General features: G+C 47.2%; 55 protein-coding genes, 1 tRNA gene and 1 riboswitch (2 of these 57 cut by a window edge). Of the genes, 24 read left to right on the forward strand and 32 right to left on the reverse strand.

Translation table 11 applies throughout. From position 1 onward, the window contains the following. Both NSQ57_RS19040 and NSQ57_RS19045 read left to right on the forward strand, forming a co-directional pair. Positions 1-313 carry the end of a beta-glucoside-specific PTS transporter subunit IIABC gene (locus tag NSQ57_RS19040; RefSeq protein WP_342425161.1) on the forward strand. 1,544 nt of this gene lie to the left of the window's left edge, so 313 of the gene's 1,857 nt are visible here — the last part of the coding sequence; its start codon lies off the left edge, out of view; its stop codon occupies positions 311-313. A gap of 177 nt (positions 314-490) precedes the next feature. Further along, the gene (locus NSQ57_RS19045) at positions 491-1,009 is read left to right on the forward strand and encodes a thioredoxin family protein (RefSeq protein WP_039272589.1); all 519 of its coding nucleotides are present in this window, start codon (positions 491-493) and stop codon (positions 1,007-1,009) included. Positions 1,010-1,187: 178 nt separating this feature from the next. Here NSQ57_RS19045 and NSQ57_RS19050 read toward each other — a convergent pair whose 3' ends face one another. Beyond that, positions 1,188-2,561, reverse strand: coding sequence for a sugar phosphate nucleotidyltransferase (locus tag NSQ57_RS19050; protein ID WP_340957594.1), 1,374 nt, complete (start codon positions 2,559-2,561; stop codon positions 1,188-1,190). A 160-nt stretch (positions 2,562-2,721) separates the two neighbouring features. Here NSQ57_RS19050 and NSQ57_RS19055 point away from each other — a divergent pair, with 160 nt between their 5' ends. Next, positions 2,722-3,417, forward strand: a complete 696-nt coding sequence (locus NSQ57_RS19055) for a response regulator transcription factor (RefSeq protein ID WP_069011053.1) — start codon at positions 2,722-2,724, stop codon at positions 3,415-3,417. A gap of 42 nt (positions 3,418-3,459) precedes the next feature. Here NSQ57_RS19055 and NSQ57_RS19060 read toward each other — a convergent pair whose 3' ends face one another. The 3 genes from NSQ57_RS19060 to NSQ57_RS19070 are packed head-to-tail and all read right to left on the reverse strand — an operon-like array spanning position 3,460 to position 10,117. Then, entirely contained in the window at positions 3,460-7,887 is a 4,428-nt protein-coding gene (locus NSQ57_RS19060; protein WP_342425162.1) for a hypothetical protein, read from the reverse strand. Between the two features lie 50 nt (positions 7,888-7,937). Next, positions 7,938-9,671: an ATP-binding protein gene (locus NSQ57_RS19065; RefSeq protein WP_342425163.1), complete on the reverse strand. Its 1,734-nt coding sequence runs from the start codon at positions 9,669-9,671 to the stop codon at positions 7,938-7,940. Beyond that, positions 9,668-10,117 carry a hypothetical protein gene (locus tag NSQ57_RS19070; protein ID WP_342425164.1) on the reverse strand — a complete coding sequence of 150 codons (450 nt, stop codon included), beginning with the start codon at positions 10,115-10,117 and terminating at the stop codon, positions 9,668-9,670. Before NSQ57_RS19070 ends, NSQ57_RS19065 begins: the two co-directional genes overlap by 4 nt. A gap of 45 nt (positions 10,118-10,162) precedes the next feature. On the opposite strand from NSQ57_RS19070, the gene NSQ57_RS19075 reads away from it, so the two are divergent. Then, a complete protein-coding gene (locus NSQ57_RS19075; RefSeq protein WP_069011050.1) occupies positions 10,163-10,870 on the forward strand; it encodes a response regulator in 708 nt (235 codons plus the stop codon). Here the strand turns inward: NSQ57_RS19075 and NSQ57_RS19080 are convergent. The 4 genes from NSQ57_RS19080 to NSQ57_RS19095 are packed head-to-tail and all read right to left on the reverse strand — an operon-like array spanning position 10,838 to position 15,310. Further along, on the reverse strand, positions 10,838-11,749 hold the full coding sequence (locus NSQ57_RS19080) for a glycosyltransferase family 2 protein (RefSeq protein WP_342425165.1): 912 nt from the start codon (positions 11,747-11,749) through the stop codon (positions 10,838-10,840). The two genes, NSQ57_RS19075 and NSQ57_RS19080, sit on opposite strands and share 33 nt — an antisense overlap. Next, the gene (locus NSQ57_RS19085; RefSeq protein WP_342425166.1) at positions 11,709-12,935 is read right to left on the reverse strand and encodes a glycosyltransferase family 4 protein; all 1,227 of its coding nucleotides are present in this window, start codon (positions 12,933-12,935) and stop codon (positions 11,709-11,711) included. Before NSQ57_RS19085 ends, NSQ57_RS19080 begins: the two co-directional genes overlap by 41 nt. Then, entirely contained in the window at positions 12,919-14,184 is a 1,266-nt protein-coding gene (locus tag NSQ57_RS19090; RefSeq protein ID WP_342425167.1) for a transporter, read from the reverse strand. The genes NSQ57_RS19085 and NSQ57_RS19090 overlap by 17 nt, the downstream gene beginning before the upstream one ends. Before the next feature lie 4 nt (positions 14,185-14,188). Then, a complete protein-coding gene (locus NSQ57_RS19095; protein WP_341039900.1) occupies positions 14,189-15,310 on the reverse strand; it encodes a glycosyltransferase in 1,122 nt (373 codons plus the stop codon). 397 nt (positions 15,311-15,707) lie between these two features. Between NSQ57_RS19095 and NSQ57_RS19100 the strand changes: the two genes are divergently transcribed. The 6 genes from NSQ57_RS19100 (at position 15,708) to thiE (ending at position 22,018) form a co-directional block, all read left to right on the forward strand. Beyond that, on the forward strand, positions 15,708-17,429 hold the full coding sequence (locus NSQ57_RS19100; protein ID WP_342425168.1) for an NAD-dependent malic enzyme: 1,722 nt from the start codon (positions 15,708-15,710) through the stop codon (positions 17,427-17,429). Between the two features lie 73 nt (positions 17,430-17,502). Beyond that, positions 17,503-18,456, forward strand: a complete 954-nt coding sequence (locus tag NSQ57_RS19105; RefSeq protein WP_342425169.1) for an AEC family transporter — start codon at positions 17,503-17,505, stop codon at positions 18,454-18,456. A 178-nt stretch (positions 18,457-18,634) separates the two neighbouring features. After that, positions 18,635-18,737: riboswitch (TPP riboswitch) on the forward strand. A 137-nt stretch (positions 18,738-18,874) separates the two neighbouring features. Next, entirely contained in the window at positions 18,875-19,564 is a 690-nt protein-coding gene (tenA, locus tag NSQ57_RS19110; protein WP_165148741.1) for a thiaminase II, read from the forward strand. A 74-nt stretch (positions 19,565-19,638) separates the two neighbouring features. Next, positions 19,639-20,481 carry a hydroxyethylthiazole kinase gene (gene thiM, locus NSQ57_RS19115; protein WP_342426135.1) on the forward strand — a complete coding sequence of 281 codons (843 nt, stop codon included), beginning with the start codon at positions 19,639-19,641 and terminating at the stop codon, positions 20,479-20,481. After that, positions 20,478-21,308, forward strand: a complete 831-nt coding sequence (thiD, locus tag NSQ57_RS19120; protein ID WP_069011045.1) for a bifunctional hydroxymethylpyrimidine kinase/phosphomethylpyrimidine kinase — start codon at positions 20,478-20,480, stop codon at positions 21,306-21,308. The genes thiM and thiD overlap by 4 nt, the downstream gene beginning before the upstream one ends. After that, the gene (gene thiE, locus NSQ57_RS19125; RefSeq protein WP_340956616.1) at positions 21,305-22,018 is read left to right on the forward strand and encodes a thiamine phosphate synthase; all 714 of its coding nucleotides are present in this window, start codon (positions 21,305-21,307) and stop codon (positions 22,016-22,018) included. Before thiD ends, thiE begins: the two co-directional genes overlap by 4 nt. Here the strand turns inward: thiE and NSQ57_RS19130 are convergent. The 3 genes from NSQ57_RS19130 to NSQ57_RS19140 all read right to left on the reverse strand — a co-directional run bounded on the left by NSQ57_RS19130 (position 21,963) and on the right by NSQ57_RS19140 (position 25,119). Then, positions 21,963-22,130 carry an aspartyl-phosphate phosphatase Spo0E family protein gene (locus tag NSQ57_RS19130; RefSeq protein WP_071558335.1) on the reverse strand — a complete coding sequence of 56 codons (168 nt, stop codon included), beginning with the start codon at positions 22,128-22,130 and terminating at the stop codon, positions 21,963-21,965. The genes thiE and NSQ57_RS19130 overlap by 56 nt on opposite strands. Before the next feature lie 437 nt (positions 22,131-22,567). Next, positions 22,568-23,986 carry a helix-turn-helix transcriptional regulator gene (locus tag NSQ57_RS19135; RefSeq protein ID WP_342425170.1) on the reverse strand — a complete coding sequence of 473 codons (1,419 nt, stop codon included), beginning with the start codon at positions 23,984-23,986 and terminating at the stop codon, positions 22,568-22,570. A gap of 158 nt (positions 23,987-24,144) precedes the next feature. After that, the gene (locus NSQ57_RS19140; protein ID WP_340933018.1) at positions 24,145-25,119 is read right to left on the reverse strand and encodes a LacI family DNA-binding transcriptional regulator; all 975 of its coding nucleotides are present in this window, start codon (positions 25,117-25,119) and stop codon (positions 24,145-24,147) included. Positions 25,120-25,290: 171 nt separating this feature from the next. On the opposite strand from NSQ57_RS19140, the gene NSQ57_RS19145 reads away from it, so the two are divergent. Beyond that, positions 25,291-26,634 (forward strand): 6-phospho-beta-glucosidase, encoded by a 1,344-nt coding sequence (locus NSQ57_RS19145; protein WP_342425171.1) that lies wholly within the window; start codon positions 25,291-25,293, stop codon positions 26,632-26,634. Positions 26,635-26,702: 68 nt separating this feature from the next. Here NSQ57_RS19145 and NSQ57_RS19150 read toward each other — a convergent pair. Next, positions 26,703-26,776 (reverse strand) — tRNA-Arg (locus tag NSQ57_RS19150). A 174-nt stretch (positions 26,777-26,950) separates the two neighbouring features. Between NSQ57_RS19150 and NSQ57_RS19155 the strand changes: the two genes are divergently transcribed. After that, entirely contained in the window at positions 26,951-27,244 is a 294-nt protein-coding gene (locus NSQ57_RS19155; protein ID WP_342425172.1) for a DUF4870 domain-containing protein, read from the forward strand. Between the two features lie 324 nt (positions 27,245-27,568). Here the strand turns inward: NSQ57_RS19155 and NSQ57_RS19160 are convergent, their stop codons facing one another. After that, positions 27,569-27,928, reverse strand: coding sequence for a hypothetical protein (locus NSQ57_RS19160; RefSeq protein WP_013311672.1), 360 nt, complete (start codon positions 27,926-27,928; stop codon positions 27,569-27,571). 163 nt (positions 27,929-28,091) lie between these two features. On the opposite strand from NSQ57_RS19160, the gene asnB reads away from it, so the two are divergent. Further along, on the forward strand, positions 28,092-29,936 hold the full coding sequence (gene asnB / locus NSQ57_RS19165; protein WP_342425173.1) for an asparagine synthase (glutamine-hydrolyzing): 1,845 nt from the start codon (positions 28,092-28,094) through the stop codon (positions 29,934-29,936). A gap of 95 nt (positions 29,937-30,031) precedes the next feature. Here asnB and NSQ57_RS19170 read toward each other — a convergent pair whose 3' ends face one another. The 3 genes from NSQ57_RS19170 to NSQ57_RS19180 all read right to left on the reverse strand — a co-directional run bounded on the left by NSQ57_RS19170 (position 30,032) and on the right by NSQ57_RS19180 (position 32,759). Then, positions 30,032-30,664, reverse strand: a complete 633-nt coding sequence (locus NSQ57_RS19170) for an XTP/dITP diphosphatase (RefSeq protein ID WP_069011039.1) — start codon at positions 30,662-30,664, stop codon at positions 30,032-30,034. Further along, on the reverse strand, positions 30,664-31,425 hold the full coding sequence (rph, locus tag NSQ57_RS19175; RefSeq protein WP_013311675.1) for a ribonuclease PH: 762 nt from the start codon (positions 31,423-31,425) through the stop codon (positions 30,664-30,666). Before rph ends, NSQ57_RS19170 begins: the two co-directional genes overlap by 1 nt. A gap of 275 nt (positions 31,426-31,700) precedes the next feature. Continuing rightward, complete coding sequence (locus NSQ57_RS19180) at positions 31,701-32,759, reverse strand: GerMN domain-containing protein (RefSeq protein ID WP_342425174.1); 1,059 nt, start codon at positions 32,757-32,759, stop codon at positions 31,701-31,703. Positions 32,760-32,911: 152 nt separating this feature from the next. Here NSQ57_RS19180 and NSQ57_RS19185 point away from each other — a divergent pair, with 152 nt between their 5' ends. Together NSQ57_RS19185 and NSQ57_RS19190 are read left to right on the forward strand one after the other, a co-directional pair. Further along, entirely contained in the window at positions 32,912-33,469 is a 558-nt protein-coding gene (locus NSQ57_RS19185; protein WP_069011037.1) for a phosphatidylglycerophosphatase A, read from the forward strand. 69 nt (positions 33,470-33,538) lie between these two features. Beyond that, the gene (locus NSQ57_RS19190) at positions 33,539-33,976 is read left to right on the forward strand and encodes a GNAT family N-acetyltransferase (protein ID WP_069011036.1); all 438 of its coding nucleotides are present in this window, start codon (positions 33,539-33,541) and stop codon (positions 33,974-33,976) included. Between the two features lie 142 nt (positions 33,977-34,118). Here NSQ57_RS19190 and NSQ57_RS19195 read toward each other — a convergent pair whose 3' ends face one another. The 5 genes from NSQ57_RS19195 to NSQ57_RS19215 all read right to left on the reverse strand — a co-directional run bounded on the left by NSQ57_RS19195 (position 34,119) and on the right by NSQ57_RS19215 (position 38,429). Continuing rightward, positions 34,119-34,910 carry an SDR family oxidoreductase gene (locus tag NSQ57_RS19195; protein WP_165148718.1) on the reverse strand — a complete coding sequence of 264 codons (792 nt, stop codon included), beginning with the start codon at positions 34,908-34,910 and terminating at the stop codon, positions 34,119-34,121. A gap of 105 nt (positions 34,911-35,015) precedes the next feature. Continuing rightward, positions 35,016-35,654 (reverse strand): TetR/AcrR family transcriptional regulator, encoded by a 639-nt coding sequence (locus tag NSQ57_RS19200; protein WP_029518356.1) that lies wholly within the window; start codon positions 35,652-35,654, stop codon positions 35,016-35,018. 245 nt (positions 35,655-35,899) lie between these two features. Next, positions 35,900-36,535, reverse strand: coding sequence for an SDR family oxidoreductase (locus NSQ57_RS19205; RefSeq protein WP_029518355.1), 636 nt, complete (start codon positions 36,533-36,535; stop codon positions 35,900-35,902). Positions 36,536-36,610: 75 nt separating this feature from the next. Further along, entirely contained in the window at positions 36,611-37,621 is a 1,011-nt protein-coding gene (locus NSQ57_RS19210; protein ID WP_029518354.1) for an MBL fold metallo-hydrolase, read from the reverse strand. A gap of 22 nt (positions 37,622-37,643) precedes the next feature. After that, a complete protein-coding gene (locus NSQ57_RS19215; RefSeq protein ID WP_165148715.1) occupies positions 37,644-38,429 on the reverse strand; it encodes a class I SAM-dependent methyltransferase in 786 nt (261 codons plus the stop codon). A gap of 254 nt (positions 38,430-38,683) precedes the next feature. On the opposite strand from NSQ57_RS19215, the gene NSQ57_RS19220 reads away from it, so the two are divergent. Beyond that, positions 38,684-39,562 carry a DUF72 domain-containing protein gene (locus NSQ57_RS19220; RefSeq protein ID WP_165148712.1) on the forward strand — a complete coding sequence of 293 codons (879 nt, stop codon included), beginning with the start codon at positions 38,684-38,686 and terminating at the stop codon, positions 39,560-39,562. Here the strand turns inward: NSQ57_RS19220 and NSQ57_RS19225 are convergent. Genes NSQ57_RS19225 through NSQ57_RS19245 form a run of 5 tightly spaced genes read right to left on the reverse strand, consistent with a single transcriptional unit; the run spans position 39,554 to position 44,593 of the window. Beyond that, on the reverse strand, positions 39,554-40,669 hold the full coding sequence (locus NSQ57_RS19225; protein ID WP_029518351.1) for a glycosyltransferase family 2 protein: 1,116 nt from the start codon (positions 40,667-40,669) through the stop codon (positions 39,554-39,556). The genes NSQ57_RS19220 and NSQ57_RS19225 overlap by 9 nt on opposite strands. After that, positions 40,666-41,541, reverse strand: coding sequence for a methyltransferase domain-containing protein (locus NSQ57_RS19230; RefSeq protein WP_341071200.1), 876 nt, complete (start codon positions 41,539-41,541; stop codon positions 40,666-40,668). The genes NSQ57_RS19225 and NSQ57_RS19230 overlap by 4 nt, the downstream gene beginning before the upstream one ends. Then, positions 41,534-42,883: a nucleotide sugar dehydrogenase gene (locus NSQ57_RS19235; RefSeq protein ID WP_341071201.1), complete on the reverse strand. Its 1,350-nt coding sequence runs from the start codon at positions 42,881-42,883 to the stop codon at positions 41,534-41,536. Before NSQ57_RS19235 ends, NSQ57_RS19230 begins: the two co-directional genes overlap by 8 nt. A 2-nt stretch (positions 42,884-42,885) precedes the next feature. Further along, positions 42,886-43,866: a polysaccharide biosynthesis protein gene (locus tag NSQ57_RS19240; protein ID WP_341071202.1), complete on the reverse strand. Its 981-nt coding sequence runs from the start codon at positions 43,864-43,866 to the stop codon at positions 42,886-42,888. Between the two features lie 19 nt (positions 43,867-43,885). Next, the gene (locus NSQ57_RS19245; RefSeq protein ID WP_029518347.1) at positions 43,886-44,593 is read right to left on the reverse strand and encodes a glycosyltransferase family A protein; all 708 of its coding nucleotides are present in this window, start codon (positions 44,591-44,593) and stop codon (positions 43,886-43,888) included. A 215-nt stretch (positions 44,594-44,808) separates the two neighbouring features. Here NSQ57_RS19245 and NSQ57_RS19250 point away from each other — a divergent pair, with 215 nt between their 5' ends. Both NSQ57_RS19250 and NSQ57_RS19255 read left to right on the forward strand, forming a co-directional pair. Further along, positions 44,809-45,522 (forward strand): GT-D fold domain-containing glycosyltransferase, encoded by a 714-nt coding sequence (locus NSQ57_RS19250; protein ID WP_165148703.1) that lies wholly within the window; start codon positions 44,809-44,811, stop codon positions 45,520-45,522. A 257-nt stretch (positions 45,523-45,779) separates the two neighbouring features. Then, the gene (locus NSQ57_RS19255) at positions 45,780-46,907 is read left to right on the forward strand and encodes an SGNH/GDSL hydrolase family protein (RefSeq protein WP_341071203.1); all 1,128 of its coding nucleotides are present in this window, start codon (positions 45,780-45,782) and stop codon (positions 46,905-46,907) included. Positions 46,908-47,126: 219 nt separating this feature from the next. On the opposite strand, the gene NSQ57_RS19260 is transcribed toward NSQ57_RS19255, so the two are convergent. Continuing rightward, positions 47,127-47,543 (reverse strand): hypothetical protein, encoded by a 417-nt coding sequence (locus tag NSQ57_RS19260; protein WP_069011025.1) that lies wholly within the window; start codon positions 47,541-47,543, stop codon positions 47,127-47,129. A gap of 164 nt (positions 47,544-47,707) precedes the next feature. Here NSQ57_RS19260 and NSQ57_RS19265 point away from each other — a divergent pair, with 164 nt between their 5' ends. From NSQ57_RS19265 to NSQ57_RS19275, 3 genes are all read left to right on the forward strand, one after another. Beyond that, complete coding sequence (locus NSQ57_RS19265) at positions 47,708-49,678, forward strand: methyl-accepting chemotaxis protein (protein WP_342425175.1); 1,971 nt, start codon at positions 47,708-47,710, stop codon at positions 49,676-49,678. A gap of 56 nt (positions 49,679-49,734) precedes the next feature. Then, on the forward strand, positions 49,735-49,911 hold the full coding sequence (locus NSQ57_RS19270) for a YjfB family protein (RefSeq protein ID WP_341071205.1): 177 nt from the start codon (positions 49,735-49,737) through the stop codon (positions 49,909-49,911). 190 nt (positions 49,912-50,101) lie between these two features. Then, positions 50,102-51,457: a dipeptidase gene (locus tag NSQ57_RS19275; RefSeq protein WP_322160240.1), complete on the forward strand. Its 1,356-nt coding sequence runs from the start codon at positions 50,102-50,104 to the stop codon at positions 51,455-51,457. A 73-nt stretch (positions 51,458-51,530) separates the two neighbouring features. Here the strand turns inward: NSQ57_RS19275 and NSQ57_RS19280 are convergent, their stop codons facing one another. The 5 genes from NSQ57_RS19280 to NSQ57_RS19300 all read right to left on the reverse strand — a co-directional run bounded on the left by NSQ57_RS19280 (position 51,531) and on the right by NSQ57_RS19300 (position 54,110). After that, the gene (locus NSQ57_RS19280) at positions 51,531-51,917 is read right to left on the reverse strand and encodes a hypothetical protein (protein ID WP_176715708.1); all 387 of its coding nucleotides are present in this window, start codon (positions 51,915-51,917) and stop codon (positions 51,531-51,533) included. Between the two features lie 64 nt (positions 51,918-51,981). Further along, positions 51,982-52,245 carry a hypothetical protein gene (locus NSQ57_RS19285; protein ID WP_029518340.1) on the reverse strand — a complete coding sequence of 88 codons (264 nt, stop codon included), beginning with the start codon at positions 52,243-52,245 and terminating at the stop codon, positions 51,982-51,984. Positions 52,246-52,331: 86 nt separating this feature from the next. Further along, positions 52,332-52,823, reverse strand: coding sequence for a hypothetical protein (locus NSQ57_RS19290; RefSeq protein WP_013311697.1), 492 nt, complete (start codon positions 52,821-52,823; stop codon positions 52,332-52,334). Positions 52,824-52,964: 141 nt separating this feature from the next. Beyond that, on the reverse strand, positions 52,965-53,447 hold the full coding sequence (locus NSQ57_RS19295; RefSeq protein ID WP_069011022.1) for a hypothetical protein: 483 nt from the start codon (positions 53,445-53,447) through the stop codon (positions 52,965-52,967). Positions 53,448-53,876: 429 nt separating this feature from the next. Then, entirely contained in the window at positions 53,877-54,110 is a 234-nt protein-coding gene (locus NSQ57_RS19300) for a LuxR C-terminal-related transcriptional regulator (protein ID WP_028541512.1), read from the reverse strand. Between the two features lie 298 nt (positions 54,111-54,408). Between NSQ57_RS19300 and efeO the strand changes: the two genes are divergently transcribed. The 3 genes in view from efeO to NSQ57_RS19315 are tightly spaced (at most 24 nt apart) and all read left to right on the forward strand, a layout consistent with a single transcriptional unit that may run on beyond the window. Next, positions 54,409-55,287 carry an iron uptake system protein EfeO gene (gene efeO / locus NSQ57_RS19305; protein WP_341039933.1) on the forward strand — a complete coding sequence of 293 codons (879 nt, stop codon included), beginning with the start codon at positions 54,409-54,411 and terminating at the stop codon, positions 55,285-55,287. 4 nt (positions 55,288-55,291) lie between these two features. Further along, on the forward strand, positions 55,292-56,656 hold the full coding sequence (efeB, locus tag NSQ57_RS19310) for an iron uptake transporter deferrochelatase/peroxidase subunit (RefSeq protein WP_342425176.1): 1,365 nt from the start codon (positions 55,292-55,294) through the stop codon (positions 56,654-56,656). Positions 56,657-56,680: 24 nt separating this feature from the next. Further along, positions 56,681-57,671, forward strand: the 5' portion of a protein-coding gene (locus NSQ57_RS19315) for an FTR1 family protein (protein ID WP_342425177.1). 839 nt of this gene lie beyond the right edge of the window; only the first 991 of its 1,830 coding nucleotides appear in the window; it begins with the start codon at positions 56,681-56,683; its stop codon lies off the right edge, out of view.

Here is a 57,671-nt window from a genome sequence, read left to right on the forward strand (position 1 = left end):
AACGATTACGACCGTATTCCCAACCGGACATGCCATCGGTATTACTTCCAATGACGGAGCAGAAATTCTGATTCACGTTGGTGTGAATACAGTGAAGCTGAAAGGACAATTCTTTGACAAGCGCGTCAAAGAGGGTGATGTAGTGAAGCAAGGGCAATTGTTGCTCGAATTTGATATCGAACAAATTAAGGCGGCAGGCTATACAACGACTACGCCGATTATCGTAACAAATTCCGCTCAATACCTGGACGTATTGAACACAATGGAAACTGAAGTGAAGCGTGAGGATTACTTGTTGACTGTTGTGGTCTAACATTTAATTATCAGACTAGGGCATTTTGCATAAATCCCAGGAGCGTTTTCAATGCTGACTAAAGAAGCTTTCCCAATGGAAAGCTTCTTTTTTTATACATAATGAGACAAGTGTTACAGTGAAAAATGGAAATATCATTTATTGTAAGCGTAAGAATGTAAAAAAAGGAGGATTTCTGTGAAAAAAGGATATATCGCCGGGTTAAGTGTCATTGTGTTGCTTGTCATTGCTATCGCTATTTCAGCTGTAGTTAAATTTCAGGATCTGGAGCAGGTTGTTCAACAAAAAGACAAAGAAATCCAAGCGAGCAAAAGCAATTACCCCGAAATATATGACCACTTGAATGCGGTTACAGTTGATGGTTTTAAGCGTTTGATTCAACAGGATCAAAGTGTATTTGTCTATATCGGCAGACCGAGTTGTGGCGACTGCAATCGGTTTGAGCCTAACTTTAACAAGATGATCGAACAGTATAATCTAGGCTCTAAAATTACTTTTTTGAACGTTCACAAAATCCATAAGGACAAGCCTCAATGGAATAAATTCAAAGAGGATTACAACGTTAAATACACCCCCACTATTGCAGAATTCAGAAACGGCAAGCTGGTTGATAAAATAGAATGGACGCCCAAAAGAGACCTCAGTACGGATGCTGTAAAAGAGTGGCTGACTTCCAAGAAAATTATTATTTTATAAGTCTCTTTTCTATTCAATTCATTACAAACACAGAGAACTGTTTATGCAAAAAAAGGTATTCATTCGTATAACGCATGAATACCTTTTTAGGAATGCACAGGCATTTAAGCTCTAATAAAAAATAGTTCCTACTACTCTTCACTGCCTTCTGATAAACCTCGTTCGTATCTATCAGTCCCTATATTGTAGACACTTCATGAGTATGGTCGTCAATCGAATCAGGAAATTCATAACGGATAATATCCGTTTCGGATACGATATGTCCGATTTGTGACTCAATGAATTCTAAATCTCCTTCTACTGCCCCTATAAAATGCTTTGTACCGGGTTCAATGACGATGACCTCACCGGGGCTGACTGTCTGTATCACGCCATTGATAGAGACACTCCCGGTTCCAGAAACTATAGTCCAAACTTCTTTACGAAACTGATGCTCATGATAGCTGATAAATCTCCCGTTTGAAATGACCACGCGTTTGGTCACTGTCTGCAATCCACTTGCTGCCGCTTGATGGGATAACACCGTTTGCTTTCCCCAGAAGCGCTCCTCAAAACGTGGTCCGATTTCAATTTCCGCCACCATATCCTTAATTCCTGTGGATGACTGCCGATCCGTAACCAGCACGCCATCCGGCCCGGCAACGACGATAATGTCCGGGACATTCCAGATACTGACCGGAATCTCCAGTTCATTGATGATATGCGAGTCATGTGAAGCTTCTGAAATATATCCTGGACCACTCAGCTTCGAGCTTACTTCTCTCACCAACGAATCCCATGTGCCCAAGTCTCTCCACTCTCCATGATATGGAAGCACAGAGAGCTTATGAGTATGCTCTACTACCGCGATATCGAAGCTAGTTTTAGGCAAGTCTGCATAATTTGTCGAAAGAGATTCATAGTCGGCTGGTATACCCATTTGCTTCAGAATATCCAATAAAAAGCCCAGTCTAAAAGCAAACACCCCGCAATTCCATAAGGCCCCTTCACGGATCAACGCTTCTGAACGAATCAGATCCGGCTTTTCTACAAATGAACTAACCCTATAATATGGCTGGTCAAGTGAAGGAGAGGCTGAAGGCACAATATATCCGTATTTATCAGAGGGTTCCGTCGGAGCAGCCCCCATTAATGCGATATGGCTTCCTGATTGCTCTAATATGGAAGGAAGCCTGCGCAGATGCTCAAAAAATTCATCTCCCGCATACCCGTCCACAGGCATGACCCCTACGATCTCGTCGAGTGATGCGCCTGCAACGTCATGCAAGTAGGCCGTAGCCAGGGAAATGGCCGGGAAAGTATCTCGCTGAGTCGGCTCCTCAATCACTACAGCATCTCCGCCAATTTGTCCTCGAATCAGCTCGGCCTGAGTTCCACTCGTCGAAAAATAGGCCTCATCTGCCAAATTCGCCTCATCTAATTGCCTCCATATTCGTTGCAGCATACTTTCGGGCCGTTCGTCGTGACGTAGTATGGAAAGAAACTGCTTGGGACGGTTCACATTGGATAAGGGCCACAGACGTTTACCCGAACCTCCAGATAATAAAATCATTCGCAAAGATGCAACCTTCTTCCTGTAAATTAATATTTTTCTTACATTATAAGACTGTTCATTTTTCGCATTTCTGCCGAATACATAAGTATGTATTATCGTGGCAAATACATGATTATGCAATGCTATTGTATCTTTGTCTGTACAGGAGATGTCAGTCATGCCCATAAAAATACTCATCATTGAAAATCAAAAAGGTTTGGCAGATATGATTGCTCTTCACCTTCAGGAGGAAGGCTATCATACCGAGCTTATTTATGACTCTAAACTTGCAATTCCTACACTCATGCGTTTTAAGCCGGATATTATTGTGACCGCTCTAATGTTTTCCGGTAAAGTCGAATGTGCGCTGATCAGCCAAATCCGTCAATTTACCACAGTCCCTATGCTGGTCATCTCTAATAACACCGTGCTGAATATAAGAATAAAAGCTCTGGATGACGGAGCAGATGACTTCTTATGCAAGCCGTTCAGTCTGATAGAGTTAAATGCCCGCATCAAAGCCCTGCTGCGCCGCTGCGGCCGCAACATGCTCACTGAATCGCAAACGGTAACTCAAAAGAATAAAAAGGTAAGGGTATGGGTGAATGATTACCGTCATTGTCTGTTAGTCGATGACCAAGAAATAGAAGTCACTCAAATCGAATTTTCTATTATAAAAGAAATGTCCTGCAATCCAGGTAAAGTCTTTACCCGCAGTGAGCTGATGGATCGGATCAAAGGCGGAGATGGCGCTTATCTGGATCGCACTATCGACGTACATATTTCCAGCCTCCGCAAAAAAATAGAACGTGACCCTAAAAATCCTCAGCACATCCGTACCGTCTGGGGCAGAGGCTACAAATATGAGATGTAGCCGTATCATGGCTACCCATTTCCCCACTGAGCAGCTTGCTTTTTATGGAAGGTTTCGCTTCTTCCATCGCCGATAAGGAAGAAAACAAGCTGCTCCACCCAGTATCCCTATGAGGAACAATCCCCATCCGAAACGGTAGGCGGAAGCCAGAATAACGACGACTTTCCCGTTCCCGTTACCATTGGTAATGAATCCGGTAGTTACTCCATTCACAGACAGACGGGCTCGCTGATTTTCGCCACCCAGTCTGAACTCCCATAGTGGATTGGGTGATTCGGTCTCCCGGATCAGCACCTGCTGATGCGTCGGATTATATAGCGTAAAACTACGTTCCATGGAATTCTCACGAGTAGCCTGAATGCTTTCCGAAGCATGTGGTGCCATAAAAAAGGTATCCATATCCGTTCCCTCAAACAACGTAAATTGATCCACTGTAATCATGGCTTGATAAGGGATAATGGAATATTCCTTCATTTGAAATAAGCCTGACTGCTTCTTGTGCGCATGCGCTAAAATTTGAAACTGCATCATGGCGGTTCCTGCCGGTGCCTTCACAATTTGATCATAATGATTCCATTGTTCCTTATCTCTCTCCTCCACCTCATCAATATAGGAGGTTTGAAGAACCTGGGACGCTTTATTCAAAAATATGACCTTCATGTGCCGACTTCCAACTTGTGCTGATCGCGCATCCAACTGCACGGCATACTCTTGCAGCGGCTCGGCCTTCATTTTCTTGGACGCATATATATTCCAGTCACAGGAATAGCTAGGTGCGTAACGGATAGAGAGTCCTTCGTCCATAAATGACAGGTTCGTCTGGCCAGGTCGTATATCCGCTACACATCCGACATCCGTGTCTAATGACTCCTTCGTGTTCTCCCCAGGCATTACCGTCACTTCCTGCCCGCCCATTCGATGAATATCTCCAAAACGGCTCAATGACGGTACTTGGCTGTCCAGCACAAGGGTTAAGTGATACTTTCCCTTGGTTAGGAACAGATTTTTGAATTCTATTCGGCCATAGTCGTTCAGCAGACCGGGAATTTGTATGATTTTCTTGGCAAAACCATCCTGATCGGGCACCGTTTCAATAACCTGCTTTTCAGATAAAGAGGTAGCGGGTAACCGCTTATACGACTCTTCCGTACGAATCGTTCTGGTCAGCACCTCTCCCGTCTCTTCATTCACCCACTTCATCGTTAATGACCCATGGTATCCTGCAGGTAGATTAGCCAAAATAGCTGTGGCATAGGTTCCCGTTTTGGCGACTTCCACATCCCTGCTTAACGTCCCCTTCTGATAGCTGATCCCTCGCCCCATACTAAGTCTTGGCAAAGCACGCTCCGTCTGCACATTCCCTTGGGCGTTAAAATCGTTCTCTGCCTCCAAGGTGAAAAAGAGCTTGCCCCGCTTCAATGCCTGCTCCACTGGAAAAGATAACCGATCTAGCTGATCCACAGGCACAATCGCAAATTGATTGACCGCATTAAAACCTTGCAGGTTATTAACCGTGACTGGAGTATCTCCTTTTGGAAAAACATGTTCTCCCAGATCGACCCATTGAAATTGGTTTAAACCATCATCCTGGGTCTTGATACTAACCACTTTGTCCGGTAACGTGACTTGTAATTTCCCGCCTGCCTTATTCATAAACACTCTGGCATATACATGCGAGGTTTGAGGTTGATCCAGTTTTTTGTGCATCGTAAACGTGTTAGGCTTACTATATTGCCCCAAATCACGTAGCTGGATATCATGAATCCACCAGTAATTTTTTTGCTGTGGACGCTGCAGGGTTAACAAATCCATTCGCATCCAATAGCTGCCGGGCGGCGACACGTATTCCCCGTAAAATTTCACACTGTCAAAATTATATCCCTCCGAAGGCGCCACGACATAGCTAACCCCCAGTTCACGCATTTGCTTATCGTAAAATCTCATTTTCACATGCATTTTGTTCGTTCCGCGACCGGAAACAGTAATTTGGAACTGATACGGATTATTTTCCTTGGCTTCCAGCAAACCCGATCGAGCGACCTGCCATATATTACTCGGGTCACCCTTCATAATTTCGCCATGCAGAGTTGGCACATCATTCAATTCCTCACGGGGATTAGCCTGCACACTGAACAACTGCGGGTTATCCGGCTTGAAGAAGGTTTCGGTCCGCAACATGGAATCAAAGTCCACAACCGTCTTCCCTTCGATGCTGCTCATCTGATACGGGGCCACATCCAGCTTCTTACTGGCAAAGGTGACCGCAATCCCTGCATCCATTTCCATATCGAACGGAAAGTTCCGTATATTTTGGGAGGATAAATACCACAACCAATCGTTGGTCGAGGCAAAGGTTTTGGACCATTTTAAAAAGGCATTACCATCCTCAATGGCATCAAAAGGCCGTAAGTAATCCTCTGCTGGAAGCTGTGACAATAGCAAGTCATTAAAGGACACCGCTTCCACATAATCCCCTTTGTTAATCGTCTGGACGGTTTTTAGCTCAGGCTTTAACGCACTGAACAGCACTCCAAAGCGGCTAAAATCAAAACCGGGCAGATGGCTGTAGCTCTCCAGCCGGCTAAAACCGTAAGGTGTTACAATTTTACTCGCAAGGATGTTCATATAGGGTGGTGTCTGGTCGAGATTGAATATGGAAAATAGCCCGTTCTGGTACGTACGTTTCAGCCCGGTCTGACCTTCCAGCTGAGAGAGGTGGAAATCCTGACGCTTCTCCTGTCCCACATATTCATCATGGTAGACCAACTGGTTAACACCAAAGGTAGAGAACAGCCAACCTAATCGGGAGCTTAATCCGTTGTCCATGACATACTGTAGAAAATTCATATAGTATGTAATACCGGGATCATTGCCCTCATGATGAAAGACCGTATTTTTAGGAGAAGAGTATACCTGAAAATCTCCGGTTGCCTTTTCGTTTGCGGTCTTCCCTTTATTCCATTTGGGCGTGGCTACTCCGTTATAGCTCTGAATCATATTGTCAGCAATCGGAAAGTATAATGCCTTGCTATCGAAACGATCCGGATCAGTCAGCTTTTCAGCCATTTGACCATAAGCCTCCGGCACTTGTACTGGCTTGTAGTACCCCTCAATGAACTGAGTGCGCAAGGGAGCAAAATATACCCCCAGACACAGGACGACGATAACGACCGCCAGCTTTTTATATACACGCTGTAGCGGCGATGATCCGAACCATTCCATAAATTGAATGACACCAAAGGTCAGCAACACCCCGAAATTAAGGGCAATCAGTCCAATAAATTTGTTAGGATCACGGAAAACCGAACCAATCACAGGGGTTTTCGTAACCAGAATGACAAACCACTTGGCAATCGATGGGAACGTCGTCCCGGTAGCTGCAACCAGAAACAGTAGCGTAAGTAGCGAGAAGATCAGAATGATCGGATTTTTATGTGAACGTGTCACCATCGCATACCCGATCAATAGCAACAAAAATCCCCCTCCTACATAAAACATGACAGGCAGTGAGGACAAGGAAAACATGGGCCACCAATAGCTCAGTAAATAACCCACATTATTTAAACTGCTGTTGCGGCTGAACAGAGACAACGTATCCACGACATTGATATTATGCTGAGACGCTTGAGCGTCCATCAACATGCTACCGACATATAGAGACAACCAATAAAAACTTAGCAGACCGAAAAACATGCCAAAAATGATCCCTTTACGCAAAAAATTGCCGTATAACGGCTGCAAATAGGTGCGACCAGCCTTACGGTGGGTCCAGGTCAGCTTGATCAATAGCAACATGGTGAACAAGCCCAAATAAATCATGCCGAAGAAAAAATAGTGAATTGCCGCAGCACTAACGGTGAATACCGCAGCCAACAGAAACAGGTCGATCCAGTTCCGCTGATACAACTTGTGGGGATGATAGTTTTTAATTTGTTGAATTTGAAACTTGGGGTCCACCGCACTGAAAAAGAATCGCATCATTAACGGAAATAAACTATATCCACAGAGCAAATAAATATGCTGAATGCGGAAAATAACCCACGGATTCAGCGCATAAAACAACGAGCCGACCATGATGGCAAAAATACGGGTCTTCGTAAAGCTTGGTGAATAATACACGCTAACCAATCGTTTGGCAAAGGCATACATCGAAAATGCCGAAACAAATAACAAGCCTGTAATAAACGACTTGAGCAAGACCGGTCCGCTTTCGTCAAATAAGAGTGACAGTCCATAGAAGGGCAAGATGTACAGGATACGTGGAGCATTGAACAAGGTCGAGGTAGACCATCGCTCGTTCCATACCCCGGTTATTTCCTCCAGATACCGATGAGAGGTGGCTCCAAAAGCAATGTCGCTAAACACAATTTGCCCTGGTCCATAGATGGGTGCAAGATATGCAACAATCGCAATCAGCATCAACATCATTGCCGCCATATCGTAACGATAGTGAAATACCCATTTTTTCATGCTTGTCCCCCTCTCTTGAACTTCTCGTATATCTGTCGGTTATCTTGGGCCTATCTTCTCAAACGAACGATTGCCTGCAAGCCCTGATCGGTATTACGCAGCTTTAAACGGCCGCCTATGGTCTTCAGGTATGCATCCATATGGTACAGGCTGAACGCATGCTCCTGCGAGTTTTGGGAATAGTCTGGCTGGAAATAGCTCCAACGCATTTTATCATCAATCCCGCCGCCTGTGTCCTCAATGATAATAACAATTTCTCCTTCTTCCAGCCGTGAACTAACCTTAAGCACTTGGGATTGTCGCTTGGACCGCAGACCTGTTCGGCCCTGTTCCTGATCCTCAGGCAATTCTCCGCCTTGGCCCATGGCCTGAACTGCATTTTCCAGCAGTCCCTGAATCGTTTTGTACAGCATGGGTGCTTGTACTGCAATCGATGGAACAGGCTCTTGCCGCAAGATCACTTGAATGTTCTTCATGTTCAATGAACGGTTCGCCCATTTCAGCGACTCAGACAATACTTCATTCATATCTGTAAAGCTAATTCCACTATTATCATGCATCTTCTCTTCCAGCTCATCGCGCAAGCTACGAACTCCCGTCAGTAACTCTCCCAGTGAGGATTCCTGTCTGAGACGACCCTGGATAAAATTTTCATTCAACTCGCGAAAATACTCCAGTTCCTCATGAGAGGCTCCTTTTCCCTGACTGGATGCCGCTTCAAAACGGTTTGCTAGATCATGATAGAATCCCAGCAGCTTCAAATCATCACCGCCTGTGAGACGGCCAGTCTGCTCTTGCAGCTCTTGTAGCTGCTGCTCAATCGTCTGCATTAACGGCAAATAATACGTGTCCTGCTGCTGTCGCATATCTTCATCTCGCCGTTGATCACGCACCTGATTATTCACGATGGCATCCTTTACAATCCTTTTGCGGAACTGTACGAGCATGGCCCACAGAATGATCAATATTAGAACCATGACCATCCACAACTGTTTGCCGAAGGAGCTGATTCGCTGTGCTGTATCCTCGCTGACATCCTTAACCGATATGTAAAGGGCTTCTTCCCCAATGCGGCTAAATCCTATCCCGTATTTTTCACCGTCATCTTCAATGGCACCTGTATTGCCCTCCATCAGCCTACGGGTGACGCCCGTGATGTCCGTTCGGTTAATATCCGGATTACTTCGGGAAGCTACGACCTTAAATTGACCGTTATAAAATAAAGTCTCATACTGGTTAACCGGTTTACTTTTAATAATTCCGCTGAGCATATCAGCGTCAACCTTGCGCACCATAAAACCGCCCATCTGCGCTCCTTGAATCCTGCATGCGATATACTGGGCAGGCTGATGATCCTCTGTCACAAAAGAGCTTACTGCACAACCATTTTGCAGCCACTTAATCTGCTGGACCGCACTTTTCATCTCACGATTATCTCGTCCGACCCTCACATGATACTGTTCATCCAGCACATAAAAGGCCCCGCTTTCACGCTTAAACCCCTCAGGATACTGGTGTGTTCCCTGATTCAGCATATCTCTGCCCAGACTGGACGACAGCTCCTTCAATTCAGCCTGCCATGCGGCATAACGCTCGGTTATGCTGCTAGAAAGTTCCTGTACCTCATACTGGAGCTGTTCGTTCTGAATCTCCGCCAAGTGAACACTGAATTGTCGCACGACAAACCATTGAAGCACAGCGGCCAAAAACACGGTCACACCCAGTACGATCAGGTACAGGATCAGCTTTTGCCAACCTGGTTTCAACAAAGCCCATTGTTTCATGCTTCCCTGTCCCCTCCATTTTGTTCACGACGGCTCAAAATAGCCTGCATCAGGCATTCCAGCTCGTAGCTGACCAACGGTAGCCGTGCGCACAGCAACCGGGGAGTGCGGCGCTGGAGGGCAGCAAACCTCGCAGCGGTTTCCGTTGCCCCGTCCGTCAGTAGGATCAACTCGCATGTTTTTGCGATATATAAGCGATCCAACTCTTCCTCGTCGTATTCCCGCAGATCAACAACGTAAATATCATGACGATCGTCCATATGCTGAAGTGCGCTGGAGACAACCAGGGTCACCCCTGTATGCCGTGCAGCATGATACTGATGAAGGAGACGCATACCTTTTTCCCAGAGGGCATGCTCAGCCGAATCAAATCGTTCACAAAAAAGACGCAACGCCCGTTCTGTATTGACATCTTTCAAAAATGCCAAAACGCTGATATTATACATGTAGTTCCTCATTTCTTACTTCCTGATTGGAGTTGCGCAGTTCTTATGACACCCCAAAACATTCTATTTGTTGACGACAGCCCTATGGTTCTGTCCCTGCTTGAACGGACCTTGACGCAAGAAGCATTCACCTTACATACCGCTCACACGCCCAAAGAAGCCCTACAAGTGCTGGAACAGCACCCGATTGATGTGGTCGTTTCCGATCTGCTCATGCCTGGTCTGGATGGGATTACCTTCCTTCGCATGATTAAGAAAGATTATCCACATATCGTACGAATCATTTTGTCTGGTCACCTGCATACGCAGTCCATTTTATCGGCGATTAATCAAGTCGGTGTGTTCCGTTTTTTGACGAAACCGCTGGAGCTGGATGATGATACGCTAAAAAAAATACTGTATGAGGCGCTTGATCAAGCCAAACTCAATCGAAACAGCCTGCATGCAGCAGACCAGAACGTAGCTTCCGACCTGTCAGTATTTATAGACAGCATTTTGAATGCTCCGTACCGACCCTATGTGCTGCTGAATGAACAAGATATCGTAACCGCTGTACACATTGCACTTGCTGAGCTGTATCCTGTTGGCCGCTCACTACGTCATCCTGACGGGGAAGGTATTCAGTTAACCACGCATTCATTATACATACCGTATGAGGAGTCGGAATCTTCCGATCCCGACCTGTACACGCTGGATACGCTGACCCTCGGACATTCATCGTTACGCCTTATCCGCCTTAGCGAGATCGCCTGAGTGACGGGTGCCGCCCTTTAACACGGCGGCTACCCCAATCACAGTTAGGCATACATACATCCACAACATTCCCATCGTCAGCAACGGGTGACGGATATAGTTTTTCAAATTCCCCCACGTATACAGCACCGGACGGAAGAAATACCAACGTTCCAGCGCCTTTCGTAATCCGCCCTCTTCAGATGACATCGTACGATCCATCACTGAAAAGTAGTAGGCTTTTTTACGTAATACATCGTGCAGATACACCTGTTTTTCATCATGATATACCCGTGTAAATACCGCCCGGCGAATGACTCCACCAGACTCTATATAACGTAAGGTCGGCTGTATTTCTTCAAAAGCAATCTGCTCCGCATTAAACCCGCCCGTCGATTCATAAGCGCTCATTCGCCAGAAGCGTGCCGCTTCAATGGAGCGTTTTCCCAAGGTCTCACCCGCATTGTTAATTACATTTCGCTCAAAAACTTTCACTTTGGAAAAAAAATTGTCCGCTTCCGAATACGCCTCCTCCGGAACGACCAAAGCGCCAATATCCTGATGATCATCAAAAAAGTCGATGCTCTGCTGAATCAGATGTTCGGCTAAAATCATATCGGAATCCAATACAAATATGTATTCGGCACCCAAGCGTTTCGCTTCCTCAACCGCTCTAACCCTAGCGACTCCCCGCTCCCCATGGGGAAGCTCCAATACCGTTACGGGTACTGCGCTCCCTGTCGACAGCATACGAATCGTCTCGACGGTCCGGTCATTGGAGCCATCATCAGCAATTACAATATGCAGATCCTTGTAATTTTGCCCCATACAGCTTCGCAAACAAGGCTCTATCGTCCGTTCATTGTTGTACGTGGAGAAGAGAATGACCACTTTGTCCACTCTGTTCCGCCTCCTCTACCCAATCTTCCATCAACTGCTCAAACGCAGCAGCCGTATGATCAAAATGGAATCTTAACGCATATTGATACGCCCGCTCACGGATGGCCATGTAATCTTCGCCGCCCTTCGCTGCTCTTTCCATTTGTTCAGATAATCCCCGGATGTCGCCGTGAAAGCATAGATACCCGCTCTTCCCAAAATCCGTTGCATCCACCAGACCCGGTGAATTGCTGACAATGCTGGGCGTTCCAACCGCTGCCGCTTCGGTAATTGTCAACCCCCAACCTTCACGCAAGGAAGGAAACACCAGCGCGTGGGCACGACTCATCAGCTCCAGCTTATGCTCTGCTGAAACAAATCCGTAAAAGGTAATATCAGCTTGCGATTGCCCCTGTTCATCCGGTTCTCCGTATGTTAATCCATACCGTTTCATAATCGGCAACAATTGTTCTGCCACATAGGTTTTATCGGTTTTTCCGGCAATCCATAACATAGCCTGAGGGAACTTTTCCTTGAGCTGCCCAAAGGCCTCAACGACCAGATCAATGCCTTTATATTTGACGAAGCGCCCAGCGTACATGAAGGTCGGATTAGGTTCCTTCGTTAAAAATTGTTCGCGCGGCCAATGATCAAACTCAATGCCTTCCGGTAAAAGATGGACACGATCGGGGTGAAAGCCCAGCTTAAGCAGATCATATCGGGTAGACGGAGATACCGTAAGCGTCCGATCCTTACGAGCCAGCTTAAGCATCAAGGGCTCCATATGAAACCCAACAACATTTAGTGGAAATTTGGCGTTCTCAAACCATATTTCCCTTGTTAGCTGATGTATGAAAAAAATCCGTTTGGATGCCTCCACCCAAAATCGGGTAAAGAATTGATGCGTATTCGCCTGGTTAATCACATAGTCGATCTTCCTTCGATAACGACGGTAATAGCGCATCGCATAATAAATAACACTGTATATGTTCCCTTTTCGAATATACGTAATACCGTCAATAACTTCATGCTCAGGCATCCCCTCAAATTGAGGTGAAAAATGAATGAACTGGAAGCGGCCTTGCTGTGAGCGTTTAAGCATTTCGTGGGTGAAAATTTCTGCTCCCCCGCTTTTAGGTGAACGAATGTCACGCCAAGAAAGCAATAGAACTACGGTTTTACCGTCCTGTTCATGTATGGTATTCATGGGGTAAATCCCCCTTTATCTTTATTTTGAACAAATGAACATAGGCGTCTATCACAAAGTAGAGAGCCAGAGCCCCGTAAACAATGAACTCAGATAGCAAAAAATCTACCGGATCTGTGTGGGCAATATGAAAGGCTACTAATAAAGCCGCGGCTCCTGCCATCAGACTGAACATAAATTTGCGTCTGCCCACCAATACGTGCACATGCACAAAAAACAGCACGATGGAAAATAGCCAGTACACCCATCCTCCCCATGGAATATAGGCCTCAGCCGATTGGTAAGAGGCTCCGAATAATATGGGAATGGAGGATGGGAACACAAAGGTCGTGCCCACATATACACAGATTGCAGCTACAGCCATTAATCCGGCATAAACGGCCATCAACTTGCCCAAAGCTTGGCGGTCATGCCCCTGCGCACCGATCTTTGGAATAAAAGCAGCAATGAGGCTATACGAAACGTAATAGACCAACTGGCTGTACTTCAGCGCAATGGCATAGCTGCTGGCCTGCTCGGGAAAGTAATGCTGTACATACAACATGTCGATAGAGATACAAAACAAAATGAATAAATTCGTCATCAGGCTATCAGTGAAATCCTGACCCAATGATTTCCATAGCCCAGAAGGGATATGTTCTCCACTGGTTGTGAAAAGGGACAAGCCACGAGCCGAAACGGTCCAGCCGTGAAGCAGCGACAGCAACATTCCTCCACAGCTCGCTAACAGTAGGGCTTCCAGCTTTAACCCCAGTGCAGCCAGAACAAAAAACAAGCTCAGCTTCCCTAATACCTCAATGTAATAGTTCACATTGAGCGCCAGCATGCGTTCCCTGCCTTGTAAATCTCCGCGGCACGAACTCACAAGAATATGCAGTCCGATCAGGCCATACAGCATGAACAACGGGCCGAATTCGACGCCCAATAGCGAACGCAGTAACGGATGAAAGATGAGTAAAATGATCATGGCAAGCACGGTTAGCACCAGAGGTACTTTTAGTAATAGAGAACCAAGCGGTAAGCTTCGTAGCGTAAGCTGTTTGTCTCCCTTAGAGACCAGTTTGGCGGTTAATAGCTGGATGGATAAACCCAAAACGGATGAAAGTGCAAAAAGTGCCAGCAGCGCATTCGCCTGGCCATAGGCTTGTCCGGTAAGATACCAACTCGCTGCAATGTGGAAGAAAAAATTAAATCCGTTAAGCAGCACATTAAACAGAGGAAACATCAATGATCGCAATCGGTTGTTCACGTTGTTATCTCACCCGCCGATCCAGTCGCCAAATATCAATGATGGAGCGCAAAAAACGAATAGAATCCTTCCAGACATGGATGTGCGAGCCATCCCGGTCAATACATTTGACGGGTAATTGCAGCACACGGAGCTGGAGTCGCTTGGCAATAAACATCATTTCTAGATCCAGGGCCAGTCCGAGCTGTTCCTTTAAATGCGGAAACATCCGTTTCACTGCAACCGAACTCATCACTTTAAGCCCAGTTTGGGAATCCACCACACCTGTGGGTAAAAAAGGACGGGAAATAACCCGCTTACCAAAGCTGACGACAGATCGCAATAAAGATCGATTCTCGGCGGTCATATCCTTGGTTCCGATCACGACATCATAATAGCCCTGCTGAACAACATTAATCATTCTGGCAATATCCTCAATAAAAAAGGAGTCGTCCGCGTCCACAAATACGTAGTAATCCGCACCAATGGTTCGCATCCCTTCCAGATACGTCCCTGCCTTACGTGTATTGCGTCCCAATTCCCTTGTTTGAAGCAGCGGACTAAGATTCTGATTAATCCGGTTTACGGACAAGTCCGTGGCTGTCTCCAGCGCTTTAATCAAGGCATTCGTGCCATCGTGGCTGCCATCATCAATGAGATAAATCGAACCTTCAATAATATGGCTGCGGATAAAGACCTGCAATCGTTCAGCAAAGGTTTTGACATGAGCAAAACGTTGCTCTTCGTTATATACAGACAAGATAAATGCAATATGTTGGCTTTTGGTCGAATACTCGGGATAGAGCAAGCTTTGTATTTCCGAAAGCATTTCTTCAGTGTCATTGGCTTGCCAAAATAGCAGTCGCAAACGACCTACTCCGGTGATTTGCACCATATGCTGATCACTGAACGGAAATGTTACATCCGTCACTAGTAACAATGGCATTTGCGGAAATTGGCTACGGATCTGATTGGCTTTCCGCACCGCCTGCCCCGGCTCCCTATAATCAATCAGGCAACAACATGCGTTCTCGTAGACTGAAGCTGTCTCCGTGTCCTCGCACTGTATATACTGGTAAAAACAAATCACCTTGGGATAATCAATAGCCCTGTCGTTATCGCTAAAAATGGCTATAGGTCCCTGCACACAAACCTCTCCTTTTCCTCCGAATAGTTCTATTTTGTTGAAAAAGAATTAAGAATGTTTGCTTATAGGAGTTAAATTAATGTCCAAATACTTCATATTTTCTTAACAAAATAGCTGACACCACATGATATATAAGAATATAAGAGAAGAAAAACTGATTTTCATATTTGATAAAAGCAGAGTATTTAGACCTGATCCATTAGAACCAAAATCGTCAGAATTAGTTAGCCGATCTATATCTAAAATTGGTTCTTTTAGATCAACAGGAAGAAATGAATATGGTTATTTTGTCATAGAAAGATAGACGAATAAAACAGATTCGCACGTCCATACTATGGACAACATGTCATCTTTCGTCATGAATAATCATGAAAATGAAAAGAAAGAAGGTCTTTCTATGGAAGCTTTTTATGTCAATCGCGATGGGTCATTATCTACTCCATTGCGGGGAAAGGATGTGTTGGCAAATCCCCTTTTGAACAAAGGTGTCGCTTTTACAGAAGAAGAACGCAAAGAACTGGGTTTGGAAGGAATCCTTCCTCCCACCGTCCTTTCATTAGAGAAGCAGAGCGTACGGGCATATCAGCAGTTTCTGGCACAACCCACCATGCTGCGTAAAAATGCTTCTCTCAACGACCTTCATAATCGAAATGTCGTACTCTACTACCGACTGCTAACTGACCATTTAAGTGAAATGCTGCCCGTAGTCTACACGCCGACCGTAGGAACCGCGATTCAAGAATATAGTCACGAGTACAACCGCCCTGGAGGCGTATATTTGTCGATAGATAACCCGAACGGCATTGAACAAGCATTCTATAATTCTGGTTTGAGTGGTGAAGATGTGGATTTGATCGTCGTGACGGATTCCGAAAGTATTTTGGGCATCGGAGACTGGGGTGTCGGGGGGATTAACATTGCTATTGGCAAACTTGCAGTGTATACAGCTGCGGCAGGCATTCATCCCGGGCGGGTGCTGCCCATTGTACTGGATGTAGGTACGAATAATGAAAAGCTGCTGAATGATCCACTGTACATCGGAAACCGCCATAAACGGGTTCGCGGAGAAGCCTATAACCAGTTTATTGATACTTTTATCAGCAAAACGTTAGCGCAATTCCCGAAGGCGCTTTTACATTGGGAAGATGTGGGTAGCATAAATGCACGCCATATTATAGGAAAATACGGTCAAAGTATACTCACCTTCAACGATGATATACAAGGTACAGGAGCGGTGACCTTGGCTGCAATTCTTTCGGCGGTGGGTGTCACCAAGACTCCGCTGCGTGAGCAAAAGGTACTTGTCTTCGGCCCAGGAGCAGCAGGGATCGGTAACGCTGACCAAATTCGGGGCGCTATGATCGCGGATGGTCTTTTGGAGGAGGATTCATTCAAGTCCTTTTGGGCTTTTGATTACCGCGGGCTGTTAACGGACGATATGGAAGATGTCCTGGATTATCAGAAACCGTATGTACGTAAAAAAGAGGAAGTCAGCTCATGGACGCGGTCGGATGACGGCAAAATACCGCTGCTGGAGGTCATCCGTCAGGTGAAGCCTACCCTATTAATCGGAACTTCTGGAGTAGCCGGTGCCTTTTCTGAAGAGATCATCAAAGAGATGGCGAAGCATGTAGAACGCCCGATCATTATGCCCATGTCCAATCCTACAAATCTTGCAGAAGCTACACCTGAGGATCTAATACGGTGGACCGATGGCAAGGCATTAATTGCTACCGGAAGCCCCTTTGACCCCGTCACTTATAACGGTACGAAATTTGAAATTGGACAGGCGAACAATGCCTTTGTGTTCCCGGGACTGGGTCTGGGTGCGATTGTGGTTAAAGCCAAAAGGATTACCCCTGCGATGTTTACAGCCGCAGCAGATGCCGTTGCCAATGGCGTAGATTCGAATAAGCCTGGCGGTGCGTTGCTCCCTCATATCCAAAAATTACGTGATGTTTCGTACGTTGTTGCGGTTGCGGTAGCGAAAGCAGCGATTCAGGATCAGGTAGCTCAGGCACACATTTCAAATGTTGAACAAGCTATACGGGATGCAATGTGGAAACCGGAATATGTCAAGGTCAAAGCAGTGGAAAGCGTAATACATCACCCTCACTAATGCTCCATTTAGGAAAGGGATTGCCTTGTTCAGACAGGCAGAATACGTCAGTTCAAGCAAGGAGAATCAATCTATGAGTGTCGGACATATCTTGTACATTTTGGTGCCGATTTTTTTCGTTATTATTTTAGGGTGGTTAGCGGGGCATTACAAAAGCTTTGATGCCTCTTCCTCCAAAACCCTAAATGCGCTCGTTACCAAATTTGCACTACCTGCGCATCTATTCATCGGTATTACAACAACGGACAGGAAAGCGCTCATCGAGCAATGGCCATTCCTGCTGGCCCTGTTCATTGGCATTGTCGGCTTTTTTACCGTTCTCCTTCTACTGTCCCGCTTTGCGGGGAAGCAGTCAGTGAAGGATGCCGCCATGTTTGCTTTGAACTCGGCACAGCCGACCTTTGCTTTTATGGGCATTCCTGTGCTTGGAGCCATCTACGGCTCCTCTGCTGTCGCCATTCCGATTGCGCTTACCGGGATCGTAGTCAATGCCGTCCTTGACCCGGCGGCTACCATTATAGCTACCGTAGCCAGCAGGAATTCAGGCAAGGAACGAAACGGTCACCTTGGAAGACTGATCCGGGACTCCATTCTTCACGGCTTAAAAGAACCGCTGGCGCTGGTTCCACTGGTTGGTGTAATTTTGACCTTGTTCGGCTTCCATTCACCGGATTTGTTGAACAAATCGTTGAATCAAATTGGTGATATTACGTCCGGGGCAGCCTTATTCGCGGTCGGTGTAACCATTGGCGTACGTAACATAAGTTTTAGCGTAAGCGCCTTTGCCATCGCACTGTTAAAAACAATTGTGCAGCCTTTATTAATGCTGCTGATTGCCTACCTGTGCGGTCTGTCGTCTGCCGATACTGTGAAGGCAGTTCTGCTCGTTTCCTTCCCGGGTTCAGCAGTCGCTGCTATGATTGCTACCCGTTTTGAAAGCCTGGAATCAGAAACAGCCTCCTCCTTTGTCATCAGTGCTGTCACATCCCTCGTTACACTCCCAGTACTGATTTCTCTATTGGTATAAATGCTGATTATTTAGACATTGGAGCCTGCCGCGAATTCCTTCGTGTAGACGGAACTGAACTTCTCCAGCGCCCTTTTCCCTCTCGGAAGCGAACTTCAGCTCTGTCGTTTGGCCCTTGACCAGATAGACATGTTTGACATAGCGTATGAACGTATGTACAGTAATAGTCAAAAGAATAGAAGTCCACTAGGGGAGCCGCTATGGCTGAGACAAGAACGTATCTTGGACCCTTTGAACCTGATCTAGTTCGTACTAGCGTAGGAAAGTGGAGCCTTTATATATAAGGTTTCAAGCGTTTTTTTGCGTATTGGGCCTATTGTTGAAGCCGCTCCATTTTTCTGGGGCGGCTTTTTAGCGTTGTTCCGGAATTATATTCTTACAGGACTTCTTGCTCTTCAATTTTATGGAGGTGGCGAAATTGAGTTTTACACAAGAACTCCGTCGGCAGGCGGACGGCATTTTTCAAGCGATTTTTGAGCATCCCTTTGTGAGAGGTATTGCTGAAGGAAGTTTGACAAGGGGACAGCTGATTCACTATGTAAAACAGGACTTTGAATATTTGAACGCCTACATGCGGATATACGGCATCGCAATCTCCAAATGCACGAATCGGGAGGACATGGCTGTATTTAATGAACAAATCTCTTTTATTCTCCACAGCGAGGTTCACCCGCATCAAAATTTCTGTGCTGTCGCAGGGGTGACCTATGAAGAATTGCAGGGATATCCGCTCGCTCCGTCGGCTCATCACTATATCCGGCACATGCTGACGGTTGCGCATGAGGGCAACCTGGGCGAGATCTTGGCTGTGCTGCTGCCATGTATGTGGACGTATGCCGAGATTGGCCGCAGGCTGCTAGATGAAGTAAAGCCGGATAAGTCCCATCCGTTCTATGAATGGATTGGCTTTTATGGAGACCAGCTTGATGATACAACACTCAAGTTCCGAGAACGTGTAGATGCTTGGGCGGAAGGGGCAACGGCTGCTGAGCGGGAGCGGATGATTGAGCATTTTATACTGAGCTGCCAGCTGGAATATAAGTTCTGGGACATGGCTTATAAGCAGGAAGAATGGCCGGTCCAGATGCAGGCAGCGGTCTTGGAATAGTCAGCCTGTCAATTCGATGCGTGAAGTACGGTTAATGTCCTGTTGAACCACCAACTATAGAGAGGATAATCATGATGAGTACATGGGAAAAAAGTTATTCGGATCTCCTAACGAAGGTACAAAATAGCAAACCCCTCGTTCACAATATCACCAATGTGGTAGTCACCAACTTTACCGCCAACGGCCTGTATGCATTGGGAGCCTCCCCGGTGATGGCCTATGCACCCGAGGAAGTAGCAGATATGGCCAAAATAGCAGGCGCCGTCGTGTTAAACATCGGTACGCTGAACCGCGAACTGGTGGATGCCATGATCATTGCTGGACAATCGGCGAATGCACACGGTGTTCCGGTCCTGCTAGACCCGGTCGGTGCGGGAGCAACGAGCTTTAGAACTGAATCGGCACTGCGAATCCTGAGTAAAGTCAAAATCTCATTGGTACGGGGCAACGCAGCCGAAGTTGCCAATCTTGTCGGAGAAGCGCGTGAGATTAAAGGCGTAGATGCTGGTGACAGTGCTGACAGCGGCCATGTCGATCTGGCAATTCGGGCTGCTCGAGCGCTCAATACAATGGTTGTCATCACTGGAAAAGAAGACGTCATCACCGATGGGGCCGAAGCACGAATGATAAGCGGCGGAGACGCGCTGCTCACGAAGGTAACCGGAGCAGGCTGCCTGCTGACCTCTGTGTTAGGTGCCTTTGCAGCTGTTGAACCCAACCTGCTGCTCGCAGGTACAGCAGGCTTGGCATTTTACAGTGCAGCAGCTTCCCGAGCCGCAGCACGTACCGCAGAGCTAGGGCCAGGCAGCTTCCAGATTGCCTTTCTCGACGAGCTCGCCAAACTACATACTGGTTCGCTAGAGGGGCATGTCACGATCCGTGAAGCTGGAACAACTACAGCAGGTGGTGCGCGATGACAGACACTCGTGTACCCAGAGCACTGACGATTGCCGGCTCGGACAGTGGCGGCGGGGCCGGAATTCAAGCCGATCTCAAAACCTTTCAAGAGCTTGGCGTATACGGCATGTCAGCTATTACGGCCATTACTGTACAGAACACCTTAGGGGTCCACGGCGTATATCCGCTGCCACAGGAAGCAACAGCGGAACAGATCGAAGCTGTAGGATTAGACCTTGGAGTGGATGCCCTGAAGACTGGCATGCTGTTTAATGCGGGTATCATCCGTCTTGTGAGTGAGCAGATCCGAAAGTTCGGCTGGAAAAAGGTCGTCGTCGATCCCGTGATGATTGCGAAGGGGGGCGCTGAACTGCTGCAATTGGAAGCGGTGCAGGCTTTGAAGGACGAACTGCTCCCCTTGGCCCTGGTCGTTACACCGAATATCCCGGAGGCGGAAGCCCTGACAGGGATCAGCATCCGTACGATGGAGGATCGCCGCGAGGCTGCAAGACATATTAGCAGTATGGGATCAGAATTCGTTGTGATCAAGGGTGGCCACGCTGACGAGAGCGAGAGCAGCGAACAGATTGTTGACCTGCTCTTTGACGGAACCGCCTTTACAGAGCTGAGCGGCAAGCGAGTACGGACTGTCCATACACACGGAACTGGGTGCACCTTCTCGGCAGCGATTACCGCGGAATTAGGGAAAGGGATGTCTGTACCGGAGGCTATCTCGAATGGCAAAGCCTTCATCCAGGCGGCGATTGAGGAATCTTTGCAGCTTGGACAGGGACATGGGCCCACCAATCATTGGGCCTTCCGTCGTCGTCAGGAGATGCTTCTATGAGCGGCAGAATGTTGTCAGAGGTGGTGCGCCGCCAGCTACAGATGTACCTGGTGCTTGGAAGCGTGAATTGCCTAGCGGAACCAGGCTGGGTCGTGCAGGAGGCTCTGGCTGGCGGGGCAACCATGGTCCAGTTCCGGGAAAAAGGCCATGGCGCATTAACGGGTATCCCTATGTTCGAACTTGCGCGCCAGCTACAGGAACTGTGCCGCCACGCTGGTGTCCCCTTCATCATCAATGACGATGTGGAGCTGGCTCTTGAAATCGACGCTGACGGTGTTCACATCGGTCAGGACGATGAATCTGCCGAAACCGTCCGCGAGCGAATCGGAAATCGAATTCTAGGCGTCTCTGCCCATACCATTGAGGAAGCACGTCGAGCCATTCTGCAAGGTGCTGATTATCTCGGCGTCGGGCCAATCTATCCCACCCTCTCGAAGGATGATGCCCATGCTGTACATGGGCCAGCAATTTTATATGAGATGCGTAAAGCGGGAATTGATGTGCCAATTGTTGGGATCGGAGGTATTACAGTCGACCGTGTTGAGGAAGTCGCACGTGCAGGTGCAGATGGTGTAGCGGTGATTTCAGCCGTGACACAGACAAAGCAGGTTAGAGGTACGGTCAAGGAATTCAAAAAAAACATGGTCTCATTTCTCAATGATCCGATCTACATGTTTGATAATGATTCAACAGATCATCCAGCTTTTTAGATTGTTCTATTACTTTGGGATGTGTTAAAAATCCATACTTTTTCTGGACCTGATACAGTTTCTTCCTAGCTCGTTCGACACAAAGTAAAGTCACACCTTGGTTCATCAGCATGATCCCTCCTATATGTCATATTTTATAACAAAAAGACGTTTTTTGGATTTTCAAATAATGCGCCTAACAAAAAAAGAACATCCCCAAAAGTTTGCATAAACAAAGATATCCCTAAATCCACGTGAAAAGGACCTCTGTTCCACTAATAAGTGTAACAGAGGTCCTTTTCATAAAGAAATCCAATGTTTATTGAGGCATACCAATCAATCTGACCTAGAGATTAGCCTTATTTTGTTTAATTTCATTGTTCTCTTTCTCGGAAATAAGTAATCCTAGCAGTGTATATCCTCTGTACGATACTCCAATTAACAGAACTCCACCAGCAATAGAAATCAGAATAACTAGCAGCCGTTTAAGCACCTCCAATTTGTACTTGAGGTGTTATTCTTTGATTTTGGTTATGCGACTGAACAGGCATTGTGAAAATAAACAAGAAACTAGCTGCGATGACCAGCAGAATCATTTTTTTCAACATTGTCTAACCACACCTTTTCTAATAGTTTGAAATACTCTTCCCTTGTTTCGGGAAGCGCATGTGCTTGAAAATGTGCAAAAAGTCCCGTACAGTTTATAAAATAAGTCTCATTATTTAATATATGGGCTTTTACCAATGCATATATTAAGTGTTTAAAGCCATCGTTGTACATTCCCCGCTTCAAATAGTAATAAGCCAGTTCGTAACCAAACCATGCAAAATAATCCGGCATCACTTGTTGGGTGTACATATCAGTAGATTGTGATAGCAGAGCAAAAGAATTAATCTCCACTTCAAAACGTGAAAGGACATCATTGATATCTATTGCATATCGGTTAGCAGCTATCATAACGTTCAGCAACTTGGATAACTTTTCATTCTCGGTAGTGATTGATGTGGATGCAATATATTCAACATAATGAGGAAGCACCTTCCTATCTCCAGATAGGAGTCTATTTACAAAAATATTACCTTCTGCCCAATGCTTGAACAAGTTGACCCAGTGTTGGGTTTCCTGGTCTGACTCGATCACCCAACCTAAATCTGCGTAGGCGTACGTAAATTGTAAAGCTTGTTGATAATCTCCTTGGGCTTCACAGACACTCGCACATAGTAAATCGGCATAAGTGATATACACAAACATCGGGCGACTCAGCCTCTCTTCAGCCTCCTCCCACTCTCGCTTTTTCTGTTGATGTTTCAAAGAATATTGGATCTCCGCTTTGGCTCTCATTTTTCGAGCAGTTGCATCGAGCTTGTCCCATTCACGCAGAGAACGATACACATTCGCCAAATCCTTTAACGCATCGAGTTGATCTATTTCATTCAGACGTTCGACAAAGGGTTCAAATCGTGTAGCCGCCTTGAGATTTCGGATCTGATTGTTACCCACCTGAATGGTAAACAGACGATACTGACAGACAGCCAAACGTTCAGAATGCTGGTACTTCTCGCCTTCCGCAATCCCTTCGTAGAGCAACAATGCGGCATTGTGCTGACCTTGTGCGAATAATTTTTCTGCTGCATCAAATAACTTTGGGGAATATAGAAGGTTGTCCATAATATGTCCCACTACAAGCTGGATAGCATCCAACTTGTCCAGTTCCGCACAGCGAAACAACAACGGCTCAATTCGCCTCCAATCCGGGGAACGCTCAATGATGTAGTTATCTATGTATAGTTCGTAAAAAAAACCTTCTGGTAGTCCCATAGCCCAAGTGATTCGATCTAGCTGATGTATAGCAACAGGACGATGCTTGGCAATCCAATTATTAAGTGTTCTTTGATGAACACCTGAATGTTCGGCAAATTGTGCCAGCGTCAAATTATTTTCCCCTAAATAATCCTCTAACTTCGCCAAAATCGTAGGTGTATGTCCCAAGTCATAACCACCCTTCATACAAAAAATCCAAATTTTATACTTTCACCTCAAATTATTCACCAAGTTTTAACATGTGTCAACATTTTTCTTCCATTATTCCTACTATATAAACTTGAATATGGTAATTAATAACCACTAACAAGAAGTCTCTTTTGGAATCAGGTGGTCGCTCGCTCTACTAATTTGAATTCCAGATGATGTATCATTTCTTCCAGCCCTTCGAGGGCATTTCGAATCATAATGAACGCATTCTCAGCTTGCTTGTCTATCGGGTAATGAATCGTAGTTAAATCAAGCAAATGCGAGATTTCGGTGTTATCAAAGCCTACTACTGCAAAATCACTCGGGACAGAAACACCTAGCCTACGCGCTTCAGTCAAAAGACCTGCTGCCAAATAATCGGTAGAACAGGCGAAGGCGTCCGGCCTGTCTGTTGGTGCTCGTTCTGCCCACCAATGAGCTATTTGTTCACCAGCTTCTATTGAATTTAAATCATAAAAATGCGGGAAGGCCTCAGCGTCCAAATCATATTTTTCGCAAAAGTCATGATAAGCTCGAATGCGTTCTTTTGTATTCAATCCCCGCATGCTGCCGTACACATTCACAATTTTCCGATATCCTCGGGTGTACAAATGTTCTAATGCCAGCGTATAGCCCTGATACTGATCCATAAATACAGACGGGATTGCCTCAATGTTTACACGCTGCCAGGTCACAATCGGGCCATATTTTGTATAATGCTCAATCACACTCCACTCATTAACGCGAATCATACAGACCAAGGCGTCCAGTTGCTTTCTCCGCAACATTTCCAGCGCTTCAAGCTCCTGTTCCTTCTCCCCATTGGTAATAAACAGCGCTATATTAAAGCCATGCTCCTGGGCATACATTGTAAATCCGCGCACAAATAAACCCAATGAATCATTAAAAGAAAGTGAAATAATCCCTATGAGCTTGGTCATGCCTTTTTTTAAAGATACCGCATTAAGATTAGGAACATAATCCAGTCGATCTATGACCTCCTGCACACGCTGTCTTGTTGGTTCACTTACGTATGGATGGTTGTTAATGACACGGGACACCGTAGCCGAGGATACCCCCGCCAGCTTTGCAATTTCATGAATATTCGCCATTTTTTTCACCTCGTTCTTTCTATTTTAGCATGTTCGTGGTGTCCGCCCTATAATTGTCACCTTCCCAAAATAAGTTTTTTAAAAGCGCTTGACCTGTAATGCATTACAGGGATTACAGTGAGTTTGTGCTTAAGAAAGCGGTTTACAAAACATACTTAGGAGGCACTAACTATGAAAAAAGGCATAAAGATTGCAACCATTGGCGGAGGCTCCAGCTATACACCAGAACTAGTAGAAGGCTTCATCAAACGTTATACAGAGCTTCCCATTCGGGAATTATGGCTGGTAGATATTGAGGCAGGTCGTGAAAAACTGGAGATCGTAGGCGCCATGGCCAAACGGATGGTAAAGGCTGCAGGCATTGATTGTGAGGTACATTTGACCCTGGATCGCCGGGAAGCGTTGAAGGACGCTGATTTTGTAACGACCCAATTTCGGGTAGGCTTGCTGGAAGCCCGGATTAAGGATGAAAGTATTCCGTTAAAACATGGCATGATCGGTCAGGAAACTAATGGGGCCGGAGGAATGTTCAAAGCTTTTCGTACCATCCCCGTTATCCTCAGTATCGTCGAAGATATGAAAGAACTGTGTCCGAATGCATGGTTGATTAATTTTACCAACCCTGCGGGTATGGTCACCGAAGCCGTGCTTCGTTATGGTCAGTGGGATAAAGTCATCGGATTATGTAATGTTCCAATCGGCGCGATCAAGAGTGCATCGGCTGTGCTGGACAAACCGGAAGAAGAGCTATTCTTTAAATTTGCAGGGATTAACCACCTTCATTGGCACAAAGTTTATGACAAAACCGGAGCTGAATTAACAGAGCAAGTCATTGAAGGACTGTACGCTCCTGGCGCAAAGCCAGAGAAAGTCGTAGAAAATATTAAGAACATGCGCTTTCTGTATGATCAAGTTCGTCAATTGAAAATGCTGCCTTGTCCTTACCATCGGTATTACTATATGACGGATAACATGCTCAAGGAAGAATTAGAGGAAGCCAAAAACGAAGGAACTCGGGGCCAAGTGGTCAAACGTCTGGAAGAAAGTCTGTTTGAATTGTATAAAGATCCGAATCTGGATTACAAACCAGAGGAACTATCCAAACGCGGCGGTGCGCATTACAGCGATGCAGCCTGTGAGATCATTAATTCCATTTATAACAACAAAGGCACATTGATGGTGGTTAGTACACGTAACAATGGTGCGATTGATGATGTTCCCTATGATAGCGCCATCGAAGTGACCAGTGTCATTCGCGCTCATGGTGCCGAACCTGTCAACTTTGGCAAATTTCCACCTGCACAGCGGGGCTTGCTGCAAGTGATGAAGGCAATGGAAGAGCTGACGATAGAAGCGGCGGTCACCGGTGACTATGCAACCGCACTGCAAGCCTTCACCCTGAATCCGCTCGTACCAAGCGGGGACATTGCTCAAACCGTGCTGGATGAATTACTAGAAGCACACAAAGAGCATCTGCCTCAATTCTTTGCTCATAAGGAGAAGGCAACGGTATAAAAAGGGCGTCTATCATCCCACTAAAACACAAAAAAGCTTCCTACATGTAGGAAGCTTTTTTTGCTATACGTCCCAGGAGGGATTCGAACCCCCGACCGACGGCTTAGAAGGCCGTTGCTCTATCCAGCTGAGCTACTGGGACAAGATGGTGATCAATAAAACTTTATGTATTCAGCGCATTGATTATTATATCACATTTCGAGCAACTGTCAAAAGCATTTTTTTCATGATGTAGGGAAGCTGGCTGCAAAGGAATCATTTGGACGCTAACGGGGTATTATGTACAAAGAACCATGCATAAAGGAGGGGTTAATCCGTGAGAGGTCTTTTGTCGTCACTTTGTTATTTCAGCATTTTCTTCGCACCTTTTCTAGTGCCTGTCATTGTGTGGATTGCAGTACGGGACGAATATGTTCAGGGACATGCAAAAAAAGCTATTTTATCGCATATTTTCCCCATTATTGCGGCGATTCCGCTAGTGTATTTTATTATAACGGCGAATCATGCAGGTTCAGTGATCGGGTTTGTACTGCTATTCGTAGTGGTCTATCTCAGGGTTTTTGTGTATAACATCTACAAAGGAATTATGACGCTGCGTGAAGCGGCTTAGTTCAAAAGAAGCCTCCTATATTCCGCAAACTTGGCGGGATACAGAGGCTTCTTTAGGGTTATTTTTGATGAGTTGCTGTTGCTATTTAGTTCGATGGCTATGGCTGCTTATTTATTCCCAAAGCGTTTAGGACTTCTACGCACCTCATGTCTTACGTTTTTCTCCAGCACTTCTTCTGCAAACTCATTGTTGTGAATATAACTGCTGCCTTTATTTTTCTTATAATTCGCTTTGCCGTCTATGATTTCCCCCTCCTTTCACGCTGATCCGGCGATGGCGCCGGGGCCCAAATCAACAAAAGCCGAGGCATAGCACACCATATCCTCATGCCCCGAACTCCTTGGCGAACTCTGTACTGAGTTGCCCATACGAGAGCAATTCTTTTTTGAACTTCTCTCGCTCCTCACCAGCAGTAATGTGTGTAGAATCGGTAAAAGCCTTGTCTGTCACTTCCTCAAATGCCGAATGCAGGTTATTGTCGTACCAATCCAGCTCCAGATCGGCGTCATTGCGGATGATCCGTACCATGTCGTAGTCATGCTGACCATCCGTCTGATCCTTGGCCGTGATATAGACCAGCAGTTCCGGGTCATCCGCGGCACCAGGCCGCACCTCTACCTCAGCGCAACGCACTCCGTCAAGTTCAGTGAAGCGGCGGATTTTGGCATCCTTGATGTAGTACATGGTCTTCCTCCTTCCTTGCGAGTAGACGGGTTGCCCCATCAGTAGTTTTCGGAACGGACAGACATTTTATGCTTCTTTTCGGCATATATACTGTTGAACTGGGGATTTAGTTTTTGATTCATTCCAACACTGGATGAACACGATAAAGAGAGGATGAACAGACATGTGCGGAATTACAGGTTTCATACAGTGGAACGGAGACTTAATGCATCAATCTGAGCTGCTGCTGAATATGGCACAAACGCTCTCCGATCGCGGACCAGATGCTGCGGGTACCTGGATATCCAATCCGTGTGCCTTCGGACACCGAAGACTGAGCGTTATGGACCCGGAAAATGGCGCTCAACCCATGATCCGGCAGCTGGAGGATATCACTTATACGATTGTATATAACGGGGAAATATATAACGCGCCTGAGCTGAAAAAAGAGCTGCAACAGCGCGGGCATTTTTTCCGTACACAATGCGACACGGAGGTGCTGCTCGAATCCTATATCGAATGGGGCCCCGAATGTGTGGATCGGTTAAACGGCATTTTTGCGTTTGCAGTCTGGGATAGTGAGCGGGAGCAGGTATTTCTGGCACGGGATCGGCTGGGAGTGAAGCCGCTATTTTATAGCCAGACCGAAGAAGTATTCGTATTTGGCTCAGAACCCAAAGCACTGCTTCAGCATCCAGCGGTAGAAGCAGCAGTGGACGCCGAGGGATTGGCCGAAATTTTTATCATCGGGCCTGCACGTACCCCCGGACACGGCGTCTATTCGTCTATGAAGGAGCTACGCCCCGGGCATACGCTAACTTACAGCCGCGACGGCGTGCGCATTCAAGCCTACTGGACACTGGAAAGCATTGCGCATGAGGATAACACCGAAGAAACGGCGCTTAAGGTACGAGAACTGTTGCTGGATACGGTGGAGCGGCAGCTCATTTCGGATGTTCCGGTGTGCACCTTATTGTCTGGCGGGTTGGATTCAAGCGCTCTATCCGCATTGGCTGTCGATTATTACAAACGTACCGGGCAGGGACAAGTTCATACGTATTCGGTCGATTATGTGGATAACGACAAGCATTTTAAAGCCCATGCGTTTCAACCAGGAGCCGATGCCCCCTGGATTCAGCGGATGGTGGATGAATTAGGGACAAATCATCACTGGATTGAATTCGATACGCCAGAAGTCGTAGCAGCTCTGAACAACTCCACGCTAACGCGGGATTTACCCGGAATGGCGGACGTGGATTCGTCGCTGTATCTCTTTTGCCGGGAGATTAAAAAAGGGGCTACGGTCGCTATTTCCGGCGAGGCTGCGGATGAAGTTTTTGGCGGATATCCATGGTTCCACCGGGAGGATATGCTGAATTCGGGTACATTCCCGTGGGCAGTTGCACCCGACATGAGAGCCAGTCTGTTGTCTCCCGAAGTGCGGGACTGGATCAAGCCGCTGGAGTATTTGAACGACCGCTACTCCGAAGCGGTAGGAGAAGTGCCGAAGCTACCAGGAGAAACAGGAAAAGCTGCACAAATGCGCGTTATGTCCTATTTGAACATCACCCGCTTTATGCCTACTCTGCTGGACCGCAAGGATCGGATGAGTATGGGAGCCGGACTCGAAGTGCGGGTACCGTATTGCGATCATCGATTGGTGCAATATGTATGGAACATTCCGTGGAGCATTAAGATGACAGGCGGACGTGAAAAAGGTATTTTGCGCAAGGCGCTTGAGGGTGTACTGCCGGATGATGTGCTGTATCGCAAAAAAAGCCCATATCCAAAAACGCATAACCCTTCCTACCTTGAGGCTGTGAAAAAGCAGGCGCTGCAGCTGCTGGATGACTCCTCTTCCCCACTGCTCAAGCTGATTGATGCGAAAAAGGTACGCGATATTGCCGCCTCACCGGAGGCATCCACCAATCTGCCTTGGTTTGGTCAACTGATGTCGGGTCCGCAGTTGTTTGCCTATTTGGCCCAAGTGGATAACTGGTTGCGCACTTACAAGGTTGCGATTCGATAAGCTAAAAATACAAAAAAGGCTATCCGCAACTCATGACTGACGGATAGCCTTTTTTCGTTATGTGAATGGGGGATAATTTCGCCCCTGTTACCAAGCTATGCCTGTGGATTACCCAGCTTTGTTGCCAAATCCCGCAGAGCTATCCCTCGGTGACTGATAGCCTGCTTTTGTTCCAACGTCAGCTCGGCCATTGTCTTCTCAAACTCTGGCAAATAAAACAGCGGATCATACCCAAACCCGCCGCTGCCGGCGGTTTCAGTAGTAATCCAGCCTTCCACGGAACCTGTCGATTCCAGCGTCTCGCCAGTCTGCGGATTATACAGAATCAAGGTACAGACGAATTGAGCCGGGCTTAGCAAAGGCTGTCCCGTATCATCACCCAGCTGCTTCGATTCCAGAACGTCGAGCAGCTTAATATTGTTTTCGTGATCGCTGGCACCTTCTCCAGCATAACGGGCAGAGTATACCCCCGGTGCACCGTCCAGCAAATCCACGCAGAGGCCTGAATCATCGGCCAGCACGGGCAATCCGAGCACATCTCCAACCGCTTTAGCCTTTTTCAGTGCATTTTCGGCAAAGGTTTTGCCATCTTCAACGACATCAGGAATGTCGGGATAATCGTACATGCTTCTGACTTCCTTGCCAAACGGCGCAAAAGCATGCGCAAATTCCCGCACTTTTCCTTTATTTTTCGTAGCGACAATGACGACCGGGCCATCCAGCTGCATTAGGCGCCAGCTCCTGTACGTCCAGCACCGATCTTATCAGCAATCGGTCCAAGTACTTCTTTTTGGCGCTCAATCATTTGCAGAATCCCTTGTTCGCCCAAGCTAAGCAGTTGATCCAATTCGTTACGGTCAAATGGGCTTTCTTCACCTGTACCTTGCAGCTCGACATATTTTCCACTGCCAGTCATGACAAGATTCATGTCCACTTTGGCCTTGGAATCCTCTTCATAGTTCAGATCCAGCAACGCTTTTTCACCTACAACCCCTACGCTGACGGAAGCCAGAAAATCGGTAATTGGAAAAACAGGCAGCTTGTGCTGGGTAGCAATTTTATTGACCGCAATCGCCAACGCTACGAAAGAACCGGTAATTGAGGTTGTACGTGTTCCGCCGTCCGCCTGAATGACATCACAATCCAACGTAATCGTCCGTTCACCAAGCGCCTGCAAATTGACCACCGAACGCAATGCTCTTCCAATCAGACGCTGAATTTCCATGGTACGGCCTGTCAGCTTGCCACGCGCAGCTTCACGCTGATTACGGCTATGAGTCGCACGCGGAAGCATGGAATACTCTGCGGTTACCCAGCCTTTTCCTTGTCCCTTCATAAAGGGGGGGACGCGTTCTTCTACAGTAGCCGTGCAAATGACTTTCGTCTCGCCAACCTCTATAAAAACAGAGCCCTCCGCGTATTTATTTACTCCTGCTGTCAATTTCATCGGGCGCAGCTCATCACCGTTTCGTCCGTTAGATCTACTCATGCTTTTTCCTCCTACGTCGTATGCAACCTGTTCTTATATGTTTATTTTACCAAAGTGTGCAGGCAAAAGCACCCCAAGGACGATTCCCGCCCTTAAAGAGGTTGTTCAAAAAGTCGTCTTTCCATGACGAAGCTAATCAAGAAGCGGATTCAACGTCGAATCTTGAATTCAGCCGGGCCTTCCGTTGCTCACGTAGATCTGTCTACGCTCCGCTACTCAGTCCCTAGCTTCATCCAATCTTCTCGGTCCTGAAAAGCCGACTTTTGAACACGCCCTTAAAGAGGGATTTCGTTAATATGCTGCGGCTTGGCTACAGGCTCTCCATAATTTTGATTATTTTGTCCAATCACGCTTTTTTCACCATTCAGTTCAATCCGAATTTTTGTTTTGACTGCATCATCTGAATTGTCTGCCGCTGTCAGCACAACCGATTCCAAAAATTCAGCAGGCACGGCTTCTCCCTTAGCAAACATATCATCCGAGAGCGATACCGTAATGACGTTGTATTTGGAGCGTTCTACTGATTTCAGTGCCGTCTCTCCTGTCATCACTTCTTGTAACCCATCTTTGGTCTGCGGCCCTTGAATCAATTGATGCAGTGCTGACTGGACACGATCTTTTTCAGGGCTGACCAACCGTGTTACAGGTACATAGTATTGAACTCCAGCAGGAGAAGATGAAGAGAAATACACAGTGACTGGACTAGAATCCAGTGGTGTTACGCCATGACCAATCTCCAAGTTAATACCTACTGCACGTGTCAACGGATGATCCAGCGGTGTGCCGCCAACAGGCATTTCGTTCAGCTTTTTGCCCTCCACCCAGATCTGTACGCTCTCAATATCAGGACGGTCGGTCAGGGTCCAGGTCAAGCTCTCCATTAATTTTCGTTCATCCTGTGGCTTATAGTTGGCGAAAGATTTGTTGAATTCGACAACAGCCAGCTTGTTGTTCTTGTCCACTGTCACACTTTTCACTTCCGTGCCTTGGGGAATTACACCTTTAAATCCCTCTGGCAATAATCCGGCATACGGCCCCCCCTCAACCAGGGCTTCCAGCGCCGACTTGGCATCTGCCTGTACATCCCCTGTAGCCATCGGTAAAGATACCGGGGCCAGCAAACCGTTATGATCTTGCAAAAAAACAGCCCTCAGTTGCCCTGTACTGGCAGGTGCTTTTCCGGTTACAGCCTTAATCATGGACTGCTCTGTCGTGGACGGCGGGGGGTCAATGGATGCCGATTCGTTGCCGAAAAGGCTGCAGCCTGACAACAACAGGGGTAGGGATAGCAGTCCAGCTACAGAGGTCATACGCCATGGGTGTTTTATATTCATAAGTGAAGTTCCTCCCTAACAATTTTGTACAGATTGTACTAATATGTATACAAGCCTCGCGTAAAAAATAACTACTTTTTCAGCAGACTGGACACACTGGTCATAATTGCAGTAGAAATCAGGATCTATACGAGGAGGGTAACTTCAATTTTATGGACAAGAAAAAAGTACCTTACAGCCTGAACAGTAAAAAGGTAGCTGATGCCACACGCGAGTGGCTGCACAAGCGTGGCGTTAACATGACTGAAATCGCAGAACTGGTCATGCTTTTACAGAAAAAATATTACCCAACCCTAACGATGGAAGAATGTATGGAGAATGTGGACAAGGTACTGATGAAGCGCGAGGTTCAAAATGCCGTGCTCACGGGCATCCAACTGGATATCCTTGCAGAACAGGGCGCTCTTCTTCCCCCATTGCAGGATATGATTGAAAATGATGAGGGATTATACGGGGTGGATGAAATTCTGGCCTTTTCCATTGTAAATGTGTACGGCAGCATTGGATTCACCAATTACGGTTATGTCGATAAACTCAAACCAGGTGTGCTGGAACGCCTGAATGATAAAAGCCTCGGGCCGATCCATACGTTCCTGGACGACATTGTGGGCGCTATCGCAGCTTCGGCCAGCAGCCGTATCGCCCATCGCAAACAGGCAGAGCGTGAGCAGGAGCTTGGGGAAGAAAGCGCACCGAATACAACACGTTAAACAACATGCTAAATAACAAACAACGCGTGGGAATATAACAGATATATAAGGGTTAGAGGAGAACTAGACATGGCAAACATTACTGAAGGGTATGCATTCCGTACGATGCAGGCTAATGATTATGATCAAGCCATTGAGCTGTGGAATGGCTTAGACGGATTGGGATTAAGCGAGGCCGACTCACCGGAGCGAATTGCACGCTTTTTACAACGGAACGAAGGACTTAGCTTTGTCTGTGAGTACAACGGAAACATCATAGGCACGATTTTAGCGGGCCACGATAGTCGCAGGGGGTTTCTGTATCATCTGGGTGTAGCTGCAGCACATCGTGGTCAAGGGATCGCGCCCAGATTGGTGGATAAAGCGTTATCTGCTTTGCTGAGAGAAGGCATTGATAAATGTCATCTGTTTGTGATGGAGCATAACGCAGGGGGTCAACGCTTCTGGTCAGCTAATGGCTGGGAGAAACGGGATGGAATTTTACTATATTCCCGAGGACTAGAATAGGATCTAAGCGCTTGATCTATACAAATAGGAACACCGGGTCTGATTCAAGTCGAGCTATAAACGATCAGACCCGGTGCATAATACTCACAGCTTATTCATTGCCATTCTAACATTTCAAGCTCAGATTACCTTCATTCATAAATTACAATCCATTTTGTGGACGCAGTGCACGTTCTACAATTCCCAGCGTGGATTGACGAGAGAAGAACCGGGACACCTGAGCTACCCAATAGTTTTGGCGACCGGAAATGATGTGACTACGTCCCTTTTCAAATGCTCTCAACGCGTTCTTCACAACGGTTTGGGGAGTTTCCCTAATTCCAATTGACGCTTCACTTGCGCCAACAATATCAAAAAACGGCGTTTCTGTTGAGCCTGGACAAAGGGCCAAAACTTTAAGCCCCCGTTTCCGATTTTCGGCCCATAGCGCTTCAGTAAAAGAAAGCACAAATGCTTTGGTTGCTCCATATACGGCCATATATGGATCGGGCTGAAATGCGGCTGTGGAAGAAACATTGATGAGTCCCCCATCCCGCTTACGCAATAAATCAGGCATAAATGCATGTGTGATGTCGACTAAAGCAGCCACATTGAGCATCACTTCCTCATGCTGTCGTTCTCCTGAAACCTGCTCAAAGTATCCATAGGTGGCAAAACCCGCGTTGTTAATCAGGAGATCTACCTTTAGCTGTTGTTTTTGAACCTCCTGATGCAATGTCTGGGATGCTCCGGGTGTGGAAAGATCCAGCGCAATCACTGTTGCTTTTACGTTATATTTAGCTATGAGCTCCTTGGCCAGCGCTTCTAATTTGGTTTCATTCCGAGCTACCAAAATGAGGTCACATTTCTTAGCTGCGAGCGAATAGGCAAATGCCTCGCCAATACCGGATGATGCCCCTGTGATCAGTGCTGTTTTGTTTGCGTACATAAACATGATGATAACCTCCATAGTATCGTTGTTTTATTTTAGAAACATTGTTACCACTACTCTATAATGAACTGAAGTCATCTACTATGACGACCTCAGTACACTTCATTTTTACGATGGGGATGAGGATGTTTTAAATGCTACGAGCGTATTCTTCAGTGTAAATGCATACACCCCTTGAGCCATATCTACATCTGAAAAATGACCTGCAAACTGAAGATGTATGACCCCATGTAAAGCAGACCAAAACATCCGGACAACCAGCAACGGATCATGCTCTTTCAATGCTCCCTGCTCCATAGCGTGTATGACGGTTTGCAGAATTCGTGACAGTGCCGTTGTGGTCCCCTCCAAGCTCTGTTCATCGGGCTTGAAATCAGACAATGCCCCGCCAAACATCATTTTATAATAGGCTGAATGGAGCTGTGCAAATTCCCAGTACGCCCAGCATAGAGCTTCCAGATCAGCGAGTACGCTTTCGGTAACAGGTACTTGCTGGAAGGTTTCAGCCAATAGCCGACATCCATCCAGGTACATCTCATTGGCAAGACCATCCTTACTGCCAAAAATATTGTAAATGATCTTGGTGGAACAGCTTAATTTCTGCGCAACTCGCCGTACGGTCACAGCCTCAGGCCCTTCTTCCACAAGAAGGATGCATGCGGCATCGATGACATTTTTACGTAGCAATTGCTGCTGCTGTTGCTTCACTTCCGAATAGGTTTTATAGGGAGGCGATGGCTCGGACATGATTGAATGCACTTCCTTTTGCTTGAGGATTTTGCAAAATCCTGGCTTATTAAAAACTGTTGCTTGTTGCTACTATAATAAATTAAAGAACTACACAAGACTTTCGGGAAACGGTGTTTCCGTTAAGAACCATAGTATTCTAAGCCTGAGTATTTGTCAAATAAAAAAAGAAACACAATAAGTAGATACACTTACCGTGCTCTGGTTGATTGCTTAAAAATGAAGCTATGTTGGGTGTTTCACGATCAGTAGGCAATACCTACCCGTGTACGGATAAATTCGTAACTCTTGCATTGCCAATAAGTAAAATCAGCCGTATCCGCGGTGGTAATTTGTGAGCCACCTTCAGGCAAAAAATCTTTTTCCACGCGATAAATACCTGTCCGCGCTCCGTCCGGTAGATAGGTTGGACATACGATTGTCCAGTCTAGTGCCGATTCACGCAGCAATTCGTACACTCGCCGATGTTCCTGGGCCGCACGAGTGCTGCGTCGTCGGGTATCGTAGGACTCGTAACGATACAGGTCCGGTTCGGTCCGGCTTTGCAAAATTCCTGCCGTTCCTACCGTAATGAGCCGAGAAATGGACTGTTCCTGCATGAGCCGGATCAGCAGGGCTATATTAACGGATAAGGTAGTCGTTCCATCCGTATTCAGCGCACTGATCACAGTCGTCGCCCCACCCTTCAGCGCCTGTGCTACGTCCTCTCCATTAGTGGCATCGCCTTGTACGATTTGCAGCTGATTCCCATATCCAGGTATGTAATCCTCCAACTTGTCCGGTGAACGAACAAGGACCGTAACGGTATGACCGTCCGCTAACGCATAATCTAATATATACCGTCCTACGCGTCCGGTAGCTCCCAGCAGCAGCAAATTCATAAAGTCCTCTTTTCCGGCATGCATGCCGCTTGTCATGTTGTTTCGTTATGTCACTTGTTGGTCAACTTTCCGTGACTATTGACGGCAAAAGGGATAGAAGCGCGTGATTGGGTTCGTCTCGCTCATAGAGGCCCGTTCACGGCGCACCAGCTCCACCAGATGAGCCAGCGTCTCGGACATGGCAAACCTTAGCTGGTGAATACCCAGCTTGCCACCGAACATGGCAATGCACAGCTCATAGGCTGTGCTTCCCTCCGGTTGGATCAGCTGCTGAAATTTCTCCAGTCGTTCTTCATGATGTGCCAGCAACGCTTGCGTCCGCTCCCGAAAATAACCAAACGGATTGCGGTGCCCCGGATATGCCCACGCTACCTCCAGCTTACCTAGACGCTGCAAGCCGTCTACATAAGACTTCAACGGCTGGGCATCACTGCCCGGCAGCAGACTGATATTAGGAGAAATCTGCGGCAAAACTGCGTCACCGCAGAGGATAACACCGCTATTCGGGTCATATAAGGACATATGTCCGGGCGCATGCCCTCCCGTCTCGACGGGCAGCCAACTGCGTCCACCCCATTCCAGACGAGCGTCTATGCCGGTAGGAATAACGGTAATCTCAGGCTGTGGATTCACTTGCAAATAAGCCTGCCGCATATGTAATTCCAAGGCCGGCACTTGCTCCAAAGGAAAACCATGCTGGACAAAAAAGCTGGGAAGCCTGTTCTCCATAGCGACCGTCGATTCTGGAGCGTCCCACATCATCATCGCTTCCTTATGGCTTCGGGCTGACATATGTACACGAGCCTGACTTTGCTGCTGCATCCAGCCCGCCAATCCGTAATGATCGGGGTGATGATGAGTGACCACAATGTCCGAAATATCCCCAAAGGACATTCCCAGCTGGTGGAAGACATGCGCCCATTCTGCCTCGGTGTCCATATTGCGCGGCCCCGGGTCTACAATTGTAAAACCGTGCTCTCCCTTGAGCACATAGCTATTCACCCAGCGCAGCGGAAAGGACATGGATATTTTGACCTGAAAGCCTCCGTCTATTCGCTCACACGGTGTAAGCTCTGGCATTTTCATGGCTTCCACCCGCCTTTCTGTTTCAAGCCCGCACGCCGACAAAAATCATTCGAGGCGAAGCATCTTCAATATATTGATCTTCATTATAGCTTCCGTGTACCTGCTCTACAGATAGTCCGGCTTGCTCTAGCAATCCACGAAACTTCTCATATGGATATAGCTTCACTCGTTCATGATACACGCGCGCAGGTTCTCCCTCAGTAGGAGTCGTGCCCAGAGCAGAGGCTGCCTCAGTGCCCGTAACGGATGCAGCTGACCGAATCGCAATTTTCTTTTTCACAAATCCATCTTCAATGACCCGATGCTCCTCAATCCAATTCCCTTCATCCTCCCGCGACGAATGCGGTACCAAATGAGCGGCTACGTAAGCAGGGTTCAAATAATCTATGATAAAGCGTCCTCCCGGCTTCAACAGCCGATATATTTCCTTTAGCACTTTAAGCTGCTCCTCATCCTGTTCAAAATAACCAAAGGAGGTGAACAAATTCATCACCGCGTCATAGCTTTCATCCAGCGGCACCTCTCTCATATCCCCTTGATGCCAACTTACCCGTCCTTCGGAATCAGCTGCACGAGCTTCTCTCAGCAGCACATTGGAAAGGTCCACACCTGTCACCTGATAACCTGCATCTGCGAGCGCAAGCGAATGACGTCCCATCCCACAACATAAATCCAATACGCTGGAGCCTTGCGGTAATTTAAGCCAGGAGATCATTTTTTGCACTTCCTGATAGGCTCCCTGAAAGTCGCGATGCTTGTATACCAATAAATAATCTTCCCCAAAGCTTTGCTCGTACCATTCTGCCATATCGTTTCTCCTCCATGAACTCATTTCGCTCTATTACATACTATATTAGCTTTTTCAAACTGGAAACTCAAAAGCATTACGAATAAGGGTTTTGCAAAATCCTGAATAAGGAAACATGTTACAATAACCGTATTTGAGCTTAAATATTCATAGGAACTTCATACCAACTTCATGTGATTCACCCCATTTTATCATTAAAATGATTCATGGGAACGCCTTTAGAAGTTTTCATGAAGGAAAGGAGCGGGGAAATTATGATTCAAATTGGACTTACGGGTTGGGGCGATCACGATGACTTGTATCCAACGGGTACCAAAGCTAACCAAAAACTAAGTATCTATGGAAGCCATTTTCCGGTAGTAGAAATGGATAGCTCTTTCTATGCGGTGCAGCCCACAGATCGTATGGCACGCTGGGCGGCGGAAACCCCTGACTCTTTTTCATTTCTCGTCAAAGCCTACCAAGGCATGACTGGACATACCCGCGGCAAGCAACCTTACTTCAAAACAATAGATGCCATGTACGAAGCACTGCATGCATCGATAAAGCCTCTTCACGAAGCGGGCAAGCTCAAAGCCGTGCTGTTTCAGTACCCACCCTGGTTCGACTGTACACGTGAGAATGTCGCTGTACTGCGAGACACAAAAAATAGGATGGGAGAGGTCCCATCCGTACTTGAATTCAGACATCAAAGCTGGTTCACACCCGATTTTCGGAAACAAACGCTGGCATTCATGCGTGAAGAAGGCTGGATACACAGCGTATGCGACGAGCCGCAGGCAGGACCAGGGTCGGTTCCCATTGTGCCGTTGGCTACAGACGGTAATCTGACAATCGTACGTCTCCACGGGCGGAACATATCGGGCTGGAATCAAAGCTCTGCACCGAATTGGCGGGAGGTTCGTTATCTGTATCGGTACAATGAACAAGAGTTGACCGAATGGAGAGACAGGTTGCTGGAGCTGGAGCAGCAAAGCCGCGAGGTGTGTGTTATTTTCAACAACAACTCAGGTGGAGACGCCGCTGCTAATGCCAAGCAGCTCATGACCATGCTTGGCATGGACCCTAAACCTTTTCCCCCTCGCAAGCCACACGAAGAGAATAACGGGCCGGAACAGCTTGAACTATTTTGAGGAACGGGCTGAGGGTGGGGAGTTGGAAATAGCCTCCTTGAGCTTGCGTGCATTATCCAGTAAATGCGGGTCGTCAGGTAAATAGCGTAAAGCGGTCTGGTTATGCTCATACGAAGCGTCCAGCTGACCTACATGGGCATAGCAATGGCTGAGCCGCACATGAGGTAACCAGGAGTAGCATGGTAGTGGAACAGGTCGCATACCCGGAAGGTGATGCTGTTGCTCCAATGCCTTTTCGTACCAGTACGCGGCAGTGCTCCATTCGTTTCTTGTGAAAAACCAGTCACCGATCATGCAGCACAAGTCTGATTGCGGTACACCGTATCGAAAGGAACGTAACAGACGATCCAGCTGTTGCTCCGGCTTCCCGAGGTGAAGATAGCATTCCGCCGACCGCGCACAAGCGGTAATCCGATCCTCACGGTAGCCGCTCGGCTCCTCCAACAGAAGATTGAACGCCTCTACCGCCTCGGCATATTCTTTACGGTCAAAACATTCATTGGCGTGCAAATACAGCAGACGCCCCTCCAGCTTGCCGCTTTCGCTGATCCACCGGGCGAGAATACGTTGGTTACGGAGCATGTGGTCTTGCATTCGGCGGTGTGTTACTGCCACATCTGAATGAACGATTTGCCCCTGAGGTATCACCAGATCCTCATGCAGACGCCCTTCCCAGCGGTATTGTCGCTCGCGCTTCACGAGACGGATACGGCGTGAGGTGAACAACAGTTCACCCTGCTCCCCCTCTGCCAAATGAAGTGGCATCACCACTGCGTCGATATCCTTAGACAAACGCTGCTTCAAGGCACGCAGGCGCTCACGATCCGGCTCCAGCAGCACATCGTCCGCATCCAGCCACATGACGTAGGAACACGTCGCCTTGTCAAATGATTCATTACGGGCGGCTGCAAAATCATCCTTCCATTCAAATGTATATAGCCGATCCGTATAGCGCGCCGCTATCGTCTTCGTCTGATCCGTCGACCCCGTGTCCACAATAATGATTTCATCCATCAGGTCTGAGACCGAATCCAGACAGCGGGTAAGTGTGTGCTCCTCGTTCTTTACGATCATGCACAAGCTGATGGTCATTGGATGCTCAGTCATGACTTCACGTCATCCCCTTTACCTTTGGCTGATTCTCCCCTCGTTTTTCCGGTAGACTCGCCAGCAGTATATGCAACTCTCCTTTCAGCCTGCGTCTTGTCTAACTGTTCGACACGTGCATACCTTTCCATCGGCAAAAGTTGTTCCTCCATATACCGGATTCGCTGTACCGCCTTGTCGAGTGCAGCCTTTCGCTGATTCATTTTGCGAACATGCTGCTGCTCCACCAGTCGAAACTGCTCCTCGTCCAGTTTCATCCACTCATTCAGATGCTCTACCTTTGGTTTGGCCTCACGCAGTTCTTTCGACTTCTTGCGGCCGGCAAAGCACAAATATTTGTGATGCACCTCCAGCGCTTTTTCATCAAAATAAGGATACAACACACGGGAGAGGCTCCCGGCATAGTAAGTCCGCTTGTGATCATGAAACGGATGGTATCCATAAGGTACAGATAAGACGAGCGTTCCCTTTTTATTCAACAAGCGATAAGCATGAGCCAGCAGAGTGTCGGGATGCGCAAAATGTTCCAAAATCTCGCCTAAAATAATGGTGTCAAATCCACCGGGAGGACGCTCAAATTGTGAAATGTCCTTTAACTGAAAGTGGACTCTTCCCCGGACGGGTGCTGATTCCCGACGAAGTTCTTTTTTTGCATAAGAAATACTGTCCTCTTCCAAATCAATGGCCGTTACCTCAAAACCTTCCCGCGCAAGCAAAATGGACGTTATGCCCTGACTGCACCCAACATCCAGCACCGTATGGCCCTGTACATGGCGGCAAATCCAGTGAATTCTATTGCGGGTGGCTTCATGAGATTCTTCCGAATTGATCTGCCCGTAATAACGTTCGTTTACCTGATCACGGTTAGCCAACAGCGGCGCCCCCTCCATCACCGGGATGTCCTAAGATCACGACATGTCCACCTGTGCAATGCACTGTCGCATTACGTGTATCGAAGACCAGCGGGGCATGGTCGACCAACTGTTGGTAGTTCACCACAGAATGGTCTGTCGTAATGACTACGATATCTGCACTTTCCCATAGCTGGGCATTTGCCGTCCGAGATGGGATTTCTTCGCCGTTCAGCTTAAAACTCGATACATACGGGTCGGTGAAGCTAACCGAAGCACCCATTTTAGTTAAATGCTCGAACAGGACAAGAGCCGGGGATTCGCGAACATCATCAATATCCTTTTTGTAGGCCACACCTGCCAGAATGATGTTGGCCTTGTTTATGGCTTTATCTTTCTGAGCAAGCATAGCTTTAATTCGCTCCGCAATATACAGCGGCATACGCCGATTCATGCGATCTGCCAAGTCCACGAATTCCAATGGAAAACCATGCTGCTCGGATTTCCATGACAAGTATAGCGGATCAACCGGGATACAGTGCCCCCCGATGCCAGGTCCCGGATAAAAAGGCATATAGCCGAATGGCTTGGTGGCCGCTGCATCCAGTACCTCCCATATATTAATGCCAATTTTCTCACAGGCGGCTGTCAGCTCATTGACCATTCCAATGTTGACGCTGCGGAACGTATTCTCGAACAGCTTGGCGGCTTCCGCCACGGTTGTCGAGCTGACCGGTACAATTTGATCCAAAAAGGACCCATAGAAACCTACTCCCACTGCCAAACAATCTGGCGTGCAGCCGCCGATCACCTTGGGTGTGTTGCGAATGTTAAAATGAACACTGCCCGGATCGACACGTTCCGGTGAAAAACACACATAAAAATCTTTCCCCACCGTCCAGCCCCTGCGCTGCTCTATCACCGGACGAATCAATTCCTCAGTCGTCCCCGGGTAGGTGGTGCTTTCCAGAATCAACAGTGTCTGTCTACGCAAATGAGGTATGGCCTGATCAATAGCCGTTTCAATATAGGACGTATCCGGTTGGTGTCCGTCCGTCAGTGGCGTAGGCACGCAGATCACGACGATATCCGCATGCTCCAGTACCTTGATATCCGTAACCGGATGCAATTGCTGCCCGATCAGACCTTCCAATGCATCATCACCAATGTCTATGATGTACGACTTTCCTTGAAGCAGCTTGGCTACTTTGACGGGATCGGAATCCACACCATATACATTATAACCAGCCTTTGCCATTTCCACTGCCATGGGCAGCCCTACATAACCGAGGCCGATTACCGCAACCTTTACAGTTCCTTTAGTTATTTTTTCCATAAGCTGCAAAATACCCACCTCTTTCATCGTTACTCCATGCCTCGCAGTAGCTCAGCAATTCCAGCGCGATCCATTAACTCATCGTCCGAGCGATATTGATCAAAGCTCACTCGTTCCAATCCACCGTATTGGCTCAGTAAGCGCTTGTCTGCTTGCTGGGGAAGAATAACAAAATAGCGATCATCATAGCGATACGTATGCGGCACCTCATAGGGCGAAATCAGCACCTCATGCAGCTTTTCCCCACCACGTATACCAATCTCCTTCACTTTCAACGCAGGCTGACCCGCCTGTTCTTTCATCACTTCTGCCAGATCTGCAATATTGCAGCCCTTCATTTTCATCACAAGTGTCTCTCCCCCAATCGCCGTGACAGAAGCCTTCAGCAGCAAGCCAATCGCTTCTCCGAGCGTGAGGAAAAAGCGTGTCATATCTGGGCTCGTCAGCGTTAAATCCTGCCCATCCGCGATCTGGCGCTTGAACAGGGGCACGACACTTCCACTCGTCCCCAACACGTTGCCGCCGCGTATACACACAAAGCGAGTACGCTCACTTAAAGTGTTGGCGCGGATCATCAGTCTTTCACCTATCGCCTTCGTCATGCCATATACATTCACCGGATCTACTGCCTTGTCTGTAGAGACATCAATTACCTTGGCGACTCCCTGCTCAATGCTGGCCCGGATCACGTTTTCCGTACCGTGTACGTTCGTCTTGAAAGCCTCTTCCGGCTGTCTCTCACACACAGGGACATGCTTTAATGCCGCCAAATGGAATACATAGTCCACTCCGCGACATGCCTCCTGCAATGCCTGAAGATCTCGAATATCTCCAATCATGAAATTCAGGCGAGGATCCGATAGAAATTGCCGCTGCATGGCAATCTGTGCAAATTCACCGCGTGAGAAAATACGAATCTCCGCCGGGTCCTCCTTCAGCAATTCAGCGGTTAGGCGTTGCCCCCAAGATCCCGTTCCTCCGGTCACCAGCAGTTTTTTTCCTTTGAACAATATAATCTCCTCCTGACCGTTACGAATTGGCAATGCCTGTTCCCAGAAATTCTGCCAGCACAGCATTCATTTCATTCTCTGACAGCCGATCCTTCGCCGGCACTTTTTTCACCGAAGTATTGGCAGCATGAATGACGTTCACATAGTTGCGAAGTGGAATGATCTCATGCGGCAGCTCCGTTACATATCCGTGCGTACCCTTTCCAGGAATGACCACACGGTAATCATTCAGAAAATCTTCCACTTGATAGCGAAACACATAAAAAGAAGGCGAACGGTGAAACACCGGTGCCATCTGCCCCTCAACCGCATCCCACAGGTAACCCATCTGGTTCACCAGCGCAACCGTCTCCGATTGAAACTTGTAATCATGCAACTGTTGTACAAAGGACTGGTGATACAAATCGTCGGAATCTATTCGAGCAATGAGCAGTTCGTCCGCACCTTCGATGTACGCATGGATACGACGTTTACTTTCGATGCTCGTACCAAAACGGATGTGGTCGGGAATGGGCTCATGTCGGGCCAGCTCCTCTTCCACGATGTCACTGCATCCGCCCGCCAGCTTGACGACAGATAGGAAATCCGCATTTGTCTGACTGAGTAAACTACGCAGCGTAAAGGTTCTGAATATATCCAGTCGCTCGCTGATCCACTCACGTGTCAGGCGGTTGGGATTCATCCCATAGTTATTAAAATTAATTTCAATTACAACCTTGCGATTCATTGATCTTCCTCCCTTTCAACCGTCTTCTCTCAAGTTATGAAGACGCTCCTGAAACGGCACGTACAGATACAACGAATCTTGTAAAAATAGGTAGAATCCAAAAAGAATAGCCGTTCATACAAAAACCTTTTCGCTTTCGACATATGATAGAATACAAAGTTTTTTACTCCATCTGAAAAGTTGAACAAGCAGGAACGACAGGGAGGAAACATGATATGACGAATCCAAAGTATCTGGAGATGGACGAGGTACTGAAGCGTTTGAAGCTAGCACTCGATCAGCACCAGTCCTTTTCGCTCATTCGTATTGGAGATGGTGAAAATTTGGTGTTGGCGCAGGATACCGTCTGGCCGATGGAAAAGGTGTTACAGGAACGTTGGGCGGTCAAAGCCAATCTCGGTCAAAAGGGACTGTTTCTACCAAATACGGAGCTACGGGACGCGGTGGCTGAGGCAGTGAGCAAAGCCAGCATTACTGGCATTTTGCCATATGATGACGAATCTATTAAAGCACCATCCTATATGAAGCGGGAGCTGACCGATCAGGTCTTTGCTCACTATGCTCTTTCCCCCCCGCTGACCTGCCACGCCTGCCTGAATCGGTATTTGGCTGGGACACCCGCTTTCTGGGACATGCTGAAAAATCGACGCATTCTGCTGGTCACCCGGACGGCCGCTGAAGTAAAGCCTGTTCTTGAGGCTGATCCGTACAAGCTGCATATCGCGCACACGCTGGCATTTCATCAATATGAACAAATGCCTGAAACACTCCAATGGATCGCAGCACACAAAGATGACTTTGACATTGCCCTGTTCTCTTGTGGTGTCAATGCAGTCGTGTTAGCACAAAAAACAGCAGAAATCACTGGCAAAGTAGGTATAGACTTCGGCAAGGCGACTAATATCGTCATGTTCGGCAAAGCTAATTAATAGATAAAATAATATTTGTGAAAAAATCCACTTAGCAAGTAATCTTTGCTCCGTATATCGAAAAGGCACTAGCAAATTTCAATTTTGCTGGTGCCTTTTTGATATCATATGTGGTTCTAAAGCGTGATCAAAAAGGATAATCCATATAAAGCTTTGAGCCCTTGCTTGTTTAGAAATAGAATTTGAGATTTCCTGTCACTTCTTTTACAATATTACAGAAACTAGCATTCATTAAAAACCATGAGGAGGGTGTTTAATTGTCACATAACAAGAGATTGAAGACATACACACTTACAAAAGCAAAGCATATAAAGGTTCATGGTCGAACTACGCAAACACGTACACCGCTTACTCTATTTTGGACAGGCAGTGGCATTGAATTGAATATCAAAGGCTCAGAGCTGTGGATTGAAATTGAGGCCGATTACCAGGTGTATGAACCCTGGATCAGTATTGTCATCAATGGTGTCCCGATGAGTCGCCTGATGGTGACTGCAGGACGGCATTGGATCTGTCTTTTGAGAGGGTTAAACCCTGATACAGTCAAAAATGTCCGTGTGGTCAAGGATGTCCAGCCTATGAGTTCGGACCCGCACTGCTTGTTGCAAATTCATGCCCTGAAGGTTGACGGAGAATTGCTACCGGTCACTGATAAGCCCCTCAAGGTGGAATTTATCGGTGACAGCATTACCTCGGGAGAAGGAACGATTGGAGCGAAGGACGAGACAGACTGGGTTCCCATGCTGTTCACAGCACTACGCAATTATACAGCCATAACAGCCGAAGCACTAAATGCGGACTACCGAGTGTTTTCACAAAGCGGCTGGGGTGTCCTAACGGGCTGGGATAATAATCCCGATACGCACATACCGGCATATTATGAACAGATATGTGGTGTGCTGACCGGTGAGAGAAATGAAGCATTAGGGGCATTTTCAGATCATGATTTTACCTCATGGCAGCCGGACGTGGTCGTAGTGAATTTGGGGACTAATGACGGGGGAGCCTTTTATTCTCCTGCATGGACGGACCCAGCAAGCGGTAAAGTGTACAAGCAACGCTTGAACGAGGACGGCACATTCAATGAAGAAGATTTACAAGCTTTTGAAAGCGCTATCGAATGTTTTCTTGTCAAGCTTCGGAATTGCAATCCTGCGGCTCATATTGTATGGGCCTATGGGATGCTGGATACTCCTATGATGCCCTCAATCTACCGATCAGTAGATGCATACAAGAAAAGAACGAGGGATGGGAATGTGTCTGTATTCCAACTGCCTAACACGACGGAAGAAACGATAGGGTCTCGCAGCCATCCCGGGCTCCCCGCCCATACCAAAGCGGCAGATGAGTTGACAGTGTATTTGCGAGAGATTCTTAAGAAATAGAATCCGAGAAGCACGATCAACTTTGTAGAACACGCTCATAAAGGAAATTACAACAACTAGGTCATTTGTGCTCTCAGTGTTGTTGAGAATTATAGCCACGAGTCTGTAGCAGCTGTCTGTCTATGCTCGTGGCTAGTTGAGCTTCTGCGCAGCGGCCTATCCTAGGAGAACCACGAACAGGCAGCGAGTATTTACTAAAGAAATATTCACCTGATATATTTACAGAAACGGAGTCGAAGCGATGCCCGTGAATACCTCTGGACCATTACGAACAGTGGTCGAAACACCAGAAATATAAGAAGAATATACTGTTTGTATTGCCAATGGAGCGGATAGATCCTGTGCATTAAAAGCTTGCGTTTCATTAGATCCGGTCACGCCCAGTACCCCCTCGGCGCGGTAGACTACCTCGCTCGGATCATAGTCGGCTCCACGCACGATTTCAACTGCATACGTATCGCCAAGCTCACCGATTAGACCAATGGAACCACTAAAAGTCACAATCGGACCTGGCACAAGAAAGGTTCGCAGAGTAATCAAACCGAATCGCTCCGGTATAGGACCCAGTTGAATATCGGGACCTTCACCTGTCTTTGATGAATTGGTGGAGCTTCTCATATCCAGAAAAAAACCCATACCTTATCCCTCCAAATTGCAAGATACTCCATGTTATGCAAGAAATTCTTTGGCGTATTGGACAAATTAGTAATAAATCTATCAATTCAGCTCAAAATAACCGATAGTAAATACATATGATATAAGCTTTAGAAATGAATATATAGATAGAAAGCAGGGGTTAGATGAAACGACTGAAAACATTAACACTACGCAAGAAATTGACCGCAGCATTCCTTCTGGTCATGCTTGTTCCTAGTATTATTGTAAGTTCTTTTTCTTATCAAGCAGCATATAACCAGACGGACCGCCAATTACTTGATAGTGCGACAACTAGCGTTACTGCATCCGATCGTGCAGTTACTCAAACGATTCAAGCCAAAATCGCGGATCTCGAATATTACTCTACAACGATGACGGCTAGTGATAACAGTGCTGAAGCAGATGATGCCATTCTAAAAAGATTACAAGTTTATTTGAAAATGCATGCCGAAGCTGTTGATATGTTTGTAGGAACTCCCGAAGGAAAACTCATTATTGGCAAAGCTGTAGGCTCCACAAACGACCCTCGTGAACGTCCGTGGTACAAACAGGCCATGGAGAAACCCGGACAAACCGTAATCAGCCCTGTTGGACTCAATACGGCTAAGGTCCCCGTCGTATATATTTCACGTACACTTCCCGACAACAGTGGCGTTCTCGGTCTTTCGCTGAACCTGAATAATTTAAAAGAAATCACAAATTTAAAAATCGGACAAAATGGCTATATTATGATATTAGATGGTACCAAACGTATCGTTACCCACCCGACAGAAGTCAGTGGAAGTACCAAAATGGGGGATACGATACCCGAATTGTTTGCCTCCAAAGAAGGCAGCTTTAGTTACGATCTTAATGGCGTAGATAAACACCTGATTTTCAAAACTAATGCGCTGACGGGCTGGAAAATTGCCGGAACGATGGACAAAGCAGAAACCAGTGCCTCCGCCCAACCGATTCTTATCACAACGATCATCGTGTTGGTGATTGCAGCCATCATCATTGGTGTACTCGCAATGTGGTTAATCAGCAGTATACTTAAGCCTATCCAAAGATTACGTAATTCTATGGATGCCATCAGCCAAGGTAATCTTTCGATTAACGTGGCTACGACCAGTACAGATGAAATTGGTGAATTATCGAGATATTTCCAACAAATGGTAGATAACCTGCGTAACATGATTAGAGAAATTCAAGCGATGACAGGCAATTTGTCGGCATCCTCGCAAGAGCTTGCAGCAGGTGCAGAACAAACGACCCGGGCTATCGAGCATGTGACCATAGCCATTCAAGATGTGGCTGCTGGCAGCGAACGCCAAGTGGGCAGTGCTAAAGCTAATCAGACACGGATTAGCGGCATGGCAACAGACATCACCGCTATGACCGAAACTATGGCTGAAATGACTACTTACTCCGCACAGGCCATTCAGGCGTCGGATGCAGGCAGTGAGCATATCGGCAACAGCGTCGTTTCCATTGATGGCATTCGCACTACCGTGGAAGAACTGGACACCATTATCGGTGCTTTGAATGATCGATCTGGACGAATTGGAACGATTGTTACTGTCATTACGGAAATCGCCAGCCAGACTAATCTGCTCGCATTGAACGCTTCTATTGAAGCGGCACGTGCAGGGGAGCATGGTAAAGGTTTTGCTGTCGTGGCCACAGAGGTCCGCAAGCTGGCTGAAAACTCAGCTTATTCCGCACAACAAATTCGTGAACAGATTCAAGGGATACAGAGCGGTGTATCTGAAGCCCTGATTGCCATGGAATCCGCCAAGGAACGTGTAAGCGAAGGTATCAATTCCATAGACCTATCCGGTCGCTCCTTCTCTCGCATCCGTAGAGCGGTAGCCAAATCAGCGAAGCAGCTCGATAACGTCGCGGCTTCTACCGCTGGCGTCGCAGATGGAACGAGTACAGTCGTTAGTAGCATGGAGGAAATTACACGCATTGCTGAAGAAGCGGCCTCCCATACGGAGACCGTGTCCGCAGCCGCAGAGGAACAGCTCGCCTCCATGGAAGAGATCGGTTCGTCTGCCGCAGACTTGACCCGTCTGGCAGAGCAGCTTCAAGATTTACTGACACAATTCCAATTAGATGAAACAAAATAACCGTTCCAACCGATAAATACAGAGAAAGAGTCTTCACAATGAAGGAGGGTTGGAACATGGATATCGCAGCATTATCAACAGGTATGAGTCAGACCAGCTTGGCTCAAGCCGCAAGTGTGAAGGTATTAAGTATGGCTAAGGATCAGGCCAGTGAACAAGGACAGGCTTTAGTGCAGATGATGGAAAAAAGCGTACAGCCTCATCTCGGGGGTCAACTGGACATTCGCGCATAAGTACATCCATATGCTTGGTTAGGGGCGATTCTGCTCAGGTCTGGACAGACCCGGGTAGAATCGTTTTTTTATCTCCCTATTTTTCGTTCAGCACAAAACGTAGTAAACTAGACATATCGTCCACAACCTCGGTTCGGAGGATAGCGCAACATTCACACGATTTACATTGAAAAAGGAGGATACATAGTTTATGAGTTATTCTGAATATTTTGAAAAAGCCAGAGAGCAACAACTAGGCGAGTTACAGGAGTGGTTGTCCATTCCGAGTATCTCAGCATTATCGGAGCACAAAAAGGACATTAACCAAGCAGCTGATTGGCTGGCTGCCAAACTGACTGCTGCCGGTCTGGAAAACGTGGAAATCATTCCAACCAAAGGGCACCCGCTGGTATATGCCGATCATTTGCACGCACCTGGTAAACCAACGATTCTCGTGTATGGACACTATGATGTACAACCCGTAGACCCGCTTCACCTGTGGGAAACGCCACCGTTTGAGCCATCCATCCGTGATGGAAAATTGTATGCGCGCGGAGCGACAGATGATAAAGGACAGGTTTTCTTGCACATTAAGGCAGTTGAGGCCATTTTGAAGCAGGAAGGCAAATTGCCGTTAAACATTAAATTTTGCATTGAAGGCGAGGAAGAAGTGTCCAGTCCGAACTTGCTTGAGTTTTTGCAAACTGGAGCTGAACGTCTGGCTGCCGATGCTGTACTGGTGTCCGACACTTCCTTGATCGAAAAAGGAAAGCCTGCCATTTGCACAGGTTTGCGTGGTCTATGTTCACTGGAAGTTGCCATTCACACGGCGAACACAGATCTACATTCCGGTTCTTTCGGTGGCGGCGTGCCGAATGCCCTGCATGCTCTGGTGTCCTTGCTGGCAACCCTGCATGACGACAAAGGCGGCGTAAGCGTCGAAGGATTCTACGACGATGTTGCTCCATTATCGGCAGAGATGAGAGAAGAATTCGTGAAGCAAGGCTTCAATGAGAGCAAGCTGCAACAAGATCTTGCACTTGATTCCCTCTATGGTGAAGAAGGATTCAGCTTCGTTGAGCGTGTGGGGGCTCGTCCGACACTGGAACTGAACGGCGTATACGGCGGCTTCCAAGGGGAAGGTACGAAAACGGTCATTCCGAAAGAAGCTCACGCTAAAATTACGTGCCGCTTGGTGGCTAACCAGAATCCGCAAGATATTCTGGACAAAATCGAGCGCCATTTGCGCGCCCATGTTCAGGCAGGAGCTACCCTGGATATTCAACAGGGCGAAAAAGCGAACGCCTTTAACATCGACCCGTCACACGCGTTTCTGCAAGCGGCGGCCGATGCTTTTGAGAAGGTATACGGTGTGCGTGCCCTCTTTACCAAGGATGGAGGCTCCATCCCAATCGTGGAGACTTTCTCCCGTGTGCTGACTGCCCCAGTCGTGCTGATGGGTTTCGGCTTGCCAGATGAGAACCTGCACGCGCCCAACGAGCATTTCAACTTGGACAATTTTGACAAGGGTCTGCTGACGATTGTGGAGTTTTTGAAATCGGTGTAAGTAAACTAAAAAGCATTCACAGCATGGCACCATCCTTGCTTCGTGAATGCTTTTTTTTCGTTAGTTCTGTCGCTTAAGAAAAACGGGTATAGCGCAACAGATGAGCCAGCCGATTGAGCCGTTCTATCTCCCGATCGAACTCATGCAGCGGCTGTCCAGCCAAAGCAGCGTTTGCTCTCAGATCCCGTAGCGGGTTCATTTTCCGACCCATGAGTTTCAGCACCGTGGCCTTCCCCATGTTATTCACCACCACATATTGTGTTAGCGGGTCAAGCTCAATCCACAATACATGATGCTGTTGGAAAAACGACAATAGTTGCTTTTTTAACGCCTCCAGCTCTTCAAGGTCACCTGTGATTTGCGGATGATGATGAAAAGCCACATAGCCCATCACCCGCAGGTCACTTATGATTTGTTCCAAATGAAGCGTTTCGTGTATGTACACATTGTTCGTGCTCATGCGGTTTCTTGCACCATTCGTATGATCTTCCCGGATGACGTTCACCACCTGACTATCATTTATATCAAGCTTTATCTTTCCCCTTTTCCAATAGCTGCACAAGCCAGCAACCTCCAAACCACAATGCACCTACAGCAAAAAAAACGGTATACACCGTATATAACGTGGTCAGTTCAAACAAGCTATTGTACCGATTAAGCAAGATCCCCCACAAGCATAGCAGAAAATTGCTACCATTTTGCTGATGAAAGCGATGCTTATAGATCCGTTGAATCAAAACAGCCAGGAATCCTATCAACAAAACGTGATTCAGCAAAATACTCCACATTTCCATAAGCCCCCTTTTTCACTATAGCGCAATGGCTTTGAAAAGTCAGGACGTACACAAACCTTGCGAACAAAAAAACAACCGGCTTATACGCCAGTTGTTTCCCGTTCCACAAAATACTTATTGGTCATATAATGGGCCTTGCCTCTGGAAGTATCCACCATTCCCTTTTTGTTGTCGAGAAAAACAATCTCCCGGCATTTGGTGCAGTACCACTTGGTCCGCTTAAAGGGAGATTCTGTAACATACGATGTACCACATTTGCAATCTACTTTAATTAAAGTTTCTGTTGATTTGTAAGCCTGGGACAACTCTTTTAGGCCAGTATCCGGTTGTTGAATGGGGATAATAACCTCCTGATAGCTTGAATACTGATTATGCACTTTAAAATCAGCCACCAGTTCCGCATGCAGTCCAAAGTACTCTTTGCCAATCTCGGTTACAAATTTCTTACCGATTCTGTAACACTCAAGCCATTCCTGTATCTGTTGATTAGACAAAGGCACTGTGCCCTTGATACCACTATTTAATGTGTAAGTCATGATGTATAAAGTATCATCTTGTCTATGTCCGTACATGAGAAGCCTCCTTATAATACACTTGATAATGTACTACAAAGCGCAAAAAACATCAATTTTATTATTTGCCAAAAGACTTATATCATTTGGGTAGGCACACAACAATTGTGAGTATATGGTTAGAAAGCAACTGACAATCTGTCAGTTGCTTTGTCTTTCCACATAGTATTTGTTGGTCATGTACCACGCCTTGCCTTTATCCGTATCCACCATGCCCTTTTTACGATCCAGGAACACAATGTTATTACACTCCTTGCATGACCACTTGGTTCTTTTATGCGGTGACTCCTCTATATAGGAAGCACCACATTTACATTCTACCTGAATTAATGTTTTATACTGGCTGTACGCCTCTACCAGTGGGTCCAGCTCTACAGCTTTGTGTTCCATTACAGGCTGTATTATGAATATGTGTTCTCTCTGCTCCGAGTATTCATTATGTACCTTGAAATCTGCTACCAACTCAGGGTTTAAACCAAAATACTGTTTTCCCACAACCGTTACAAACTTGCTGCCAATTCGATATGCTTTGATCCATTCCTGCACCTGCTTACTGGTTAGGTCGACAGTTCCCTTTATACCGCTGTTCAGCGTATAAGTCATCAAGTGTTGGTTGGGTGTCATATGTCTTAACATTCACCTCCGATCAAGAATATACCACAGGTAGCTCTAGGCAAAAGCTACTTCCTGCTACCTGAAGCAACGAGCTTTTTCTGCCTTGTGATTCTTCTTCAATCCATCTTCCATCCTGTCGTCATGCTGAATACTGTTTTTGTAGGGATTTATATTCTTAGACTATCACCGAATGCATTTCTAGCCTTGTATAACTTTGTGGTAATTCTTCTGATTTGATCACTTCTGCTAGTTTACCATGATCTCCAATGGTAGTTTCTTCCTTCTATATATAGTACATCATTTACACGCAATTTCCCACATATTTCAGCGGTTTAATCGTTTTACTTTTTTATATACCACAAAACAAAAGCCTTCCCGACCACCCTTCATTGTCGAAGGATCATCGAGAAGACTTTGTACCCCGCAAGGAACGAGAGGTCAGATTTTTAATTCGCCAAGCCTGATTAATTCCACGACCGCCTGTGAACGACCTTTTACGTTCAGTTTCTGCATTACATTGGAAATATGGTTTCGGACCGTTTTTTCGCTAATAAATAGCTGTCCGGCGATGTCACGTGTTGTTTTGTCCTGCACGAGCAGTTCAAATACTTCACGTTCACGGTGAGTTAACAAAAACTTGTTTTTATGGTCGTTACCCTTCGTCAATTTCACCCCTCCTTGCTCGGGTTTTGTGTGGTGTAACAAGGTTAAGGGATACAGTCAACACATTTTATGTCATGCGCTTAGGTATGGTTCAATATGCGGATAAAAATGGGCATAGGCACCCTACTAACTCCCTTCGATGGAGGGTTGGACTCTGCGTCTAATTTATGTATTGACAGGCATATGGGCCAGCCTTATGATAAGAAAAACCGCGACTGATAATCATTATCAAAATGATAATTTGATATAGATATCGCAACAGACTATGGTTCAAGGCCAGTTTGGCCAGAAAGGGTGTTCATTGATTATGAAACTACGTTATGCCGTACCGGCCGGAGTGCTGGTCTCTTCTATTCTGTTCGCAGGTTGCGGACAAACCGGAACTGCTACTCAGCAGCCTGCTGCAACGACCAAAGATGCAGGAGCCACAACACAGACAACGACTCCTGCCGCTTCTGCTCCCAATTTTGATCAAGCGGTAGCAGCTTACCGCACCTATGCCATCGAGCAATGCGATACGTTTGTGAAGAAGACAGAAGAATTCACGAACGCGGTCAAAGCTGGCGAGCTGGATAAAGCCAAGGCGCTGTATGCTCCTGCACGCATGTACTATGAACGGATTGAACCAATTGCAGAAGCGCTGGGTGATCTTGACCCAAATATTGATGCACGTGACGGTGATGTGGATGCAGCGGATTGGCGCGGCTTTCACCGGATTGAAAAAACATTATGGGAAGAAAACACAACCAAAGGAATGGACGAGTTCTCCGACCGACTACTGAGTGATGCCAAGCTGCTGCGCGCCAAAGTAGAAACAGTTAATATTGACGCCAGCCTGATGGTAACGGGTGCAGTCGAGTTGTTGAATGAAGTTTCTACCTCGAAGGTGACGGGTGAAGAGGAACGATACTCCCATACGGATTTGTACGACTTTGCAGCCAATGTAGAGGGCGCGCAAAAGATATATGACATTTTGAAAACAGATCTGAACCAAAAAGATGCCGCGTTGGAAAAACAAATCGGTGAGCGCTTTACGACCTTACAGCAGGAGTTGGCTCCTTTCAAGGACGGAGAAGGCTATGTATCGTATACAAAACTGAAACCGGAAGAAGTTAAAAAGCTGAGCCAAAACCTCGATGCCTTGGCAGAACCGTTGTCCCAAATGGGGAAATTGTTAGGAGTGTAATGATATGAAAGGCTTTAAGCGGCAAAAAGGGCAAGAAAAGCCGCAGTATGCGGAATCCCATAATGAACAGGGCGATCTGGTAAAAAAGGATGCGACGCTAGTGAAAGATGATCCGTCAGGAAAAAGCAAATCCGTATCACGCCGAGACCTATTGAAGCTGGCCGGGGTAGGTGGACTAGGTCTCCTGCTTGGCGGCGGGGGCGTGGGAGCCGTGCTGTCAGCCGGTCAACGTCTCGAAAGCATGATGACGGATGCGGATACCAAAGATGTAATCTCTTTTTACGGGAAGCATCAGGCAGGTATTGTGACTCCGGCACAGGATTTCATCTGCTTCGCCGCTTTCGATCTAACAACCAGCGACAAGGAACAGGTGCGTAGCCTCTTCAAAGCCTGGACGGAAGCAAGCACTACAATGACTTCTGGCGTGCTCCTTGGCAACGATAATGAAAACCTCAACCTCCCTCCGTCCGATACGGGCGAGGCGGCAGGATTGTCGCCGTCCCGCACGACGATCACCTTTGGTGTGGGCCCATCCTTTTTTGATGGACGATATGGCCTGGCAGGGCTTAAACCTGCCGGGTTCCGTGAGCTGCCCCATTTTCAAGGGGATGCCCTAGAGGAGCAATGGTGCGGTGGCGATATCGGAGTGCAGGTATGTGCCAATGACTTGCAGGTCGCTTTCCATGCCCTGCGTAATTTGGCGCGTATCGCCAGAGGAACGGCGGTGCTTCGCTGGACGCAGGAAGGCTTTCAGCGGACTGCACAAGCTGATCCTGCGGGAAGCACACCACGCAATTTGCTGGGCTTCAAGGACGGTACGGGGAACCCGGACACCTCCAAGGCAGACGAGATGAATCGGCTGGTGTGGACACAGACCAGTGACGGACCAGCATGGATGGGCGACGGCAGCTATATGGCTGTACGCCGCGTACGCATGCGGGTAGAGGTGTGGGATCGCTCAACATTGGGCGACCAGGAGGATACTTTTGGACGTCATCGCAGCAGCGGGGCCCCACTCGGTAAGGTCAAGGAGTTCGACAAGCTTGATCTGGCGGCCAAAAATCCGGAAGGCAAGCCAGTTACGCCTCCTACCTCTCATGTGGCTTTGGCTCATGGGGACGGGAGCATTAACATTTTGCGGAGGTCTTATTCGTATTCAAGCGGATTGGACAAGCAAACTGGACAGCTGGATGCCGGGCTGCTGTTCATCAGCTATCAGCGTGATCTATTCAAGCAGTTCGTTCATATTCAGGAGAAGCTTGCACGCAATGACAAGCTGAACGAATACATTGTACACAAAGGCAGTGCGGTGTTCGCCTGCTTCCCAGGTGTATCGCAAGGCGGCTACATCGGGGATACGTTATTTTAGCAGCAGGCAAGGAAGGGGATTTATATGAATCGGCGTAATAAAAGCTTGGGATGGGTGTTGGGGTTGGTGGCTGCTCTGCTGCTGACCGTAGCTCCGTTCCTATCCAGCTTCGGGTCGGTCGCTTTTGCACAAACAGATGCCAAAGCTGTCACCAATGATCAGCTGATGCCTGTAGTGGGCGGAGCGCTGGTGGAAGCGGGACAAGCCCAATGGACGGAAGCCTCCAAGGATCTGAAAGAATTCCGCACGCTGTGGGAGGCCGCCAAGACAAATGGTGGAGATTCAGCTCACATCGCGACTGTAGATCAAGCACTCACCGATGCGGAGCAGACACTCGCCAGTGGCGGCGGGGAATCAGCGAAAGCTGCCTTATCCGTGCTAGCGCGCTCGGTCAATGAGTACGTCACTGCTGCCGAAGGGGACAAACCAGCCCCGGCTGGAGCCAAAGCAGCGGAAAAACTGCTTCCCATGGCGAAGGGCAGTCTGGCCGCCATGCAAAAAGGCGATTGGGCTGCCGCCCGGGTGGATTACGACCGAATCGTCAAAGCCTGGTATCAGGTAGAAACACCGATTCGTTTGGACAATTTTCCGGTATACAGTTCGCTCGAAACTAAAATCAGTCTCATTCGCATCTCCATGCAAGCTGAGCCCATTCGCCAAGAACAGGCTCTCAGGGAAATGCAGGAATTAACGACTCTGTTGTCTGATTATAGTCAGGGCAAATCTGTGAACACAGGTCAAGGAACGAATACAGGCAATACGGCTACCGGAACGACGAATGGTTCGACAGCTTCCTTGGGCGATGCAGTCACCTTGCTCAAATCCGCACGCCAAGATGCTGTAGCTAATCAATCAGAGCAAGCGGCTGACAAGGTAGTGCAGTTTATCGCTCTGTGGCCTTCTGTCGAAGGACATGTACAAATTGCCGATCCGACGTCTTACACTGCGATTGAAAATGAAATGACCGAGGCTTCCGGATATCTGCTGTCTTCTCCACCGAATAGAGACAAAGCCA

This window comes from Paenibacillus sp. FSL L8-0502, assembly GCF_038593055.1.
In the GTDB taxonomy this organism is placed as follows: domain Bacteria; phylum Bacillota; class Bacilli; order Paenibacillales; family Paenibacillaceae; genus Paenibacillus; species Paenibacillus polymyxa_D.

What these genes read in the sequence shown, in the direction of transcription:
- NSQ57_RS19050 (WP_340957594.1), bottom strand. Translation starts at nt 2,561, where the DNA reads ATGATTTTATTATCTGGAGGTTCGGGTAAACGTCTGTGGCCCTTATCC.
- NSQ57_RS19055 (WP_069011053.1), top strand. Translation starts at nt 2,722, where the DNA reads ATGCCCATAAAAATACTCATCATTGAAAATCAAAAAGGTTTGGCAGAT.
- NSQ57_RS19060 (WP_342425162.1), bottom strand. Translation starts at nt 7,887, where the DNA reads ATGAAAAAATGGGTATTTCACTATCGTTACGATATGGCGGCAATGATG.
- NSQ57_RS19065 (WP_342425163.1), bottom strand. Translation starts at nt 9,671, where the DNA reads ATGAAACAATGGGCTTTGTTGAAACCAGGTTGGCAAAAGCTGATCCTG.
- NSQ57_RS19070 (WP_342425164.1), bottom strand. Translation starts at nt 10,117, where the DNA reads ATGTATAATATCAGCGTTTTGGCATTTTTGAAAGATGTCAATACAGAA.
- NSQ57_RS19075 (WP_069011050.1), top strand. Translation starts at nt 10,163, where the DNA reads ATGACACCCCAAAACATTCTATTTGTTGACGACAGCCCTATGGTTCTG.
- NSQ57_RS19085 (WP_342425166.1), bottom strand. Translation starts at nt 12,935, where the DNA reads ATGAATACCATACATGAACAGGACGGTAAAACCGTAGTTCTATTGCTT.
- NSQ57_RS19100 (WP_342425168.1), top strand. Translation starts at nt 15,708, where the DNA reads ATGGAAGCTTTTTATGTCAATCGCGATGGGTCATTATCTACTCCATTG.
- NSQ57_RS19105 (WP_342425169.1), top strand. Translation starts at nt 17,503, where the DNA reads ATGAGTGTCGGACATATCTTGTACATTTTGGTGCCGATTTTTTTCGTT.
- thiM (WP_342426135.1), top strand. Translation starts at nt 19,639, where the DNA reads ATGAGTACATGGGAAAAAAGTTATTCGGATCTCCTAACGAAGGTACAA.
- thiD (WP_069011045.1), top strand. Translation starts at nt 20,478, where the DNA reads ATGACAGACACTCGTGTACCCAGAGCACTGACGATTGCCGGCTCGGAC.
- thiE (WP_340956616.1), top strand. Translation starts at nt 21,305, where the DNA reads ATGAGCGGCAGAATGTTGTCAGAGGTGGTGCGCCGCCAGCTACAGATG.
- NSQ57_RS19130 (WP_071558335.1), bottom strand. Translation starts at nt 22,130, where the DNA reads ATGCTGATGAACCAAGGTGTGACTTTACTTTGTGTCGAACGAGCTAGG.
- NSQ57_RS19140 (WP_340933018.1), bottom strand. Translation starts at nt 25,119, where the DNA reads ATGGCGAATATTCATGAAATTGCAAAGCTGGCGGGGGTATCCTCGGCT.
- NSQ57_RS19145 (WP_342425171.1), top strand. Translation starts at nt 25,291, where the DNA reads ATGAAAAAAGGCATAAAGATTGCAACCATTGGCGGAGGCTCCAGCTAT.
- NSQ57_RS19160 (WP_013311672.1), bottom strand. Translation starts at nt 27,928, where the DNA reads ATGTACTACATCAAGGATGCCAAAATCCGCCGCTTCACTGAACTTGAC.
- asnB (WP_342425173.1), top strand. Translation starts at nt 28,092, where the DNA reads ATGTGCGGAATTACAGGTTTCATACAGTGGAACGGAGACTTAATGCAT.
- NSQ57_RS19170 (WP_069011039.1), bottom strand. Translation starts at nt 30,664, where the DNA reads ATGCAGCTGGATGGCCCGGTCGTCATTGTCGCTACGAAAAATAAAGGA.
- rph (WP_013311675.1), bottom strand. Translation starts at nt 31,425, where the DNA reads ATGAGTAGATCTAACGGACGAAACGGTGATGAGCTGCGCCCGATGAAA.
- NSQ57_RS19180 (WP_342425174.1), bottom strand. Translation starts at nt 32,759, where the DNA reads ATGAATATAAAACACCCATGGCGTATGACCTCTGTAGCTGGACTGCTA.
- NSQ57_RS19185 (WP_069011037.1), top strand. Translation starts at nt 32,912, where the DNA reads ATGGACAAGAAAAAAGTACCTTACAGCCTGAACAGTAAAAAGGTAGCT.
- NSQ57_RS19190 (WP_069011036.1), top strand. Translation starts at nt 33,539, where the DNA reads ATGGCAAACATTACTGAAGGGTATGCATTCCGTACGATGCAGGCTAAT.
- NSQ57_RS19195 (WP_165148718.1), bottom strand. Translation starts at nt 34,910, where the DNA reads ATGTTTATGTACGCAAACAAAACAGCACTGATCACAGGGGCATCATCC.
- NSQ57_RS19200 (WP_029518356.1), bottom strand. Translation starts at nt 35,654, where the DNA reads ATGTCCGAGCCATCGCCTCCCTATAAAACCTATTCGGAAGTGAAGCAA.
- NSQ57_RS19205 (WP_029518355.1), bottom strand. Translation starts at nt 36,535, where the DNA reads ATGAATTTGCTGCTGCTGGGAGCTACCGGACGCGTAGGACGGTATATA.
- NSQ57_RS19210 (WP_029518354.1), bottom strand. Translation starts at nt 37,621, where the DNA reads ATGAAAATGCCAGAGCTTACACCGTGTGAGCGAATAGACGGAGGCTTT.
- NSQ57_RS19215 (WP_165148715.1), bottom strand. Translation starts at nt 38,429, where the DNA reads ATGGCAGAATGGTACGAGCAAAGCTTTGGGGAAGATTATTTATTGGTA.
- NSQ57_RS19220 (WP_165148712.1), top strand. Translation starts at nt 38,684, where the DNA reads ATGATTCAAATTGGACTTACGGGTTGGGGCGATCACGATGACTTGTAT.
- NSQ57_RS19225 (WP_029518351.1), bottom strand. Translation starts at nt 40,669, where the DNA reads ATGACTGAGCATCCAATGACCATCAGCTTGTGCATGATCGTAAAGAAC.
- NSQ57_RS19235 (WP_341071201.1), bottom strand. Translation starts at nt 42,883, where the DNA reads ATGAAAGAGGTGGGTATTTTGCAGCTTATGGAAAAAATAACTAAAGGA.
- NSQ57_RS19245 (WP_029518347.1), bottom strand. Translation starts at nt 44,593, where the DNA reads ATGAATCGCAAGGTTGTAATTGAAATTAATTTTAATAACTATGGGATG.
- NSQ57_RS19250 (WP_165148703.1), top strand. Translation starts at nt 44,809, where the DNA reads ATGACGAATCCAAAGTATCTGGAGATGGACGAGGTACTGAAGCGTTTG.
- NSQ57_RS19260 (WP_069011025.1), bottom strand. Translation starts at nt 47,543, where the DNA reads ATGGGTTTTTTTCTGGATATGAGAAGCTCCACCAATTCATCAAAGACA.
- NSQ57_RS19265 (WP_342425175.1), top strand. Translation starts at nt 47,708, where the DNA reads ATGAAACGACTGAAAACATTAACACTACGCAAGAAATTGACCGCAGCA.
- NSQ57_RS19270 (WP_341071205.1), top strand. Translation starts at nt 49,735, where the DNA reads ATGGATATCGCAGCATTATCAACAGGTATGAGTCAGACCAGCTTGGCT.
- NSQ57_RS19275 (WP_322160240.1), top strand. Translation starts at nt 50,102, where the DNA reads ATGAGTTATTCTGAATATTTTGAAAAAGCCAGAGAGCAACAACTAGGC.
- NSQ57_RS19280 (WP_176715708.1), bottom strand. Translation starts at nt 51,917, where the DNA reads ATGAGCACGAACAATGTGTACATACACGAAACGCTTCATTTGGAACAA.
- NSQ57_RS19285 (WP_029518340.1), bottom strand. Translation starts at nt 52,245, where the DNA reads ATGTGGAGTATTTTGCTGAATCACGTTTTGTTGATAGGATTCCTGGCT.
- NSQ57_RS19290 (WP_013311697.1), bottom strand. Translation starts at nt 52,823, where the DNA reads ATGTACGGACATAGACAAGATGATACTTTATACATCATGACTTACACA.
- NSQ57_RS19295 (WP_069011022.1), bottom strand. Translation starts at nt 53,447, where the DNA reads ATGACACCCAACCAACACTTGATGACTTATACGCTGAACAGCGGTATA.
- efeO (WP_341039933.1), top strand. Translation starts at nt 54,409, where the DNA reads ATGAAACTACGTTATGCCGTACCGGCCGGAGTGCTGGTCTCTTCTATT.
- efeB (WP_342425176.1), top strand. Translation starts at nt 55,292, where the DNA reads ATGAAAGGCTTTAAGCGGCAAAAAGGGCAAGAAAAGCCGCAGTATGCG.